Below are 51,898 nucleotides of genomic sequence, written 5' to 3'. Positions count from 1 at the left end.
GTTCAAAATACACACCTACAGCTATGCCCCCGACTAGTTTTGTCAGTCAACCAGCGACAGATTGTTTTTTCCTGTTTCAGGTGTAAGTTTTGGTGGGAGCAGTTGCCTCGATTTAACTCAAGATTTCGATTTGGTTAACTCAAGATTTTGATTTAGAACTGCCTATGACTCGCACTCTAGAAAAGTCGCAAGCTCAATCCTGGCACGCGCAACCCGCCGACATCGTAGCGCGATCGCTCGACGTTGATCCACGTCTTGGCTTGGCGGCCGAAGAGGTGGCCCAGCGACGAGAACGGTATGGCCCCAACGAACTCAAGGCAGCGCCGGGGAAGAGTCCGCTGGTGCGGTTTTTGCTGCAATTTCATCAGCCATTGCTCTACATTTTGCTGATTGCAGGGACGGTTAAGGCGTTTTTGGGATCGTGGGTAAATGCCTGGGTGATCTGGGGCGTGACGCTGATTAACGCCATCATCGGCTACGTGCAGGAGGCGAAGGCAGAAAGCGCGATTGCTGCGCTGGCGGCGACGGTGCAAACCGAGGCGACGGTGGTGCGCGATGGGCAGACGGTGCAGGTGTCGTCGGCGGAACTGGTGCCGGGGGACGTGGTCAAGCTGGTGTCGGGCGACAAGGTTCCGGCGGATTTGCGGCTGGTGACGGCGCGAAATTTGCAGATTAGCGAGTCGGCGCTGACGGGCGAGTCGGTGGCAGTGGAAAAGAGCATTGTCCCGATGGCGGAAGATGCGCCGCTGGCGGATCGGCGAAACATGGCCTACGCGGGCAGCTTTGTGACCTCAGGGCGCGGCCGCGGCATTGTGGTGGCGATCGCCAACAACACCGAAACCGGGCGCATTTCTCAACTGATGCAGCGGCAGACTAACTTATCCACACCGCTCACCCGCAAGTTTGAAAAATTCAGCAAAACATTGCTTTATTTTATCCTGGCGGTGGCAGCGCTGACCTTTGCTGTGGGGCTGGGCTACGGCAATCCCTGGCCCGATATGTTTGAGGCGGCAGTGGCGCTGGCGGTGAGCGCGATTCCTGAAGGGCTGCCTGCGGTGGTAACGATTACCCTGGCGATCGGCGTGTCGCGCATGGCCCGCCGCCATGCCATCATCCGCAAGCTGCCTGCGGTGGAGGCCCTGGGCAGCGCCACCGTCATCTGTTCCGACAAAACGGGCACGCTGACGGAAAACCAGATGACTGTGCAGGAAATCTACGCGGGCGGACAGGCATTCTTTGTGACGGGGACGGGCTACAGTCCAGTGGGCGCGATTCAGCCCGTGGAGTCTGGTCAGCTTACGAATCCGGCGCTGACAGAATGCTTGAAAGCAGGGCTGCTGTGCAATGAGTCTTATCTGGAGCAGGACGATGGCCAGTGGCAGGTGATTGGCGATCCGACGGAGGGGGCGCTGATTGTGTCGGCGCAAAAGGCGGGCTTTGGGATGGCAACGCTCAAGGCAGAATTGCCCCGCATCGACTTCATTCCGTTTGAGTCGGAACATCAGTATATGGCGACGCTGCATTCAACGGGCGAAGGGGGCAATCGCCTGGTGTATGCGAAGGGATCGGTAGAGGCGATTCTCTCGCGCTGCGATCGCGCTTTGTCTGCCAGTGGGACACTCCAGCCGCTTGATGCCGATGCGATTTACCGCCAGGTCGAATCGATGACGGAGGCGGGAATGCGGGTGCTGGCCTTTGCCACAACATCTCTAGCCCAAGACACGCTTGACCCGCCGGATATTGACACTGGCCTGACGTTTCTGGGCTTGCAGGGAATGATCGATCCGCCGCGCCAGGAGGCCGTGCGAGCAGTGCGGGCCTGCCAGTCTGCGGGCATTCAGGTGAAGATGATCACGGGCGACCACATTGGCACGGCAACGGCGATCGCCCGCCAGATTGGGCTACAGCGGGATGGGCAGGTGCAGGCCTTTACGGGGCAAGCCCTGGCAGAAATGGACGATCAGCAGCTGGCCAACGCAGTAGAAAATGGCTCGGTGTTTGCCCGCGTCGCGCCAGAGCAAAAGCTGCGGCTGGTGGAGGCACTGCAAGCAAAGGGCGAAGTGGTGGCGATGACGGGCGACGGCGTGAACGATGCCCCGGCGCTGCGGCAGGCAGATATCGGCACGGCGATGGGCCGGGCAGGAACGGAGGTGGCGAAGGAAGCCGCCGACATGATCCTGACGGACGACAACTTTGCGTCGATTGAAGCGGCGGTGGAGGAAGGGCGGACGGTCTATCGGAATTTGCTAAAGGCGATCGCCTTTTTGCTGCCCGTGAATGGGGGCGAGTCGATGTCCATTTTAATCAGCGTGCTGCTGAATCGGGCGCTACCGATCCTGTCGCTGCAAGTGCTGTGGATGAACATGATCAACTCCATCGCCATGACCGTGCCCCTGTCTTTTGAACCCAAGTCGGAGCGCGTGATGCAGCGCCCGCCGCGCAACCCCCGTGAGCCGCTGCTCAACCGCAAGCTGTTGAAGCGCGTTTTGCTGGTGTCGCTGTTCAACTGGATTGTGATTTTTGGCATGTTTGAATGGATTAATCAAACGACCGACAACATCGCGCTGGCGCGGACGATGGCGATCCAGGCGCTAGTGGCAGGGCGGATTTTTTACCTGCTGAGCATTAGCGAGTTGGGGCTGGGCCTGGTAGATAAGCTGCGCGGCCGGATACAGCAGATTCCGTCTGCTCCGGCTGTGTTGTGGGGCATTGCGGGGGCGATCGCCCTACAGGTTCTCTTTAGCCAGTGGAGCGTGATGAATCGCCTGTTTGCGACCGCGCCACTGAGCCTAGAGCAGTGGGGCATTTGTCTGCTGATTGGGGTGCCCATGATTGGCGTAGCAGCGATCGCCAATCGACTGCATCCGCCAGAGTAGTGAGCCAGGTGGATTTTGGATTGCACGCAGGAAGTCTAATCAAAAAGGCGATCGCGCTCCATGTTTAGGAAAGGCGATCGCCCTTTTGCTTGCGTGGCAGTCGTGTTACTGGTTCACCTCGATCCTTCGCCAGTCTCCCGATCCGTCTGCCTGTTCCACATAGCCGCTCACTACCACATCACCCGTGCTGTAGACATTGATGCTTTTGATCTCAAGGGTTTCCCGCTGCCCGGTGCAGCCATTGACAACTTGAATCTGAAACTCTAGCTCGCCATTAGTATCCATCTGTTGACGGATGTTCATCAGCGAATCCATCGTCTGGTTGACAAACTGGAAATTGCATCGCAGAGAATCGTCCCGTCCTTCCAGGGCCAAGGCTGGCCCGCCAGCCAAAATCGAAATCGCCGAAGCCACTGCTAGAAACGCGGTGTGAAAAGTCTTCATAGGTGAACGTAAGTGCAGGTATAGAGAACGTCTGAACGTAACCGTTACATCCGCAAAATACCCATGAGACCCACCCATTTTCCGAAGATAGATTGTCCGTTTATAGAGTCTTTACAGGCGATCGCGCTTCCATGAGAAAAGGGCGATCGCCCTTTCGCTGATCTTGCAGGCATACTCCTGCTTCGCCTCGATCCTTTGCCAGCCTGCGAAGCCATCTGTCTGTTCTACGGAGTCGTTAATCACTCCATTACCCGTGCTGTACCCGTTGATACTCCGGATCTCCAGCATTTCCCGCCGTCCTGTGCAGGCATTCACCAGTTGACCTAGAGGGTCATTCCAAAAGTTCATAAAATTCATCAATTTTGAAGCTGGCATTGCCGACGACGCTGCGAGACTTGATCTGAAGTGATAGGTTATTGGCAAACGTTTTCTAGGGTTGGCGAGGTTTTGTATGACAAAGGCAGGCAAGTGGTCGGCATTGGTCTGCTGGAGAGATGGGGCGATCGCCCTCGCCGCGCTGGGGATATTGGGGAGTGTATCGAAGGGGGCGATCGCCCAGAGCGCCATCACGCCCGACGCGACCCTCGGCGCAGAAAGCTCGATAGTGGTGCCCAACCAGACCCTAAACGGATTGCCAGTTGAAATTATTCAAGGTGGCGCAGAACGGGGGCGCAACCTGTTCCACAGCTTTCAGCAGTTCAACGTCAGTGCAGGTCGCGGCGCTTATTTCCAGACTTTTGACACCAATATTGCCAACATCATTGCCCGCGTTACAGGGGGTTCGCGTTCCGAAATTCTAGGCACGCTAGGCACTTCTAGCCCTCAGCCCGTCAACTTGTTTTTTATCAATCCCAACGGAATCCTGTTTGGGCCACAGTCTAGCCTGAATGTGTCTGGCTCCTTTTTGGCGACGACGGCCAGCGCTATCCAATTTGGCGCTCTGGGCGAATATAGTTCTGACAATCCGGCCCCACCCTCTCCGTTGCTCACGGTCGATCCAAGCGCGCTGTTTTTTAACCAAGCGGCAGGCAGTGTTGTGAATCAATCTGTTGCACCCCTCGTGGGGGGGACATTTCCCGTAGGGCTACGGGTTCGCAATGGGCAAAGTCTAACGTTGGTAGGTGGTGATGTGCAAATGGAGGGCGGGCGATTGAGCGCCTTTGGCGGACGGGTTGAGATTGGCGCAGTAGCAGGGCGTGGGGGAATATCGCTCGCATCTGATGGCACGCTGCGTTTTCCCAATGGGTTGGCCCGAGGCAATGTCACGCTGTCAAATTCCGCAATCATAGACGTGAGCTTGAATGAGCGGGGTGATGTTGGGATTACTGCAAATAACATCGACATTCTCAGCGGTAGCGAAGTTTTGGGGGGGATTTTTTCCAATCTTGGCGCAGAAGGGAGTAAGGCAGGAAATCTGACGCTGAATGCCTCGGGTACAGTGCGGATTGCAGGGTCTAGCTTTCTGCAAAACAACATCAACTCGAACGCGATTGGAACCGCTGGAAATATCGAAATTGTTGCAAATCAGATCCTTATGGCTGAGGGAGCACAAATTACTGCCAGTACCCTCGGACGGGGCGATGCAGGAAATATAATCCTCCGAGCGGGCGATCGCATTGTGCTGGACGGCATCGGAACAGCAATTTTCAGCAGCGTTGAAAACACTGCTGAAGGGAACGGCGGCAGACTAGGAATTGAAACCGGTTCCTTATCTCTGAGTAACGGCGCACAACTCATTGCCAGCACGGCTGGACGAGGCAATGCGGGAAACATAGAAATTCAGGCCCGCGATTGCATCTCGTTGACCAACCGCCGCACAATTATCTTCACCGAGGTAAGCCCTGGCGCAGTCGGTAATGGCGGAACACTTCAGCTTGAGGCAAGTTCCCTAACGCTGACCGACGATGCCGCGCTCAGCGCAAGCACCGTCTTAGCAGATGGCAATGCAGGACAAATCTTCCTGCGGATACGCGATCGCACTTTAATCAAAGATAGCCAGATTTTCAGCAATGCCATCCCTGCGGTTGCAGGACGCGGCGGCAATATTTTCCTAGAGACAGGCTCACTGTTAATTTCCAATGATCCTGATTCGCAAAATGTACCAAATCTGAGCGCTCTGACCGCTGGGCGTGGAGATGCTGGAAATATCACGCTCCGCGTCCGCGATCGTGTCATCCTCAACAACAGCTCTATTCTGACAGGCGTGAATGAAAACGCAACAGGCAATGGGGGTAATATTCGGATTACAACCGATTCCTTATCTTTACGCAATCGCTCTCAAATTTCGCCAGGGACGCTAGGACAGGGCAATGCAGGAAACGTGTGGATTCGGGCCCGCGATCGCGTAGCTCTACGAGAAGGTAGCAGTATGCTGAGCGTCGTTGGGCCACAGGCAATCGGCCAAGGCGGAAGAATTCGTATCCGTACCGGATTTTTAACATTATCTGACGGTGCCTCGCTCATTTCTAGCACGCTCGGTCAAGGAAATGCGGGTAACGTAGATATTCGGGTGCGCGATCGCATCATACTTAATGGGCAGAGCGGAATCTCCACAAGTGTGGAAGAAAGCAGTGTAGGACAGGGTGGCACGCTGCAAATTCGTACCCATTCTCTATTCCTGAATGGCGGCTCTCAACTCATTGCAAATACGCGAGGTCGGGGAAATGCCGGAAATATTCGAGTAATGGCTGGAGGAACTGTCCAGCTTACAGGTATCAGCCCAGAGAGCGGGCGCTCTACTGCATTTCTGACCAACGCAACTGAAACCGCACAAGGGCGCAGCGGCGATATTATGATCCGCGCCGACCATATCCAAATTCAGGATGCAGCCGTTATCTTTGCCCAAAGCGGCAACAACCGTCGGGGCGGCAACGTGCAATTGACGGCGAATCAGTTCAATGCGACTGGTGGTGGGCAGGTCATTGCCAACACCGCTCGAAGAGGGCGAGCCGGAAACATCACCCTCAACGCTGGACGGATTCTGCTCTCTGGTCAAGACGAAACGGTGAACAGACGCCGCCGCAGGTTTTCTACAAGCGTTGCAAATGTAGGTGATGGTGAAAGCGGTCTATTTGCTGACACTCAGCCTGACTCCACTGGGCGGGGCGGTAGCATTACGGTACGAGGTCGTAGCTTAGCACTCCAGGACGGTGCAGCGATTACTGCCCAAACTGCGGGTCAGGGCGCAGCAGGCAACATTACCCTAAGACTGAATAATCGCATTCAGCTTAACAACGCCAACATCACTGCAAGCGGAAACCGGGCTGCTGGTGGCAGCAGCATTATCCTGGATACAGCTCTCTTAAACCTAGAAAATCGTGCGGCGATCGCTGCTGAAAGCGTAGGCGAGGGAACCGCCGGGCGAGTTCGGATCAACACGGGCGATCGCCTCCGAATGCGCGACAGTGACATCACCACCCAGGCTCCAAATTCCGCAGGCGGCGATATCGTCATTAATGGCGATCGCGCTTCCAACAGCGTTACCTTACTCGAAGGCGACAGCGACATCACCACCAACAGCCGGGGCGACGGCGGCAACATCACAATCGGCGGCGCGGGCGTGGTTGCCTTCGACGACAGCGACATTATCAGCCTCTCCAATGACCGTCGAGGCGGCAATATTACCTTATCTCCCTTCTTTAGCGAACCGACTCCACCTGGCAGCGCGGATGATTTTGACGGAAACGATCAGGTCGATCTGAACGCATCGGGACAGACCGCCTCTGGGCAAATTACCACTCCCGACACCGACAGCGTTCAAAACAGCCTCACGCCGCTAGCAGAGGTCTCGGTAGACGAAGGGCGGCTGCTAGCGAATAGCTGCGTGGTGCGCGATCGCCAATCGGGTCGCTTCATCATCACCGGAGCCGATGGATTGCCCCAGCGGCCAGGCAACAACTCGTTTCCGTCCTTCCCCACGGGCGACGTGCAGCCGTTGCCAGACCCCCCAGCCCCCCAGTCTCGCAGATGGCAGCCAGGTGAACCAATCCTAGAGCCAAACGGGGTGTATGAACTAACAGATGGACGGTTAGTGTTGAGTCGGGAGTGTGGCAGATGAGAAGACGCATCCAAACTGTGGGCGGGGTACTAGGGCGGTGGGCGGCGGCTGGATTGGTGGCAATGTTTCCAGCGCCGCAACGGGCGATCGCCCAAGCAATCCCTGACGGGGCAAATTCACCCGTTGTGTTGCCGCCAGATGCCGAATCGCGCCCTTTCCCCATCGAGCAGCCGCGAGACACGCCGCCGCTGCCTATTGAAGTGCCTGCTGAGCCGTCGTCGCCCGTGCTAGACCCTGCTTCGGGCACGACAAACCCCGATCCGGCGGTGCCTGTGGTGCGCTTCCGGGTGAATGAAATCAACGTTACAGGGAATTCTATCTTGCACGACGAGATTGCCGAAGCCATTCAGTGCTGCGTGAATCAGGACGTGACGTTTGAAGAACTGATCGCATTACGCAGCGCCATCACTCAACTGTACATTGACCGGGGCTATGTGACATCTGGCGCATTCCTGCTGAATAACCAGGACGTTCGCAGCGGCGTGGTAGAAATTCGAGTGGTAGAGGGCGAACTAGAAGACGACATTCAAATCACAGGCTTGCAGCGGTTGAATCCGAGCTACGTGCGATCGCGCTTGCGGTTAGCCGGAAAAAAGCCGTTGAACCAGCGGGATCTGGAGCGGGCCTTGCAACTGCTGCAAATTGATCCGCAGATTGAATCGGTGGATGCCGAACTGACGGCGGGCAGCGTTCCCGGCCGCAGTCTGCTGGCGGTAAATTTACAAGAAGCATCGCCGTTTTCTGCAAATATTGGCGCGGACAACTATCAGTCTTCCAGCATTGGCTCGGCGCAGTTCAGCGTCTCTGCCAGCTATAGCAATCTGCTGGGGGTGGGCGATCGCCTCTTCGCTAGCTACGGCCGCACCGACGGGCTAAATCTGTATAACGTGGGCATCAGCCTGCCCGTCAATCCCCGCGACGGCACGATTACCCTCAGCTACAATACCAACGATAGCCGCATTATCGAAGATGCCTTCGAGGATTTTGACATCCGCAGCGAGGCTGAAACTTGGTCGCTCCAGTTTCGCCAGCCCCTCTCGCGCAGCGTGAATCAGGAATTTGCCATTGGCGTGGGGCTGGATTTGCGCCGCAGCCAGACGTTCATTTTGGGCGATCGCCCCTTTAGCTTTTCACGCGGCGCAGAAAACGGCGAATCCAGGGTGACGGCGCTGCGCTTTTTTCAAGACTGGGTCGAGCGCGATCGCCTCAGCGTGCTAGCTGCTCGTTCAGAATTTAGCCTTGGGCTGGATGCCTTTGATGCCACAGTGAACGACAGCGGCACTGACGGGCTGTTTGTCAAATGGCTGGGGCAGTTTCAGTGGGTGCGCCGCTTTTCGGGAAGATCGATCTTTCTGGCGCGGCTCAATGCCCAGCTCACGCCCGACTCGCTGCTGTCGATCGAGCGAATCGGGCTGGGCGGCTTCGATACGGTGCGCGGCTATGCCCAAAACCAAATCGTTGCTGACAACGCCATCTGGGGTTCTCTAGAAGCCCGCTTTCCCCTGCTGCGAAACTCCGACCGCCTGACGCTGATTTCATTTTTGGACGCGGGCCATGCGTGGAACATCGACTTGGACAATCCAGAAGACGACTTTCTGCTGGGCATTGGCGCAGGGTTGCGCTGGGAGGCGTTGCCCAATCTAGTGGTGGGGCTAGACTACGGACTGCCGCTGATTGATGCTCAGTCTCAAGGCGACTCCCTGCAAGATAACGGATTCTACCTGTCGGTGCGCTACTTCCCGTTTTAGCTCGTCGCGCCAAGACACGCGAATATGCTGCTGGAGGGTAGTGGATTATTCTAAAGGGAACCAACAATGGGTTTGGCTGGCCATCGATGCCGAGACCCGAGAAGTGATTGGCTGTTATATCGGCGACTGTTCTCGGGACTCGGCAAGGGCACTCTGGGAATCTCTGCCAGCGGTTTATCGCCAATGTGCCAAAGTCTATACGGACTTCTGGGACGCCTAAGTTACGGTGATTCCGAGCAAACGCCATGAGGCGGTGGGCAAAGACAATGGCTTGACCAGTTACATCGAGCGTTGCCCGTTGCAGTACTTCTTCCAGCCAATCTCTCAGGTGGAAAATTGCCCCCAATAGGCATCGAGCGCTTTCTGAGCTGCCCATTCATCCGACTCCCCATAGGCTGCATTGAACTGCAGAAATTGACAAACTGCCCTTGACTGCTCCAGGTTCAGCACACCAAATCGAGACAACATAGACTCTCTAAGCTCAGGTTTGTCTGGCAAGAGACAACTATAGATAACTGAAGCACCAGCACTTGTAGTGTGTGGACACCGGAGCGCATGGAGCATCCAAACAGGTAGGTAATACCGCCATCCCTTGCCATCCAGAAAGCTAAAGGCATCCCACAGTTGCTTAATCCACTCGATTGGTACATCTTGCCAGCGCTGGTCTGTGTCTAGTGTCCGAGCCGCAGCACGTTCCTCCTCGCCGCCCCAATCATCAATCACCCTCGCTTCGTGGAGCGTAACTCCATCCTCACGACTGACTCCATCAAATGCCTTCGTAATTTGTTCGATGAGTCTTAGTCTGTCTTGCTCTGCAAGCACATCGAGGGGAGTCCAGTTTGGTATTCGCTCATCTTCTATGGTTGGACGACGAACCTGGCTACTCCACTGAGGGTCGCACGCGCCACATTCAAGAAAACTATGTTGGGCTGCCCGCAGGCATGACTTTAGTACCGCATCAATATCTTCCCAAAAACAAATGGGACAAATCAAATAAGTACCTGGAGGTGGTGCAGACAAGACCCGATACCCACAGCAGGGGCAGGGATATAGCAGACTTGCGTTGCTCCTATTCACGATCTAAGAGGATGTTTAGGAAGTAGCAGTGGACACCGGTATTAGGAAAGCTCCCTAGAGTTTAGGCTGAAGTTTATCAAATGCTCAACAGCCTTCCAGGAAGCCATGACCTTAGCCTACGCTAGCGAACTGACACTTGAACAGTACCCATTGTTTGCCGCACTACTCAGCCCCGCTCATGCAACAGGTAGACCGCGCAGTGTGAACTTGATGATGGTGGTGCAAGCGATCTTGTATGTGCTAATGAACTGCATCAAGCCCAGTGCTTTTGTCAGTCTTTACAGAAGCACCGGCACCGAATTGTCAACTACGAGTATTACCAGAGGGAGGGCCTCTGCTCGATTGGTTCCGGTGCGGTGGAATCAACTGTCAAACAAATTGACCGTCGCTTACAGATTTCGGGGGCACGGTGGAAACCAGAGCATGTGCCGAACGTCTTAGCCCACCGCTGTGCTTACCTCGACAACTTGCTCTAATTTCCTCTCTAAAGGTGACACGCACCCCAGGCTCAGGTTCACAGCTTCTACGGGAATTTGTTCGGCAACAATGGTTAACCCATCCGGGAGTCGGTGAACCGTTGGCGCATTGAGACGAGGCGGTTTGCTCGCCTCTAGCACAGTCGGAATTGGAGTCATTGGGTAACAGACAAACAGTTCTTAATCTATCTTAATCGTCTGAACCATTGAAAACAGCATTGCCGCTCTAGTTTTCCTAGTTTCATCCTACCCATCCCCCTCTCCATTACGCTCAATCGCTGACCTCAATCCCTGAGCAGACTTCACTTTCCGGAGTGCTCCAGGGAATCCTGGTAGGAAAGAATGATTGGGATGATTGGCGCTGGGTTTGGGAATGGCAGACAGGGCAGGGGGCTGAAGGTCTGGGGTTTCAGGCGGTCAGGGCGACGCAGTTGAGAAAGGTCTGACAGACTTTGCCCGCGATCCAGCGAGATGGAGATGTTTAGGAAAGTTTTGGAGGCAGGAATGCGGCAGATGACGGATACGTCTGGCAATCGGGCAATGCTTGGGGCAAGGCTGGGAATGGTGCTGGGGGCGATCGCCCTGGGGGCTTGCTCATCTAGTGTTTCCCGCGTTCCCATAGAACCGTCCCCCGTTGCGAAGGGACAGGCTCCAGAAGCCTCTCTCGCCTCCGCTGCAACCGTTTCCGGCGCAGCAGCCCTCGAATCCACCACCGCAGAAATCTCGGCAGACGATCGGGCCACGATTCGGCAGTTGGGCGTGCCGCTGGTGGTGCCTACGGTTCTGCCGCCGGAGACGTATTTATCCGATGTCGTAGTCACGTCTGATCCAGACTGGGGCAAGGAATATACGCTCTACTACCGCTCGTTTTCAGCCGATAGTGCGATCGCCACTTGTTTTCAGATTGAATACAGCGACGGTGGCTTTGGTGGCCCAGTGCCGCCCAATAGCCGGCCCATCGAAACACCTGCGATCGCCCGCTCCAACGACCCCTACTTCATCTATTGGGCAGACAACGAGGCATCCAGCGATGATTCTCCCTTTCCAGCCAACGCTGTGTTTTCTGACTGGATTGAGGTTCCGGGCGTACCCGGCGGCTATCGACTCAGCAGCGGCCTGATCGATTCGGAACTGGTGCGGGCCTGCAACTTCCTCGACCCAGATTCCGCCGTGGCGATCGCCTCGTCGCTAGACCGTCTGGAGCCTTGATTCTTCAAACCCTTGCTTTCTCCCCTTGCTCGGCGTAGCGCTTTAGCTCCTGCGCCATGCGTCGCAGTCCGCTCTGTTCGTCCCGACGGATAAACGGCAGCAGCAGGGTGGTCAGTGTGCCGGAGAGGGTTTCGCGGTGGAGATATTGCGTGCGATCGCCCCCCAAGTCTTGCAGTTCAAACCAGTGTTCGCTGCGAAATCCGGGCGCGGTGTAGCGCAGGCTCAGACAAACCGATGGCTGCACCAGCGTCACCAGCGGCTCGATCTGGGTTTCCTCTTCCCCCATGACGCGCTTAATGGACAGGCGAACGGTTTTGCCCTGGCGAAAGGGGCGATCGGGCGACAGGTCGTAGAAAAAGGTGTTCCAGCGAAACCACTGGTGTTTGTCCATCAGCACTTGCCAGACGTGCGATCGGGGCGCGTTGATTTCCGTTTTGGCATAGAGCGTGGGCATTTTAGGGGAGCAGTTTGGAGGGTGCAGTAGGGTTTCAATAAAAGGCTATAGGATTTACGCATTTTCTTGCCGTATTTTCAACGTTAGACTGTGTTCCCGAATTCCCCAAATTCCCTAAATTCTCGCCTCCAACCCCCCGGCAGCCCATGCGGATCTTGATGCTGTCTTCGACCTTTCCCTATCCGCCGACTCGCGGCGGGACGGAGGTGCGAACCTTTCACCTGCTGCGATGGCTGGCGCAACGGCACGAGGTGACCCTGCTGACACAGCGGGTGAATGCGACCGGTTCGGAAGTGTTGGCTGAAGGCGCAGAAACCCGGACGAGCGCGGATGCCGATCTGGCGGCGCTGGAGGCTTTGGGTGCAAGGGTGTTGTGTTTCCCACTGGGGCGATTCGCGAAGCAATCCCTACGGGAATGGCCTCAGGGCAATTTCCCTGGCGGCTCATTTCGCAATTCTCTGGGCAAACTGATGCGACTAGGGCGATCGCACCTCTGGGGCATTCCGCCGAACGTGGACTTTCGCCATAGCCCTGCGCTGCAAGCCTGGGTGGATGACGCAGTGCAGCAGCGCCGATTTGACGTGCTGACCTGCGAGCATGGTGCAAATGCGGTGTACGTGCGGCCGGAGTTTCAGCGGCGGGTGCGGACGGTGCTAAATGCCCACAGCTTTGCTGTCGGCTGGACGCGGGCCGAACTGGCGCTGGGCGTGTCGGCCAATCCCTGGCGCGATCGCCTTTACTTGCCCACGATAGAGCGCTACGAGCGACGGTTTCGGCAACAGTTTTCCCGCGTGGTGGTGACAACGGCGGAAGATCGGCAGCAGTTTTTGGATTTTTTGTCGGGGCCCGATTTTGCCGCTGCCAATGCCGACCCCGACTGGGTACAGGTGGTGCCAAACGGGATTGATTTGGCAGCCTTTTTGCCCCGTGTGGCCGATCCGGGGGGATATCGGCTGGTGTTTGCAGGCGCGATGGATGCGCCGCATAATATCGACGCAGTGTATTTTTTTGTTGAAGCGGTATTACCATTAGTGCGATCGCGCTATTCTGAAGTCACTTTTTGCATTGCGGGGGCGCGTCCGACAGCCGCAGTGCAGGCGCTGGCACAACATCCTGGCGTGCAGGTGATGGGCGCGGTTGCGGAGATGGGTGCAGTGTTGCGGGAGGCAACGGGGTGTGTGCTGCCGCTGCGGCTGGGGTTTGGCATTAAAAACAAAACCCTGGAGGCGATGGCGGTGGGCGTTCCGATTGTGGGGAGCGATCGCGCTCTGGAGGGGTTGCCCATCGAGGCGGCGGAACCACTGGCGCTGCGGGCCAACACGCCGACAGAATACGCAGGGGCGATCGCCCGTCTGTTTGACAGCCCTACGCTGCGGCAGCAGTTGTCTCAGCGGGCCCGTACCCTAGTGGAGACCCACTACACCTGGGAAACGGTCGGTCAGCAGTATGAGCGGGCGCTGATGGAGCCGTCGCCTGTTATAGAACCCTGGCATCCTTGAGCGCCGCCCCGCTCGCAAACGTCATCTGGGAAGAGTGATGCAGCGGTGATGAAAAAACCGGCCCGTCGAACCCGTCCAGCCCAAAAGCAGAGCGCATCTTCGTCTTCTATGGCGGCCCGTCACCTCCGCATCACGCCGCCCAGGGTCAAGGTTTTTGTGTCGCCAGAACCGCCCTCTTCTAAAACGACTGCGGCTCCTCGCCCCAAGGTCAACGTGTGGGTGGGGCGATTGGCAAAGCAGCCTGCTCCGGGGTCGCGCTCAGTCGATTTGCCGCTAGAAGACTCGCTGGAGGACTGGGAAGCCGAATTTCTAGACGAAAATCCCCCGGTCGAATCCAACGGCGTGAAGTTGCTGGTGTCGCCGCCGCCGCCCAAGCAGCGCCCCTGGCTGGGGAGCCTGCTGGCGACGATCCTCTGGCTGGGCAGCGGCAGCCTAGTGGCAATGGCGGGCTGCACGGCCTTCTGGCTGATTGTGAATCCGGGGCGGGTGAGTTGGCTGGGCTGGGCGCTGCCGGAGTGGAACCGGGAAGCCTTTATCCGCGACGATACGCCGCGAAGCTGGGGCGCAATCCAGGCAGAAGCCGCCCAGCAAAACCGGACGCTGGGCACGCCGCTGATGCGGTCGGTTGGTCGGGGAGCATCGGCTGGAAAGGCAACCGTGGTGCTGGTGCCTGTGCTGGCTGCCCAGCCCCGCTGCGCTGCCGGGGCAGACGCTTGTCTGCATCTGGTCGAACTGCGGGCCTATCACCTGGAAACGCCGCTGGGCAAGGCAGAAAGGTTGAGCAGCGACACTCGGCTGCAACTGGGCGATCGCCTTCCGGTGGCCGGCCCAAGGGAGTTTGGCGTGGTGTCGCTGCTGCCGGGGGGCGCTCCGGCGGGGCAGGGTTCGACCCGTCGCCTGCCCCTGCAACAGGTCGAGCCGATTGAAGGGGATGCGCCCAAACCCGACGGCTGGTTTTCCCTCAGCGGGCAGCAGCGACGGGGTAGTCAGGCGATCGCCTATGGGCAAATTGGCTATTACGATGCGGCTCAGCGACGGCTGCGGCTGCTGATTTCCTGGAGTAGCCTGGTTCGCCGCCCCCGCTGGCAGGCGGTCACAGGCGATGACCCGCCAGAACTAGTGGTTGACCAGACCGTGGGGCTGGAGCCTCAATTTACGGTTTATCAGGTGAAACCGGCCGAGGGCGGCATCGTGCGGCTGGAGGCGATCGCCCTAGAACAGCCCCCCTTCGCCAGTCAGAGCTTGGAGAACGCGCTGTTTCTCGCCCGCAACGGCCTGTGGAGCCACGCCCGCGCCTGGATGGAGGGCTATAAAAAACGCAATCCCAAAACCTGGACTGCGGCCGCCCAGGCCCAGCTTGACCTGATTGCGCTGCACGCCGCCGCTACCCGCGCCCAGGCCGAGCGCGATCGCGCCAGCCCCAGTCAGCGCCTCGCCACGTTGATCATCGACAGCCGATGGGAAGCGGCGATCGCCCTGCTGCAAACCGCCCTGCGCGACGGGGCCGATTTGCGGACGCTGATTGGCGGCGATGCAAACCGCTGGCGGCAGCGGGCCGAGGCGATGCTGCGGGTGGATGCCGACCACACCGATGCCCAGTTTATCGGCGGGCTGGTGGTGATGCTGCGGCAGGGACGCGACGAGGCGATCGCCTGGCTTCAGACCCAGAACCGCGCCCCGATTCCCAAAACGCCAGCTTCGCCGCTGCACCCGCGCACCCAAGCGGTTCTGCGCCGCCTCGACCAGTTGCCTTTGCACAGTCAGGCCCTCTACCCCAGCCGCCTGATCGGCACTGCCACGCCCCTGGCCAGCCCCCGCCCCAGCGACTGGGACACGCCCGATGGCTCTGCCCTGCCAACGCTGCCCGATGGTGAGGTGTGGTATCGCATCTCGCTGACCCGCTATCACGACGGCACGACCTGGCAGCACACCCCATTTTCTCAGTTGTCCAGCCGCCTGACTCCGGGTTTTCTGTGGAACCAACTCGGACTGGGGGATTCGCAAAGCGCTGCCCACGGGAATCGCCCCACGCTCCAGTACACCACCTGGAACCCGCAGGCCCAGATGCAGTCCCATCCGCTCACCGTGCGAGCGCTGCGGCTCCAGGGCAGCGCTATTCAACTGCTGGCCAGCGGCCAACCCCTGGGAGACTCCCTAGCCAATCGCCCCCATCTCGTCCTGTCGGATGCCGCACTCAACTGGGAACTGCCCACCGACAGCACTTCCCTGGCTGCCCTCCAACTCCAACAGCCGCAGCAGGGTAGTGCTATCTTGCGAACCCTTGCCATCGAGCTACGCCGCGCCCGACCGAACCTGCCGCTGCCGCCTGCCGACGACCCAGAGGCGCTGGCCCAAGCCTTCGGCTCCTGGAGCGTGCAGCTTGCTGACCTGACGGGCGATTCCCGCAGGGATCACTCGAATCGCCAGATGGAGGTGATTCTGGCGCTGCATCCTGACCTGCTCGATCCGCCCCCTGCCGAACCCGCACCGGAGTCGGACGATCTGGAATTGCTTGGCGCGTCGCCTAGCCCCCCTGCCCCATCCAGTGCCCCACCGGATGCCCCGCTCCGCACGCTGATCTTTTCTGCCAGCGGCAGCCTGGTCTACAACGAACTGACGACGAATACGCAACTAGTGGCGATCGCCCGCATGGAAGGGGAGACAGCGCCCGTCCTAGTAATCACGCAGGGCGATCGCGTTACACTGCGGCGGTGGCTTGCGTCTCCACAGCGCTTCGAGCCAATCGACTAAGCCAATCGACTAAGCCAAAACAACTAAGCAGAGGCGATCTGACAAGCTATCCAAAAATCACCAATCCAAAATCCAAAATCCAAAATCAATACTACCGAGCGTCTTCATTGATCGGCGCAATATATTGCCGATTGGCACGGACGTAGCACGTTCCCAGGGTTTGCCCCGGCTGGGCAAAGGTGAGCGCATCCGTACCGCGCACCCGCAGCCAGGGAGCGCCATTCTGGAAGACGATCGCTTCATTTCGCACAAACTCGGCCGTCAGGATTGCCCCAGGCGCAATGCGCGATCGCACGGCTCCATTGGGACTGACGCGACAGTTCAGATAGGTCGGGTCTGGATCGACCACCAGCCAGCGACGGTTGTAGTAATTGCCTCGGTTTCCCTGCATGATGGCAGTCGTGTAATCGCCGCTGCGGTTTGGCATGGGAACTTCGGCCATTTGGGCGATCGCAGGCATCGAAAAACCCATAGACAGACCCATTACCAGCCCTGTTCCCAAGACCAGTCGTAATTCATTCAGTTTCAGATTCATCATAGCGTTCAAAATTTGACTCAAAGTGACTCAACAGGATATATTCAAACCATTCAGCAACGTGTGTTAATCAGTGTGTGCTGAAGTCTGCGCTTTGAGTAGCTTCATTCCCGCTCAAAAAGATTCCTGAGAGTCAGGCGATCGCTGTGCCAGAACCCAGATCGGCTGGCGCTGGGGGGATGGCGTTAGTCTGACTCGCCGTACCAAATGGCTTCTACTTGGCGGGCGATCGCCTCTGCCTCTGCCCGTCCCTGCCCTGGCTGTAAGCACACGGTGACATGGCCCAGCTTGCGCCCCGGCCGCGATTCAGATTTGCCATACCAATACACCTGAGCCTGGGGAATTGCGGCAAGCTGCTGGCGCAGAGCGGCGTAGTCAGACTCAGTAGTTTCAAAGCCCAGCAGGTTGACCATCACCGCGCCCGCGCAGGTAAGCGCCGTAGACCCCAGCGGCAGCCCTGCCACGGCCCGCAGATGTTGTTCAAATTGCGAGGTAGCACAGGCATCGAGGGTGTAGTGCCCGGAATTGTGAACCCGGGGCGCAATTTCGTTGACCAGCACGCGCCCGTCGGTCGTCAGAAATAGCTCAATGCCCAGCACACCGACATAATCTAGGGCAGTGAGGATTTGGCGGGCGATCGCCCCCACCTGCTCCGTCACGCTCTCAGAAAACTCGTTCAGCGCATACACCCGGCGGCAGACCTGCTGTTCTTGCTGCGACTCTACCACTGGATACAGCGCGATTTCGTGCGATTCATGAAGCGATCCCTGGGGGAATCGCCCCCGCGCCGCCATCACCGCCAGCTCTCGCTCAAACGGCACAAACGCTTCCACAAGCCACGACTGTCCCGGCTTTTGCAAGACTGCTTCCAGTTCTGCCTGGGTTTTGCAAACAAACGTGCCGTAGCCATCATAGCCATGTCGCCGCGCCTTCAGCACCACCGGAAACCCAAAGCTCGCATCCAACTCGGACACGCTGGTGATTGCCTGAAAGCGGGGCGTAGGAACGTGGATGGACTGATAAAAAGAACGCTGATCGAACTTGTCGAGGATGGGAGCGATCGCCCCTAACGACGGCGCAAAGATTACACCTTGAGAGGCGATCGCGCTTAGACCCACCAGATCCACAAATTCATTCTCAAACGTGATTACGTCACACTGCTGGGCCAGTTGCGCCGTTGCCGATGCATCTTCCACCTGCGCCAAGACAACACCGTCTGCAATGCCAACGGCCGGATCATCCCGACTCGGCGTTTGCACGATGAGATGCAGCCCCAGTTTCTTGGCCGCCGCGCCCATCATCCAGGCAAGCTGCCCGCCGCCAATCACCCCCACCCGCTTCACATCGCTCCCTGCCATTCCTGTCTATCGCCACCACAGCATTCTGTCTGCATCAGTATAGCGATTGCCCAAAACCCTCGAAAAACCTAAAGCACGATTCCCGAAAGGATTGCTTCGCGAATCGCCCCTGCCGCCCCTGCAATGCGAAGCGACCTCTCAGAACAAGCCAGAAAGTCCTTAGGAGGGGGTGTGGGGGACGCTTCGTCCCCTGCAAAGGGGGTTTGGGGGATATCCCCCAAGGCTTGCTGGCTCGGCGATCAAATTCCTCAAAACTGTCCTGAATCGCATCAACTCTGTGCGTAGGCCTCTGACAGGGCTAGTACTTCACCTGCGCTTTTGGAATTTCCGCAAACCTAGAAACTTATGTGAAGCCCAGTACGTCCGATAGACAAGTTTCGTCGATGCTGCCCTGAGCCATCCAGAGATCGGTATGATGGATGGTTTCTTCAGGAGGCGGTTCGATTCTCAATTCTTTGAGATTTTCCTAGCTAAATCTGATCGCATTGCGCCAAACCTGATTAATATCGGTTTTGGTCGATTGCGATGGAGGTTTGTGCGACTAAGCTGCATCTGCCCCAACTCCCCAATCGGTGTTTTAAGAGGTTGATTGTGAGATTTTCTTGGTTATTGTCTGGTGTGCTGGGCGTTGCAGGGTCTCTCCTGATTGCCGTTTCTGCTGAAGCGGGCACGCTGCAATCCTGGCAGTTTAACTCGGCGGAAAACCGACTGGTCTTTACCACCGATGACGGCGTGCAGCCCAGGGCCCAACTCATTTCCGACCCGGTTCGCCTGGTCATTGATCTGCCAGGAATTACCCTCGGCCGCTCGACAACCCGCCAGAGTGGAACCGGCGGCATTCGGGAAATTCGCCTGGGGCAAGTAGACGCTCAAACCACGCGCATCGTGATTGAGCTAATGCCCGGTTATACCCTCGATCCGCAGCGGGTCTTGGTGCGCGGGGCCACGCCGACCGACTGGTCTGTGCAAATTCCTACGCCGCAGTTTGTCGGCGGGCCCGTGGCAGGCAGCCCTTCACCCACGCCCGGAACGCCGCTGCCCGCACCCAACCCTCCCGCGCCTGCACCTGCGCCTCCAGCAGCGGGCCCTGCTCAGATTGACGAGGTGCAAATTACCCAAGACGGCTTTTTTATTCGCACCAGCGGCGGCGTGCCTCGCCTGACGCTGCGCCGCAACAGCGACCCGCGAGATGTGCAGTTCGACATTGCCAATGCTCAGGTTTCGCCCCAGTTGACCAATCGCGATTTGCGACCGAACCATCGCGGCGTGGAGCGAATGCGGCTGGAACCCCAGCGAAACGGCGTTGTGCGGCTGTCGCTGCGCCTAGAGGGTCGCCGAAACGACCGCAACCGTCGCGGCTGGCAGGCCAGCGTCAGTGATTTTGGTGGGATTGTGCTGCTGCCCAGCCTCAATGCCAACAGCGGCGTGGTGGCGACCCGTCCATCCCAGCCTGCGCCGACCCCGCTTCCCCCTACAACTCCGCCTATCACCCCTCCCACCTCGCCCAGCCAGCCGCCGCGCCCCGGTCAGCCGCCCGTCAGCGGTCTTTCGACGGTGCAATCGGTGGAGTTGTCAAGCAATGGTCAGCAGCTACTCATCCGGGCGGATCAGCCGATTACCTACACCAGCGACTGGGATCGGGGGCGGATTTTCTATCGAATTACGATTCCTGATGCGCGGCTGGCAGAGCGGGTAATTGGTCCACAAATTACGGCGAACAGTACGATTCAGCAGGTGCGCCTGTTGCAGGAAGATGAGCGGACGGTGGCGATTTTGGTGCAGCCTGCCGCTGGCGTGGTGATTCGAGATGTGATCCAGCCGAGCGATCGCCTCTTGGCCCTGGAACTGCGCGGCGCTGCCCAGCCTCCCACCATACCCACACCCACCACCCCGCCACCCATCGTGACACCCCCTACTACCACCCTACCCCGCGTTCCCACCGGCCGCGTCGTGGTCGTGCTAGATGCGGGACATGGCGGTCGAGATCCGGGCGCAGTGGGCATTGGCGGCATCCGAGAAAAAGATATCGTTTTGTCCATTACAACCCAGGTGGCTCGTTTGCTAGAACAGCAGGGCGTACAGGTGGTCATGACTCGCACAGACGATCGAGAAATTGACCTGGAGCCGCGGGTGCAAATTGCTGAGCGGGCGCGGGCGAATATTTTCGTCAGCATTCACGCCAACGCGATTAGCATGGATCGCCCCGATGTCAACGGGATTGAAACCTACTATGCCTCTGAAGCGGGGGCACGGCTGGGCCGCGTGATTCACGACAGCATGGTTCGCAATACGGGCTTGAACGATCGCGGCTTGCGGAGCGCCCGGTTCTACGTGATTCGCAACACCTCAATGCCCGCAGTATTGCTGGAAACGGGGTTTGTAACCGGAGCGCAGGATGCAGCGTTTTTGGGCAGCGCTCAGGGACAACAACGCATGGCATTTGCGATCGCACAGGGTATCCTGCAATATATTCAGCAAAACTTCTAAACATTTCGTTTGCGCCTGTGTCTAACTCTGCCTCGTTCTCAGACTCGGTTAATCGCGCCTCAGACCCGCTTTCCCTTGAACCAAACGGGACATTTTGCGAATCCGGCCTCTTGACAACAGGCGATGCCCAGGCCCCCATCGGGGTGTTTGATAGCGGCGTGGGCGGGCTGACGGTGCTGCGGGAAATCCAGCGCCAGCTTCCGAATGAATCGGTGCTGTATTTTGGTGACACGGCGCGGCTGCCCTATGGAACCCGCTCGGAGGGAGAACTGCTGCAATTTGTGCGGGAGATCTTGACCTGGATGACTCAGCAGCGGGTGAAGATGGTGGTGGTAGCCTGCAATACCAGTTCTGCCAAGGCGCTGGACGTGGTGCGGGCCGAGTTTCCGATGCCAATTTTGGGCGTGATTTTGCCGGGGGCGCGGGCGGCCGTGCAGCGGGGACGGCGGATTGGGGTGATTGCCACGCCGTTTACGGCGGCTAGTGATGCCTATCGACGGGCGATTCACGAAATTGACGAGGCGATCGCCGTTTGGCAGGTGGGCTGTCCGGAGTTTGTGCCGCTGATCGAGCAAAACCGGATTCAGGACCCCTACACTCGACAGGTGGCCCAGCGATATCTGGAGCCGCTGATCCAGGCACAAATCGATACGCTGGTGTTTGGCTGTACGCACTATCCGCATTTGAAACCCGTGCTGCGATCGCTCTTGCCGCCGACGGTGCAGTTTGTCGATCCGGCAGTGCATGTGGTGCGGGCGGCGGCGCGAGAGCTAGACCTGCTGGGGCTGCGAAATCTGTATGCCAATCGCACGGCTCGGTTTTGCGTCAGCGGCTGCCCAGAGAGCTTTGCTCAACTTTCGCAGCAGTGGCTCGGCTATTTGCCCATCACCGAGCGGGTGGACTTAACCGCTGTGACCCCTACAATCTCGACAGCAAGGGCGATTGCCCCTCTGGAAACCTTGGAGTGAGCGCCTAGCCGGGACTGGGGTGGGGCGATCGCCCCAGAATCCTTCTGCCAATTCTTCAACGAATTCTCCGGCATTCGCCGTTGGGGTGGGCCACCCTACGGTAAGCTGATAGTTGGCTCAAAACGCCTCAAATCTACGGCTTGCTTAACATTCCGCTGTTTTTGTATACACTTCTTTGCACATGATCGCCAGTCCTCCCCGCACCATCCGCATCGGTTCCCGCAAAAGTCAACTTGCCCTGGTGCAAACCCACTGGGTGCAGTCCGAACTACAAAAAGCCTTTCCGGGGCACACCTTTGAGGTTCACACCATGAGTACCCAAGGTGACAAGATTCTGGACGTGGCGCTGGCCAAGATTGGCGACAAGGGGCTGTTTACCAAAGAGCTAGAAGTGGGGATGCTGAACGGCGATATCGACTTTGCCGTGCATTCGCTCAAAGACTTGCCGACCCGGCTGCCAGAAGGGCTGATGCTGGGCTGCGTGACGGAGCGCGAAGACCCGGCCGATGCACTGGTGGTGCATGAAAAGCACAAGGACAAACAGCTTGACACCCTGCCAGAGGGCGCGGTGATTGGCACGTCGTCGCTGCGGCGGCTGGCGCAACTGCGACACCACTACCCCCACCTAGCGTTCAAAGACGTGCGGGGCAACCTGAACACGCGGCTGGCCAAGCTGGATGCGGGTGAATATGACGCGCTGATCCTGGCGGTGGCGGGGCTGAAGCGGCTGGGCATGGGCGATCGCATTCACCAGACCATTCCCAGCGATGTGTCGCTTCATGCGGTGGGGCAGGGCGCTCTGGGCATCGAATGCCGCACCGAAGACCCGGAAATTCTCGCGGTGCTGAAGGTACTGGAGCATACCCCCACTGCCCAGCGCTGCTATGCCGAACGCGCTTTTCTGCGAGAGCTAGAGGGCGGCTGTCAGGTTCCCATCGGGGTTCATACCGTCATCGAGGGCGACACGCTGACGCTGACCGGACTGGTGGCCAGCCTGGATGGACAAACGCTAATCAAAGATACGGTTTCGGGCGCACCCGAAACCGCCGAGCAGTTGGGCATCGACCTGGCCCATCGGCTCAAGGAGCAGGGCGCACAGGCCGTGCTAGACGAAATCTTTGCCACGATTCAGCGGGGTTAGAGGTTGAGTGACCGCATCGGTTAGGTGACCGCATTGGTTAGGTGACCGCATCGTCTGAACCTTCACTCCAAATCAGGAACTTCTCCAATTGGCGATGCATCTTCAGAGGTAGTGCGATCGCCCAGTTGTTCGTGCCTGCTTCTGTGCATAATTTCTGTACATAATCGTGCATAATTTCTGTGCATGAATTGAGGAGCGATCGCCCGATCTCCTCAAAACGAGTCTAGAAACAATCCCAGAGGCCATTATGGATAAAGGGCTGAGAACGGGTTTCGCTGGGTTGGGCGGTCTGCTGCTGCTGGGCATGGGCTGGCTCCACCAACAGGCGATCGCTACAGAGCGGGCCTTGACCTGGTTTGAGCGCTCGTCCGAGCAATTGTTTGAGTCATCATTTGAGTCATCTGAGCCATCTGAGTCATCTCTGGAATGGCATCCTTCAGGGCGACGGGCATCGAGATGGCGCGAAGTGTCTCAGCGTCGAGCCGACCGCTCGGACGAAGCGTTTGTAGACACGATGCTGGCTTCTCACAACCGCTATCGCACCGAGCTAAACCTGCCGCCGCTGCGATGGTCCGACCAACTGGCGCAGAATGCTCAGGGCTGGGCAGATGAACTGGCTGCGCGAGGCGGTCGCCGTCTAGAACATAGCCAGGGTACGGGCGAGGGCGAAAACCTGTGGATGGGCACGTCGGGCTACTTTTCCTATGACGACATGGTGACGGGCTGGGGCGATGAAAAGCGGTATTTCCGTCTGGGCACCTTTCCCAACGTCAGCACCACGGGCAACTGGGCGGATGTTGGCCACTACACCCAAATCATCTGGCGCAACACCACCCACGTCGGCTGTGCCCTCTCCACCGCTGGCGGCAACGACATCCTGGTTTGTCGCTATAGCCCGCCCGGAAATTACTCCGGCCGCCGTGTTTATTAGTCTTCTCCAAGGCTGCGATCGCCAAAAAACATCCCGCTGAGTAAGTCCTAAAATAATTACGAAAACGTTACCGAAACTTGCTAGGGTTTAGGTGTTGTGCGTCGCGCTAGAGGATGAACGCACAATCGAGACGTTCGGGAGACTCAGGGGGGTCACGATGCGAATTTTGTTTGTGGCGGCCGAAGCGGCCCCGGTGGCAAAAGCAGGCGGCATGGGCGATGTGGTGGGCGCACTGCCCAAAGTGCTGCGGCAAATGGGGCACGATGTTCGCATCTTTATGCCCTATTACGGTTTTCTGCCAGACAAAATGGAAATTCCCAAAAAGCCCGTCTGGTCTGGCACGGCAATGTTTCAGAATTTCAAAATTTTTGAGAGCAAGCTGCCCAGAACCGATGTCCCCGTTTACCTGTTTGGGCATCCCTCCTTTATGCCCCGCCGCATCTACTACGGAGAAGATGAGGACTGGCGGTTCACGCTGTTTGCCAATGCGGCTTCCGAGTTTGCCTGGAACTATTGGCGGCCGGACGTGATTCACTGCCACGACTGGCACGCGGGCATGATTCCCGTGTGGATGCACGAAACCGAAGACATCAAGACCGTTTTCACGATTCACAACCTGGCCTATCAGGGGCCGTGGCGCTGGCGACTGGAGCAGATGACCTGGTGCCCGTGGTATATGCAGGGGCACAACACGATGGCGGCGGCGGTGCAGTTTGCGGATATGGTGACGACGGTTTCGCCGACCTATGCCGAGCAAATCAAAACGCCGGAGTATGGCGAACAGCTAGAAGGGCTGCTGTCCTACATCAGCGGCAAGCTCGTGGGGATTCTCAACGGCATTGACCAAGGGCTGTTTGACCCGGAGCGCGATCGCCAGATTCCGCAAAACTTCACTGCCGATACCCTGGAAAACCGCCGCGAAAACAAAATTGCGCTGCAAGAAGAACTGGGGCTAGAGGTGAATTCCAAGGCCTTTTTGCTGGGCATGGTGACACGCCTGGTGGAACAGAAGGGGCTGGATCTGGTGATCCAAATGCTGGATCGGTTCATCTCCTATACGGACGGTCAGGTGGTGGTGCTGGGCACGGGCGATCGCTATTATGAAACCGAGCTATGGCATATTGCCTCGCGCCACCCTGGCCGCGTTGCCGTGTACCTGTTGCACAATGACACCCTAGCCCGCCGCATCTATGCAGGCACCGATGCCTTCTTGATGCCGTCACGATTTGAACCCTGCGGCATCAGCCAGATGATTGCTATGCGCTATGGCTCGATTCCCATCGTGCGGCGCACGGGCGGCCTAGTAGACACGGTGCAGCACCACGTCCCCTCAGAAAATGAAGGCACGGGCTACTGCTTTGACCGCTACGAGCCGCTAGATCTGTATACCTGCATGATCCGCGCTTGGGAAGGCTTCCAGTACAAAGACCAGTGGCGATCGCTCCAGCAGCGGGCTATGCGTCAGGATTTTGCCTGGGATCACTCAGCCCGCGAGTACGAGAAGATCTACCGCCGCATCAAGGGGTTGCCAGAGTCGGATGACGAGCCGCAGGCCGAAGCCGATGAAGCCGCTGCGACTTCGGAGCATCCAGCCCCCGACGCAGCAACTCCAGATGCAACTGCCGAAGCCTCTGCCAAGGAAAAGGTCGCCTAGCCGAATAGTGGGGGGTCTGTCTCATTCTCCCTGGAGCTATGCAACCAGATCCCCAAACCCTCGTCCTTTCTCGTCCTCTGTCCTTTCTCGTCCTCTATAGACTTGCTCCGACTGGCAGCCCAACCGCCTTAAACGCCGAGCGCACCACCTGTGTTGATCCCAAAGGAACCTTGCCATCGCGGGTCAATTCGCGGGCAGCCGTCACAATCACTGCCACTGCATCGTCGAACTGAGCTGTGGGCCAAAGCTTTTGCAGCGCACTAAACCAAATGTAGGCCGCTTTGTCGGTGCCAATCTCCATTGCAGCTAGGTAAAACGCCTTGTTGGGAATGCCGCTGTTGATATGCACACCAAAGTTATCTTCGGGGCCGCTGAAATAGTCGCGCATGTGGCCTGGCTGCGGGTCTTTGCCCAGCAGGTCGTTGTCGTAAGCTGTTCCTGGCTCCTTCATCGACCGCAGCGCCTCGCCATACAGCGTTGGCCCCATAATCTCATCGCCAATCAGCCAGTCGGCGGTGCTGGCGGTTTGCCCTTCGGCATATTGGGTAATGGCGGTGCCAAACACATCGGCAAAGTGTTCGTTTAGCGCCCCCGCTTGCCCCTTATATTCCAGATTGGCGGTGAACTGAATCACGCCGTGAGTTAGCTCGTGGGCGACCACATCCAGAGAGTTGGCAAAGCTGGTGAAGATTTTGCCATCGCCGTCGCCAAAGGTCATCTCGTCGCCATCCCAGAAGGCGTTGAGATAGCGCACGCCAAAGTGGACATTCAGGATCAAATCCATGCCCAGGTTGTCGATGGAGTTGCGTCCCATGACGGTCTGGAAATAGTCGCGGACGACCCCTGCGTAGTTGTGGATAGTCGTCACGTCGGCATCGCCCGTTTCTGGATCAGACTCGCCGCGTACCAGCTTGAGCCGCTGCTGCCAGGTTTGTTCGCAGTCATAAACGAGGCGATCGCCCTTCCCAACCGGAGCCGCGCCAGTAAAGGTCGCCATGCTGACGGCGGCGGCGGTGGCTTGCCGCTTTTCTCGCATCTTGCGGCTCTGCTGATAGCTGACGCGGGCATCGTCAACCCCTTTGCGGGCAAGATGCTCTGCAATCACCGGGGGAATAAAGGAACACCGACAGCCTGGACGACAAAGGTGACGCATAAAGACTCGCTCCTAATCCTAAATAATGAGCAGGACTTACCCAAGACACATTGAAACGGCGCTGAAGCAACGACAGCAAAACGGGGGTCTGATTTGCTACAGCTTATCTTTTTGGACTAGAGACACGCCTGCGTAGGCCCTGAGCAGTCATGTGACGGGTCGCTTGTACCTCAGTGGGAGATAGGTGTTCCTAAAACCCCCAGGTGCGCTTTGGCCCGATATCCAGGTGAATCACGTTCGGCATGTTGCTGTAGATGCCAATGCCGCCATTCCAGGACAGCATCACTGCATTGGCCACCTGACGGCCGCTCAGGCCCTGCACCTGCACATCGACCGCTTTGCCATAGAGGTGCTGGCTGTTGGTTGCCCCGCCCACTGCCGAGTTGACATCTGGCGGACGATACCAGGAATTGACCTGGAAGGGGCGGCCAATCTGGTTTCGCACCCGTTGCAGCTCCCGCGCCAGGGCCAGGATATTGTCGGCGATCGCCTTGGTAGCGGGAATTCGCGTTGCGTTCTTGGTTGCCTCGCCCCAGGTAAAGTTGCCGTTGGGAATAATCGGCTGGTCGGTGTAAAACGTGGAGGAATAGCCCGGCAGGCGAAATGGTTTACCCGTGTATTGGGGGGGTGGCGGCGGCGGGGGTGGCGGCGGCGGTGGGGGTGGCGGCGGCGGTGGGGGCGGCGGCGGAGTCGGTTGCGGTCTGGGATAAACGACTCTGCCTGCCTGCTCGACTCGCGCATGTTGGTCAAATACATACCAGGTGTTAAACCCGTAGATATTGTCTTTGACGTATTTGAGGGCAAACTTGATGTGTGAGTTGAATGATCCCTGGGCATCGGCAAAGGCATAGTTGTCGATCACTAGCAGCGTCCCTGGAATGGCAGGGGCCTGTTCGTTGGGCGCAAGCTGCGACGACTGCACCGGGCGACGTTTGAACAGCGTATTTTGCGTAATTCGCAGGATAAACGCATTGGGATCTTCAGGCGGATACACCACGTCGTCATCAAAGGTGACAAAGGCGTGCTGATTGAACACGAACCAGGTGCTTAGCCCGTTGATAAAATCAGCGCGATCGCGAATGGCAAACTTAATGTGGTTGTTAAATTCGCCCTGCGCGTCGGCGAAGGCGTAGGAATGCAGGTTGAGCGTCCGTCCCCGCTGGATCGAGACTCGTTCTGAAGGAGACAATACAGATGAATCGACCGGGCGGCGCTTCAGGATCGTATTTTGATTAATCCAGAGGATCGGTATGCTCTCTTGGTCTTCGTGCGGGTAGACCACGACCCCGTTGGCTTCGACTTGGGCATCCAGACTCGACACAAACCAGGTGTTGAATCCATTGATGGTTCGGTTTTGCAACGCGAACTTTATATGTCCGTTGAAGGAGCCGTTGATATTGGCGTAGGCGTAGGAATGTAGTGGGTAGGTGTTGCCAGAGGCGATCGCCACCATTTCATTGGGCTGCAACAGAGAAGTCGGCTCGGGCCGCAGCTTAAACACGGTTGCTGTTTTCACACGCAGAATCAGTTGTACCATCGGCAACACCCAAATCTAACTCGCTCAAAGCGCTCTAAAGCAAGCGCTGAAAATAGACCTACTCATGATAGGTGCTTTTGTAGCTTTTGCAGCTTTGGGCATCGCCCTGCTGTTTTAGAGCAACTGGCTATCAACTACATGGCAACCCTGAGCGATCCCAGACAGGCTTGTCTAAATCGATTTTTGGAAGCGTAGAAGACCCGCGCAGCCCACCTCTGGACGTAGAAACCCATTCCATAAATTAATCAGGGCTGCTATAATCTATGATTGTCTGTAAAAATTGACTTTGCAGTGCTCGATGCAGCCTTGCCGGTGTAGCTCAGTGGTAGAGCACTCGATTCGTAATCGAGCGGCCGTGAGTTCAAATCTCATCACCGGCTTTCACGCCAAAGCCATTAAAGATCGGTAACTCTAGGGTTTCTACTTCCCAAAGACGGCTTCTGGAAAGATAGACCAGTTCTGAAGAGAAAACTCCAGTTCTCATATGGACGGGGTTGATAGGCTGTGTTTATACGCCATTCGTCCACTAAAGCAGCGAGGGATGGATCTCGGCGGCCCGCTGCAACAGCTTGCGATACTCGCGGTTGCTGACGATGTAGGCTCCAAAGCGGGCCAGGTGGGGGTTCATCATTTGTGCGTCGAAGAGAACAAACTGGCGATCGCGCAATCGCTCCACCAGCTTCACCATCGCCACCTTCGACCCGTCGGGAATTCGATAAAACATCGACTCGCCAATAAACGCACCGCCGACAATAATCCCCAAAATGCCGCCCGCCAACTCATCGCCCTGCCAGGTTTCAAAGCTGTGAGCATAGCCCGCGCGATGGAGTTCCTGATAAATCACCTTCAGTTCGCCAGAGATCCAGGTGGTGTCGCGGTCGGCGCAGCCCTCTACAACTTCTGAAAAGGCGCGATCGATCGCCACCGAAAAGCGGTTTTGGTTTAGCACCCGCTGGAGCGATCGCGGATAGCGAAACCGATCATCCAGCGGGATCAGCGTCCGCTGTTGGCTGGAATACCAACCCAGCGAGTCACCTGTATCTTCTGCCATCAAGAAATATCCCTGGGCATAGCGCTGGACGATCGCCTCAATGTCATACTGATACCAGGTCATACCCTCATCCTACGGAACAGACTGCGAAATCGCTGAGTCAGGCGCGAAGTTGTTGCAAACGCGAATCTCAAACAGGAATTTCAAACGCGACGTTATTTCAAGCTTGTCTCAAATTCGTCTCAAAAACTTGTCTCAAAAATTTGTCTCAAAGTTGCCTCAGACTCGAAGTTGCCTCAGAATTGCTTATGGCTGAACCGATCCCAGCAATTACCCTGCCCGTGGCGACCCATCCCCAGCAGGAGGGCGAATGGCTCCAGGCGGCGCTGCACCGATGGCTCGACGAAGAGTTTATCCCCGAAGCAGTGAATGCAGAGATTGCCCGACGGGCGGCGCAGGTGTTTGTGCGACATCGCATGGAAGGGGAAACAGATTTGGGGTCGCTGGTAATTGCCCTAGTGACGGAAATGCAGGCGTTTGACTTTTCCCGCAGTTTTTTTAGCGAGTTTGCCGTAGCCAATGCGGTCAGCGATTTGCTGCTAGACAGCCTGGGGGTTGATCGCTGCTGCGGCGGTTGAGTAGGGCGCAGGCTGGACGCAGGCTCAATGCAGGCTTAGTGCAGACTTTCTGACCAGTTTTAAGGATTCCTTAAAATTGCGCGGGCGATCGCCCTCAATCTGTTTCGACCAATTTGGTAAGATTGGCCTGAAGATTAACCGCGAAAAATTCATGGCCTCCATGATTCAGGACACCCCAGCGCTAGATAGCAAGCTGCTTCAGACCGATGTCAAGCTCGGTCGCGTGCTGCTGGTGGAAGACGAAGAACTCATTCGTGAGACGATTAAGCTCGCCCTCAGCGACGAAGGCTACGACGTACTCGTGGCAGAGGACGGGCGGGCCGCGCTGGATATCATGACTCGCGCCGACGACAGCGAGTATGCCGAGTTTGAGATTGACCTGATTATTTTGGACTTAATGTTGCCCTACGTGAACGGATTGGATCTGTGCCGTCTGATCCGCCACAACGGCAGCACTGTACCGATTCTCATCCTTAGCGCCAAAGGCAGCGAAACCGATCGCGTGGTTGGGCTAGAAGTGGGCGCAGACGACTATCTCACCAAGCCCTTTGGAATGCGGGAACTGATTGCTCGCTGTCGAGCGCTGCTGCGTCGCCATCGCCAGGCCCAGCCCCAGATTGGGGATGCAAACCTGAGGTTTCAAGACATTACCTTGTTTCCGCAGGAGTGTCGCGTGACGGTGCGGGGTGAAGCCATCAACCTCTCGCCCAAAGAGTTCCGTATCCTGGAACTGTTCATGACCCATCCCCGGCGCGTGTGGTCGCGAGAGCAGCTCATCGAAAAGGTGTGGGGGCCTGATTTCATGGGCGACAGCAAGACGGTGGATGTCCACATTCGCTGGCTGCGCGAAAAGCTAGAGCTAGACCCCAGCCACCCCGAATATCTGACCACGGTGCGCGGGTTTGGCTATCGCTTTGGCTAAGCGCCCTCGGGCGGCTGATTGGGGACTTCAAGAGGTACTCTCAAAGGATCTGCGGTGGGTATTCTCGATTTCTTGCTGGGGCTGCTCATTGGTTTGGGGCTACTGTGCTGGCAGCAGGTTCGCCAACGCCAGCGCCTCACCCGACTGCTCCGGGAACTGCGGGCCGCAGACGTAGAGACCTCTCCCTTTTCGGCCACATCTCAGCTCGCCCTGACGGTGGCCCGGCAGCAGCGCATCCAGCAGCAGCTAGAGTCAGAGGTTGCGACCTATCGGTCTATTTTAGAAGCAGCCCCCGTTGGCTATCTCCAACTTGATGACGAAAACCGCCTGATTTGGTGCAACCCGGAAGCGCGATCGCTCTTAGACCTCACCCCCGCACCGCCGAACCAGTCCGAAGGTCCTCGCCTACTACTGGAACTGGTGCGCTCCTACGAGCTAGACGACCTCGTGGAGCAAGCCCGCAATTCCAAAACGCTGTGCCAGAAAGACTGGGTGTTTTATCCGGTCAGCCCAGATGTGTTGCAGCTTACCCGACAGCGCTCTTACGTGCTGCGGGGCTATGCGGTTCCCATGCCCAAGCAGCATGTCGGCGTGTTTTTGGAAAGCCGTCAAGAAGCGGTGCAGCTCAGGCAGCAGCTTGATCGCTGGGCTTCCGACGTCGCCCACGAGCTAAAAACCCCCCTCACCTCTATCCGACTGATTGCCGAAACACTGCAAACTCGACTCGATCCAGCGCTACGGGGCTGGGTCAATCGGCTAATTGGAGAATCGATCCGGCTCAGCGACTTGGTGCAAGACTTGCTAGACCTGGCGCTGATCGACCGCGAATCGTCTCAATGCCTGCATCTGAGACAGGTCAATCTGCCCGACTTGGTGCAGGCGGCCTGGCTCAATCTGGAGCCGTTGTCTCGCAAAAAGCAGGTGCAGTTGAGCTATCAGGGACCAGAGTCTTTGCCAGTGCATCTCGATGAGGCCCGAATTTATCGCGTGCTGATGAACCTGCTAGACAACAGCATTAAATACAGTCCGCCCTGGGAAACGGTCACGGTGCGAATCAGCACAGGACTTGCAGAGGAATCTACTCACAGCAGTTCTGCAACCGGCGTTTGGCTGGAAGTGTTTGACGCAGGAACCGGATTTGCAGAGCAAGACTTGCCCCATGTGTTTGAGCGGTTCTATCGGGCCGACCCAGCGCGATCGCGCTTGCCGCCCAACCGCTCTGCCAGTTCCGAAGCGTCGAATGCATCTCATTCAAATCCATCTCATTCGAGTGAAGCCGAGCCATACCACCGCACCAGCAGTGGTCTGGGTCTGGCAATTGTTCGGCAAATCGTGGAAGCCCATCAAGGCATGGTGCTGGCCAGCAACCATCCAGAAACAGGCGGCGCGTGGCTGCGGATTTGGCTACCGCAGGATGGGCTAAAACCGGAGCCTCACAAACAGCCACCGGACGGGCTGGAAAGCAAGCTCTATGAAGAGCCAAGGGCTGATGTGGGTTCTGCAAGCCTCCTAGAGTAGAACAGCGTAGAACAGCGCTGGATTTTGCTCTGCCAGCATGAAGTGATTGCATCCTTGTTTTACATATTTCATAGGGGTTGTCTAGGTTCATCCAAAAGGTGCTCGCGCAATTCACTTGCCGTCAGTTCACAAAATCGACGGGCAGAGCGCCTGAGAACTGATGAGAACTATATTGGGGCGATCGCCTGAACGTACCCTAAACACCTGCTGAGAAGCGTCTGAAAAGCTGCTGAGGACCTTCTCAAATCCCAGATTTCATTTGAGCGCCCCAGGCTATTGCTCTTGCATCAGGCGCAGATAGTTTTGCTGAAGCTGGAAGTGGTTTGCCGACAGGTTTTCGGTTAGGTCGCGCTCCACGTCACAAATCTGCTGCCAAAACGCGGCCGAGCGCCGCCCCGCCACTGCCTCTCGCCACAACATTTCCAGCAGATTAGCCATTCCCGGGTTTACCTGGGCAATTTGGACTTTCAGTTGGTCAAACGCATCATTGGCCGCTGCATGAGTTTGTAAATCTTGCAGCAGGGCAATGCATTCCGCCAAGGCTTGCGTCATCGAGTCGGAAGAAGCATGAGTCATGGGGGCTGTGAATTATTGCTTACGAGTTTTACAATTTCGTAACATTTACTTCATTATGGGGGTGGGCAATCGGGATTCGCAACCCGCAGATTTTTCAGGTTTGCCCATCCGCACGACAGCTACATCCCAAAACGCTATTTGGGTTATGGTTGAAAACACGCGGGTATAACGCTTTCTTGGGCTTCCGCCGTCCTCACTGTCAAGATACTTTCATCAGCAAACAGCTTCATGGGCAAGCAGCGCGTTCTCTCTGGCATTCAGCCAACTGGTGAGTTGCACTTGGGCAACTACCTCGGTGCCATTCGCAACTGGGTCGAAATTCAGGAAGACTACGACAGCTATCTATTTATGGCGGATTTGCACGCCATTACTGTGCCCCACGATCCTACACGACTGGCCGAAAGCACCTACAAAGTCGCCGCCTCTTACCTCGCCAGCGGCATCAGTCTGGAACACGCCACCATTTTTGTGCAGTCCCACGTCCCTGCCCATGCAGAACTAGCCTGGCTGTTGATGTGCATTACGCCGCTGAACTGGCTGGAAGACATGATCCAGTTCAAAGAAAAGGCCGTGAAACAGGGCGAAAACGTCGGCGCAGGCCTGCTCAGCTATCCCGTGCTGCAAGCGGCAGATATCCTGTTATACGAACCCGACAAAGTGCCCGTTGGCGAAGACCAAAAGCAGCATCTGGAACTCACCCGCGACATTGCCGCCCGACTCAACTACCAGTTTGGCAGCGAAGACGCGCCAGTCCTGAAGTTGCCCACGCCGATGATTCGCGCTGAGGGCGCACGGGTGATGAGCCTGACCGACGGCACGAAAAAGATGTCAAAATCTGACCCGTCAGAGTTGAGCCGAATTAACCTGCTGGATTCGCCCGAAGAGATTCAGCGCAAGATCAAGCGCTGCAAAACTGACCCAATTCGCGGATTGGAATTCGACAATCCTGAACGCCCGGAATGCACCAACCTGCTGACGCTTTACATGATCCTGTCGGGCAAGACGAAGGACGAAGTGGCGAAGGAATGTGCCGAGATGGGCTGGGGTCAGTTCAAACCGCTGCTGACGGAGGTCATGATTTCTGCGCTGAAGCCGATTCAGGATCGCTATCACGAGATTATGGGCGAACCGGGCTATTTGCAGCAGGTTTTGCATGAGGGCAAAGAAAAGGCAGAGGCGATCGCCAACATCACGCTAACTAAAGTGAAAAAGGCGCTGGGATACGCTTTGCCCGTTTGAAGGGGTCAGGGAGATTGCTCCGCAGCGCTTGCGCGAACAGGGGTCAGGCTATGAATCTTGATCATCCTTAGCTAAATTGCCCCTGAAATCTCGATGCCCCAAATTGTTAGAATCCGCTGATTATGGTTACCTCTTCATCTCTGCCTGCTGAACCCCGATCTGTGGCTCCTTCAACCCGCCTGCAAGCGGCTGCCGGGTCTGGCGAATTTTTGATCACTGCTGAGGTGATGCCGCCGAAAGGCTGCGACCCAACACACATGCTGCAAATGGCGCATTTGCTCAAGGACTGGGTGCATGGGGTCAACATTACCGATGGCAGTCGGGCGGTGCTGCGGATGTCGTCGCTGGTGGCGGCGGCGCTGCTGCTGCGGGAGGGCATCGAGCCGATTTATCAGGTGGCCTGCCGCGATCGCAATCGAATTGGGCTTCAGGCAGACCTGATGGGGGCGCAGGCGCTGGGCATTCGCAATGTGCTGGCGCTGACAGGCGACCCGATCAAGGCGGGCGACCATCCCGATGCCAAGCCCGTGTTTGACCTGGAATCGGTGCGGCTGCTGCGATTGATCGGCAACCTGAATGCGGGGCTGGATATTAACGAGAAGCCGCTGACGGATGGGGCGACCAGCTTTTTTGCTGGGGCAGCGGTCGATCCGCAGTGCCCAAGCTGGTCGGGACTCCAGCGCCGATTTGAGCGGAAGGTTGAGGCGGGGGCGCAGTTTTTCCAGAGTCAGTTGATTACCGATTTTGACCGTCTGGACAAGTTCATGCACCAGATTGCGGCCAACTGCAACCGACCGATTCTGGCAGGCATTTTTTTGCTGAAGTCTGCCAAAAACGCCCAGTTTATTAACAAAAACGTGCCCGGTGCCCAGATTCCCCAACACATTATCGATCGCCTGGAAAAAGCACCCCATCCGCTAGAAGAAGGCGTGGCGATTGCCGCTGAGCAGGTGCAGATGGCGCGGCAACTCTGCCAGGGCGTTCACATGATGGCGGTGAAGCGGGAAGACCTAATTCCAGAGATTTTGGCGCGGGCGGGATTGGGAAAAGTATCAGCGGTCAAAAGTTAGGCCGCTCTAGCAAAAATACCAGCCTCACCTGCCACGCTTCTCCCTCGCGCTCCAGCACGATTTGCCGCAGAAATTCGCGGAAATAGGCGCGGCGCTCAGACTCCGACAGGTCGAGCCAGAACTGCGGCAGGGAAATGACCTGGGCGATCGCCCTCAGGTTTGCCGGGGGCAATTGGTCAATTTGGGTTTGCAGGCGGGCAATTTCAGTTCGCAGGGTGTAGGCGCGGAGGTCGGCGGTTTGCTGATCTAGAACACCCTGCTGCACCAGATCGGGCAGTTGAACCAGCCAGGTTTGGCGCGTGTGGATCTGGGCGGCGATCGCCCGCTGCATCTGCTCCACATCGGGCAGGGGGGTGCTTGAAACCAAGCGCGGCAGGTCGGCGCAAATGCGCTCGAAGGTGGCGTGCAGCACGGACTCGTAGGCGATCGCCCCACATTTTTTAGCGCGGGGACAGGCCGCAGGGCGCAGGTAGAGATAACTCCGCGACTGGCGGGGGCGCGTCACGCTGCACACCCGCAAAGCCGACTGGCACTCGCCGCAAGTGACCAGCCCAGAGAGCGATCGCGGGGCACTGGCAGCACGGGGCGGCAGCTTGCGATTTCGCCGCAAAATGCGATCCACTTGGGCCGCCTCCGCCCTGGGCAAGATCGCCGGATGCGTATCGGGCACCACTTCGCCTGTGTGATACTCCAAATCGCCACGATAGACCGGGCTGGTAAGCCAGCGCTTGCCCGTGGAGCTAGAAATTTTCTTGTTGTATTTCTGCTGCAAATAGCGGATGCTGCCGCGTAGCGAACCATAGAGCAAAAAATGGTCGAAGAAGTCCTTGACCACCGGGGCCGTCGTCCGATCCAGCACGTAGCGATCCTTGCCCCGCCGATAGCCATAGGGCGCTTTTCCTGGCGGCGGCTGGGCCTGGATGCGGTTGCGGGCGTGGCCCTGCTGAATGCGCTGGCGATGCTGGGCAGACTGGAGCGTTTGAAACTGCTGCAACAGTTCCGCAGGCGAGGGTGCAGGAGCTTGGGGATCAGTGCCTGCAATTCGTAGCGGAATATGGAGCGCCTCTAGCTCAGCTAGGCGATCGCCCACCTCCGCCACCGACTCGCCCAAATCCGATAGCTGACGAACCAGCACTGCGTCCGGCGGGTTTTGCTGGCAATCCTGCACAAGCTGTTGCCACTGCGGTCGACGGGCAGTGCCGGGGGTGATGCTGTTTTCCCTGCGATTTGTCAAAGGATTCGAGGCAGGATGATCCGTCGCAGCATCCAATCCTGTGTAATCCTGGTAGACTCGATCTGCGATCGCCCACCACTCAGAACCACCAGCGCAATCATTAAGGGAAACCTTAAGTGATGCATTGAGTACAGTCTCGAACCTCGGATCAGCGTAAGAATAAGCGATGATTTTCATGGTGTTTTTCCTAGCACCATTAAAAACCTCCTAAAATTATCGAATAATCCAGCCAGGACACGCCATGAGTTCCATCCTCCACTCGTCGGATGATGCCTTCAGCACCGGCACCGCCACAGAAGATCGAGACGATCAGCCCCTTTCAGCTACGGATCTGTTTCTTCGCCATCGGCTGAAGCTAGTTGAAGAACTGTGGGAGTCAGTGCTTCAGCAAGAGTGTGGGCAGCAGTTGGTAGACCTATTGCAGCAACTGCGCTTGGTCTGCTCCCCTGAAGGACAAGCCCCCGAAGAGGGGGAGGCGATCGCCCTGGCAGTCATCGAAAAGCTAGATCTCAACGATGCCATTCGGGCCGCCCGCGCCTTTGCGCTTTACTTCCAGTTGATTAACATCGTCGAACAGCACTACGAACAGCGCGGACAGCAGCAGCAGTATCGCGCCTCCTATGAGGTCGCCACAGCGTCCGAAGAAAGCCACTCCGAGTCTGATACCCAAACTGCGGGACTTAGTGCTGACATGCTAGAGCGCAGCTTGCGAGAGGAAACCGCCCTGCGCCGAGAAATGAGTACGTTCCGGGGGCTGTTTCCCAAGCTGGCCAGCCTCAACGTGCCGCCCCGCCAGATCCAAAATCTGATCGACAACCTCGACATTCGCCTAGTTTTCACTGCCCACCCGACAGAAATCGTCCGCCACACCATCCGCGACAAACAGCGCCGCATCGCCAAAATCCTACGCCAGCTCGACACCGCCGAAGACAGTATGCAGATGCTGGGGTTGTCCTCATCCTGGGAAACGGAAACGCTGCGGGAACAACTGACCGAAGAAATTCGCCTGTGGTGGCGCACCGACGAACTGCACCAGTTCAAACCAACAGTGCTGGATGAAGTAGACTACGCGCTGCACTACTTCCAGGAAGTCCTGTTTGATGTGATTCCACACCTTTACTACCGCTTCCGCTCGGCGCTGGAAGCGACCTTTCCAGGGCTACACCCGCCCCGCTACAACTTCTGCAAGTTTGGCTCTTGGGTGGGGTCTGACCGGGATGGCAACCCGTCCGTCACCCCGGAAATCACCTGGAAAACCGCCTGCTATCAGCGCAACCTAGTGCTGGCAAAATACATTCAGTCGGTGAAGCACCTGATCAACCTGCTGAGCCTGTCGCTGCACTGGAGCGATGTCTTGCCTGACCTGCTAGAGTCGCTAGAGCAAGACCAAGCGCAGATGCCCGAAGTCTACGAACAGCTTGCCATCCGCTATCGACAGGAACCCTATCGCCTGAAACTGAGCTACATCCAGAAGCGACTGGAAAATACCTGTGAGCGCAGCCGCAAGCTCTACAACGGCGACTATTTCAACGACGAGTCTCCGGACTACAACCCGGCAACGCTCTATCGCTCTGGTGATGAGTTTCTGGCAGACTTGCAACTGATTCGCAGAAATCTGGAGGAAACGGGCCTGACCTGCCGCGATTTGGAGAATCTGATTTGTCAGGTGGAAATCTACGGCTTTAACCTGGCCCACCTGGATATTCGCCAGGAAAGCAGCCGCCACTCGGATGCGATCGCCGAAATCGCGGAATACCTGCAAATTCTGCCCAAGTCTTACCACGAGATGACGGAGGAAGAGCGATCGCACTGGCTGGCCACCGAGCTAAAAACCCGTCGCCCGCTAATCCCGTCAGAACTGCCTTTCTCCGAAAAAACCTGCGAAACCATCCAAACCTTTCGCATGGTTCGCAAGCTGCATCAGGAGTTTGGCCCCGCGATTTGCCAGACCTACGTCATCAGCATGAGCCACCACGCCAGCGACCTGCTGGAGGTGCTGCTCCTGGCAAAAGAGGCAGGCATTTACGACCCCGCCACCGGCAGCGGCGCGATCAACGTGGTGCCGCTGTTTGAAACGGTAGAAGACCTGCTCCGCGCTCCGTCGGTCATGAGAGAGCTATTTGAGCTGCCGCTCTATCGAGCGTATCTGTCGGGCGGCTATGCCGAGCGCCAGCGAGAAGAGACGGGACAAAAGGTGGATATTGCAGGTTCTAGGAGTACGCTGCCGCAGCGGGCCTCACTTCAGGAAATCATGCTGGGCTATTCCGACAGTAATAAAGACTCCGGCTTCCTCAGCAGCAATTGGGAAATCCATAAGGCCCAGCAGTCGTTGCAGGCGATGGCCGAAACCTACGGCATCTCTCTCCGGATCTTCCACGGGCGCGGCGGTTCCGTGGGGCGCGGCGGTGGGCCGGCCTACGAGGCAATTCTGGCTCAGCCGGGGCGCAGCATCGACGGCCGTATCAAAATTACAGAGCAGGGTGAGGTGCTGGCCTCGAAATACAACCTGCCGGAACTGGCGCTGTATAACCTAGAAACCATCACGGCAGCGGTGGTGCAGGCCAGCCTGCTACGAAACGGGTTTGACGATATCCAGCCGTGGCACGAAATTATGGAGGAACTGGCGACGCGATCGCGCTCCCACTATCGCTCCTTGATCTATGAACAGCCGGATTTTGTTGATTTCTTCCACCAAGTCACGCCGATTGAAGAAATCAGCCAGCTTCAAATTAGCTCCCGGCCCGCTCGGCGCGGGGGAAAGAGAGACCTGGGCAGCCTGCGGGCCATTCCCTGGGTGTTTAGCTGGACGCAGACGCGCTTCCTGCTGCCCTCCTGGTATGGCGTGGGCACGGCGATTAACGAATTCCTGCAAGAGGAGCCAGAGGAAAACCTGAAGCTGTTGCGCTACTTCTATTACAAGTGGCCCTTCTTTAAGATGGTGATTTCCAAGTGCGAAATGACCCTTTCAAAGGTGGACTTGCAGATCGCTAACCATTACGTTCAGCAGTTGTCGCAGCCCGAAGATCGGGAGCGGTTTGAGCGGCTATTTGAACAGATCCGCGACGAATATCATCTGACGAAGGGGCTGGTGCTGGCGATCGCCGGCCATGAGCGCCTGCTCGACGGCGACCCCGACCTCCAGCGCTCGGTGCAACTCCGCAACAGCACAATCGTTCCCCTCGGCTTCCTGCAAGTCTCCCTGCTGAAGCGCTTGCGCCAGCACAAGACCAGCGCCGCCTCCGGCGTAATCCGTTCGCGCTATAGCCGGGGCGAGCTGCTGCGCGGCGCACTGCTCACCATCAACGGCATCGCCGCCGGAATGCGAAACACAGGCTGAAAATATGTAATCTCTCGATGTAATGTCTCGTGCGCGACGTACACGGGACATTACACATAAAGCACACATCATGGCGAGACTTCTGAGAGCGTGAATCTTTGGGCCGCGCTGCCGCCCAAAGATTCACGCAGGGGGTCTAATGGCGATCGCTACGGGCGATGGCTGCGGCGCAGTTCTGTAATCTGATCCGCCCGATCCAGAATTGACTCAGGCATCTCTGGCCCCGTCAGGATCAAGTCCACCTGGCGGGGTCGGTTTTTCAAAAGTTCTAGCACCTCAGATTCTGGAATCAGCCCAAACTTAATTGCCAGACTGAGTTCATCCAGCACCACCAGCGCATACTTGCCCGACCGTACCACGTCCTGGGTATGCTGCCACAATTCCTGCAATGCCTCCGCTTCGCCATCCTCAAGTTGGGGCGTATCGATGCAGCGGGGCAGATCGCAGCGCAGCCAGTCGAGGTGCTGCCCCAGTCGCACTGGGTGTGCCTGCCCCTGCCCAATGCCGCCTTTGAGAAACTGCACTACTAGCACAGGCGTTCCCTGCCCTGCAATGCGGAGCGCCTGCGCCATCACGCTGGTAAAAAAGCTGCGGTGGGGACAGGTAAACACCTGCACCAATCCTTCCACCGTATGAGAGAGAGGGCGGGTGAAATCTGAAACCGAGGTCTCAACTTGAGAAACCATGAACACTGACCAAATAGGGGGAAATGGGAGCGCAAAACGTGCGATCGCAGCGTATCCACAGCGACCTTTCAGCAGCGACCTTTCAGCGGCGCTTCAGTCGAGCGATCGCCCAGTAAGGCATCGATAGGGATGCTGTGTGGCCCTCTGTGGCGCTGCAAAAAACAGATACGCCCGCAGACTAATACGCTAGTATTAACGCAATCCGCTGACAAGATGCACCCAAACGAGCTTTATGAAGCAGTTGGCACAGAGGTTCACAAAACAAAATGTAGCGTGATCAACTGCACTTTGCCTCTATAAAACACTACATCTGCGATCGCGTCAAGCGTTATCCCCTAATCCTGCCTAAGCCCACTCCACTTGCATGGTCGGCATTAGGCGCTGTAGGTTTTTGAGCGATCGCCCCTGCCAGATAATTTCTTCGCTGCCCAGGATCACCAGCGCGATCTGAGGCTTCTGCCGCATCATGATGACAAACCGAGACAGCATATTGATGCCAGAACTATCTAGAAACTCCAGGTTTCGTAAGTCCAGCCGCAGCGTGGGCGGAGATCCAGACTCAGGCGGAACTGAGGCGATCGCTGACTCCAGCAGTTCTACAATCGGCGTATAGTCTGCGGTGCTGCCCAGGCTCAGAGAGCCTTGAAATACCACGGTTGAATTTTGTGGACTCAGCTGAACGCTATAGTCAGCGCCATTAATCTCAGTCATACCTAATTGAGCCGTCATGGAATCTTCTCTCTAATCAATGATTATTCGGTGCTTTGCGAGCGACCTGCTTTTTGGGCAATCGGAGGGCGATCGATCGCCCGGTTTCATCCGGGTCGGGGCAGCAAACGCCAGAAAGGTTTTGTACAGCAGTGAAAGAGGCCAACAATTGAGGCTATAGAAATGGTTAGGACAAGCCTTCATCTGCACGCTTATGAGAAGAACAGCTTTTAACTGAACCTCGTAATCCCTGCCCAAATCCTTTACCCCCTGCCCCTCGCGCTCTCCTCATGGCAGATTTTGACCTACTGGCGCTACTGAAAACAGGTGTCAGCATTTGGAACCAATGGTGTTTGACCCATCCCGAAGCGGGGCGGCTGGACTTGTCTGATGCGCGGTTGCCAGAGCTTGACCTGAGCCGGGTGCTGCTGCGGGGCTGCCTCTTGCAGCGAGCCGATCTGCGCCAGACCAATCTTAGCTTCGCCAACCTGAGCCAGGCTGATTTCAGCCATGCGATTTTGGAGAGCGCCAATCTTTATCGCGCCGACTTGTATCAAGCCAACCTTACCGGAGCCAATCTGCAAGATGCCAATTTGCAGGAAGCCAGCTTGATCCGGTGTGTACTGGTTCGGGCAACTCTGGGACTGGCAAACCTGCACCGCGCCAAGCTGGTTGGAGCCGTGCTAGAACAAGCTGACCTGCAAGGCGCAGATCTGGCCCAGGCAAACCTGAGTCGGGCGAAGCTCCTGGGGGCAGACCTGCGCGGAGCCGACCTCAGTGGAGCCGACCTCAGCGAAGCCGACTTGCAGCAGGCAAACCTGGCGCTAGCAGACTTAAGGGGAACCCACCTGCAAGGGGCAAACCTGGAAAATGCCAATTTGCTAGGAGCCGACCTGAGTCGAGCCGTGCTGCACGACGCTAACCTGAGCGGGGCAAGCCTGCGCCACGCCTATCTTGAAAAAAGCGACCTGCGGCGATCGCGCTTAATTTGGGCAGATTTGCGCGAGGCGGAGCTGTGGCAGGTGGCGCTAGATCGGGTGAACCTGACAGCAGCCCAGCTCGACGGAGCCATGCTAAACGGCACGATCGCCCTCGAAAGCTACACACCAGCGCGATCGAGCGAAGATCTGGAAGTGACGGCCAATCTGGAGACGACGGAAGATTTGATGCCCTTTGCAAGAAATTCGTAGCCGTCGGGGCTAAAAGCCTGTCACCAGTCCGGCGATCGCCAGCACAGCCCCACCCACCAGACAATACTTCATCGCCAGGTCGCTGGCTTTGGCGTTGCGCTCGGTCGATTTCGTCAGTTCTTCGGCATTGCGGAGCGATGCGATGTCACCACAGGATGAGATTCGCAGCCTAATCTGCAAAATCAAACCGGGGATGAAAGCGCGGATGCAGCAGCCGCTCCACGGGTTCGTCGTGCTGCAAATGCTGAGTGGCGATCGCCCCCACATCTTCCGGCTTCACGCGGCAGTACCACACGTTGTCTGGCGTGACCCGCACCGTCGGCCCAGAAGCACACTGCCCCATGCAGTCGCTCGCGCTAACCAGTACTCCCGGCAGGTTCGCCTCTCGAAACGCCGCCAGCACCGCCGCCGACCCGCTCCGTTCGCAGGAGCGATACTGACAGACCGAAACGCATCGCCGTTTTAGCGACGGGGCTTGCTGATTTTGTGAACTAGACAAACGATTCTGAGAAGGGGATTCCACAGTCAGCAGGGTGATGGGTAAAGATTCCTACTCACAGCTTATTCATTAATAAGCAGAGCTGCCACCTGCTGAGGAGAAGCGCAACGGCTGTGGCACCATGCTAGTTGCCCAAATAGGCTTCCAGCACCAGCGGATTGTTCTGCACCTCTTCGGGGGTGCCCGCTGCCAGGTTGCGCCCTTCTGCCATCACCCAGACGCGATCGCACAGCGACATCACCACGTCCATGTTGTGTTCAATCACCAGAAACGTGATGCCCTGCCGATTCCACGCTTCAATATGTTCACAAATCTGGTTGATCAGCGTCGGGTTTACGCCCGCGGCGGGTTCATCCAGCAAAATCAGCCGGGGCTTCACCATCAGCGCCCGTCCCAGTTCCAATAGCTTGCGCTGACCACCCGACAGGGAACCCGCGTAGTCGTGCGCTTTGTGCGCCAGTCCGATGGATTCCAGAATGTTCCAGGCATACTCGCGCTGCACTTCTTCTTCTTGGGCAATCCGGGGCGATCGCCACCACACATTCCAAAACCGCTCGCCTGTTTGCTCTTGCGCCGCCAGCAGCATATTCTCCAGCACCGACAGCCTCGACAGCACCCGCGCTACCTGAAACGTCCGCACCAGCCCCCGCTGCGCCACCTGATGCGGCTGCAACGTCTGAATCGGCTCTCCAGCAAACTGCACTTCACCGCTGTCTGGCCGCAAAAACATCGACAGCAGGTTGAACAGCGTCGTCTTGCCCGCCCCATTCGGCCCGATCAGCCCAGTAATGCTGCCCTCCGGCACCTCGATCGAGGCCGCATCCACCGCTCGGATACCGCCGAAGGTTTTGGTGAGTTGGGTTGCGGTGAGAAGGGACATGAGGGGTTGGGGGTTGGGGGTGGAGATGTTGGAGGGATAGGAGAGGGGGAGAGGGGGAAAGAGAGAAGAGAGAAGAACGAAGAGAGAAGAGAGAAGAGAGAAGAGAGAAGAGAGAAGAGAGAAGAGAGAAGAGAGAAGAACGAAGAGGGAAGAGGTTCCGTTTTTCGTTTTTCGTTTTTCGTTTTTCGTTTTTCGTTCTTCGTTCTTCGTTCTTCGTTCTTCGTTTTTCGTTTTTCGTTTTTCATTTTTCGTTCTTCGTTTTTCTCTCTTTCCTCCCTACTTCCCAAGGGTCAGCTCATCCTTATTGCCCAAAATACCCTGCGGTCGCCACACCATGAGGATCATCAGTAGCAGACCGATGAGCATGATGCGGAATGCGCCAAGGCGAGCATCGTCGAGGGGAATCACGTCGCGCAAAAAGAAGCGGGTGACGGTCTGGTAGCCCCAGAAAATCGCGGCTCCCAGAATCGTGCCGACGTTGTTGCCCGCGCCGCCGAGGACGACGATTGTCCAGGCGTTGAAGGTGACGAGGGGCTGGAAGTTATCGGGATAGACAGTGGTGAGCTGCCAGGCGTAAAGGGAACCCGCGATGCCCGCCAAAAAGCCGCCAATCGCCAGGGATTGCAGCTTGTAGGCAAAGACGTTTTTGCCCAGGGCGCGGGCGACTGCTTCGTCTTCTCGGATGGCTTTGAGGACGCGGCCCCAGGGCGATCGCACCAACCGCTCTAATCCCCAAAAGATGACCGCCAACAGCACTACTGAGATCAGCATCAGCCCTGCCTTGCTGGGGTTGCGGTCGTAGTGATACAGCGCCGAGGCGGAATAGCCATAGACCCAGAGGCCCAGCGCCGCGCAGACCAGCGCCGCCACCGTTCCCAAGCTGTTAGACCAGGCAGGAATTCTGGCCTTTGCCAGCGATCCCAGCCACACATAAAACCACACCAGCGCCACCATTGCCCCCAGCAGCAGCATCCCCAGCAGCCAGTAGGGAACCGTGCCGAGTTGCTTGAGCGTGCTAGATACATAGCCCAGCCCAATCACCAGCAGCGTCAGAGACAGCAGGTAGCCCAGCGATAGGGCCACGCCGTTGGTCAAGTGCGCTGGAGGAATGGACTTCACCGTTTGCCGCAGCCAGCGCCAGAACCGCCAGTAGGCCAACCCGGCGATCGCCGTTAGCATTGCCACCATGAGCGATCGCCCCAGCCAGTTGGGGTTCCAATTCGCCAGCGGCAGTGGAAAGCTCTGGAGTCCAAACGTGCCGCGTGTCAGCCAGGCTTCGTTTTCCGCAATCAGGCGCACCATCTCCGCCACGCCAATCGTGACGATCGCCAGATAATCTTCTCGCAGCCGCAGCGTCGCAAAGCCAATCCCCAGCCCCAGCAGCGCCGCCAGACCCGCCCCAACCAGCGCCCCCAGCCACAGCGGCACTCCCCGCAAGCTGAGCAGCACTGTCGCATAGGCTCCGATCGTCATAAACGCGACCTGCCCAAAGTTAATCAGCCCCGTGAACCCCCATTGCAGATTCAACCCTAGGGCAAAGATGGCAAAAATTGCCGCGAAGATGACCAGCGAGACAACAAACCCTTCCATGAGCAGTCGGGAATTAGCTTTCTTGAAGAATAGCAGGTCGGGGAAGAGGAGGGAGAGATGGAAAAAACGAAAAACGAAGAGCGAAAAATGAAACGTTCCTCCCTCTTCCTTCTTCCTTCTTCGTTCTTCCTTCTTCGTTCTTCCTTCTTCGTTCTTCCTTCTTCGTTCTTCCTTCTTCGTTCTTCCTTCCTTCACTCTCCCCCCGGCCGCCACAGATATCTCCGCAAATCCACCTTTCCTTCTGGGCTAAACTCGATGCCTTCGGCTTCTAAGAGCGATCGCTGCAAATAATCCGTACCGTAGCGCAGCGGCGATTCGGACACTTCGCCTTTGGCATTAATGACGCGGTGCCAGGGAATGTCGGAATTTTGCATATCGACCCGATAGAGCGCGTAGCCCACCAGCCGCGCCTTACCGTAGAGTTGCGCCAGATCCGCCACTTGCCCATAGGTCGCCACTTGTCCGTGGGGAATCTGCCGCACGATGTCGTAGATCACCTGATAGGTGTTCATCAGTTTCAGGGTTCAGCGCAGAAGGGCAATGCTGGCTCAGGTGAGGTCGCGATGGGTAAAGGGGCGGGCGTTTTCGCCGCTGTAGGTGTTGACGATGTGCCCATCGCCCACCAACTGATACTTATAGGTCACCAGACCTTCTAGCCCAACGGGGCCGCGCGGCGGCATTTTCTGGGTGCTGATGCCGACTTCTGCGCCAAAGCCATAGCGGAAGCCGTCGGCAAAGCGGGTGGAGCAGTTGTGAAACACGCCCGCTGCGTCTACTTGAGAGATAAACGTGGCAGCGGCTGCGTCGTCCTGCGTGGCGATCGCCTCGGTGTGGCGGGAGCCGTAGGTGTTGATGTGGGCGATCGCCGCTTCTAGCGAATCCACCACGCGAATCGCCAAAATCAGGTCGCTGTATTCCGTCGCCCAGTCTGTTTCCGTGGCAGGCTTGATGGCAGCGCCACCCAAAGCCTGAGTGCGGTCATCGCCGCGCAGTTCTACGCCCGCCTGTTGAAAAACTGGAACCATTGCGGCTAAGAATTCAGAAGCGATCGCCTCATGCACCAGCAAGGTTTCAATGGCATTGCAGGCGGAGGGATAGTTGGTCTTGGCATCGAGGGCGATCGCCACCGCCTGCGCCACATCTGCCGCCCGGTCTACATACAGGTGACAAATGCCGTCGGCGTGGCCCAGCACAGGAATTCGCGTATTTTCTTGCACAAACCGCACAAAGGAATTGGAGCCACGCGGAATGATCAGATCCACTTCTTGATCCAGCCCCAGCAGCGCCACCGTTTCCTCCCGCGTCGTCAGCAGGCGCACCACCGCCGGGTCTAGGTCTACCGAACTCAGCCCCTGGTGAATCGCCTTCGTCAGCGCCTCGCAGGAGCGCACCGCTTCCCGCCCGCCCTTGAGAATTACGCCATTGCCCGATTTAATCGCCAGCGACGCAATTTGCACCAGCGCGTCGGGCCGCGACTCGAAAATCACGCCCAGCACGCCCAGCGGACAGGTGATCCGCTTTAGCACCAGCCCGGTGTCCAGTTCTCGATGAAGCTGCACCTGACCCACCGGGTCGGTCAGCCGCGCCACATCGCGCACGCCCGCAATCACGCCGCGCAGCTTGGTTTCATCCAGCTTTAGCCGCCCGTAAAGCGGTTTTGCCAACCCCTCTTCCAGTGCCGCCGCGCAGTCCGCCGCGTTGGCCGCCAGAATCTCCGGGGCTGCGGCTTCCAGGGCAAGGGCGATCGCCCCGACTGCCTGATTTCGCGCCTCGCCCGATAGCGCTGCTAGCCGCCGTGCCGCCGAACGGGTCTGCTGGGCCAGGGTTTTGAGGTCGGGGGTGGAGGTGAGCATGGGAGTGGAGGGTTAGAGTTTTGATTTTGGGTTTTGGATTTTGGGAGGCTTGCCTGCGCTGTTACCTACCTTTTACCTACTAGCCTCTCATTGGCATCAGCCGCTCTAGCGCTAGGTCAGAGGCGACTTGGGTGAGGCGGCCAAGGTCAGTGGGATCGGGCAGGTGGGGAATCAGGCCGAGGATGGGAACCTGGGTGAGGGACTGGATCAGGTCGGCAGGGGCCCAGTCGTCAATCTCCTGCTGGGTGCAGGGCGCAACGCAGTTCAGCACAATGCCCTTGACGTGGACGCGGGCCTGGCGGGCGAGGGCGACATTGGCGACCGCTTGCCCAATTGCCCCTAGTTTCACCGGCACCACTAGGACGGTGGGGATGCGCCAGTCCCACGCGAGGTCGGCGACGGTGGTTTCGTGAGTAACGGGCGAACCGAGGCTGCCCAGCGCTTCGACCAGCACCCAGTCCTTTTGCTTAGAAAGAGTTTCAAAGGTGTGCCAGGCGCTGTCTAGGTTGATGTGGCGGCCTTCTTTTTCGGCGGCGATGGGTGGCGCTAGGGGCGAGTCAAAGTGGATGGGGTTGATCTCGCTGATGGACTGGTTGAGCGGGAAGAGGCGCTGATAAAGTTCGCGATCGCCCTTGCCAGACTGCACCGGTTTCATAATGCCGAGCGATCGCCCGCCGCTGTGGGCCTGCCAGTAGGCCGCCAGTGCCGAAATCAGCACCGTTTTTCCCGTATCTGAATCCGTTGCTGCGATCAAAAGCGCGCTCAAAACCAACTCCTAGTGACAATTTCTAGCTACTGATAAAAAAACTGGGGCAGAATGCTTCCCAGCGAAAACCTAAATTATATCGCAGGGGTCAAGACAGTCCGAGAATGAATTTCAGATGCCCTTTGGGATACTCCTACAGCATTTTCTTGCCTCGTGAGGCACATGCTGCCCTCAAGAGGCAAGGGCTTATTGACCATCCGTGTGCCTCACTAGCTTCAAAAACGCTGTATCTGCATATCTGCAACGAAAGGCGCGTTGAATGGCTGACAGATTGGCAACGCGATGCCCGACAATTCCCGTATAGTGAAAACAGAATGACTGGCAGGAAAGCGTCATGTTTGGTTTGGGCTGGCCCGAGGTTGCCATTATTGCAGTCGTTGCAATTCTTATTTTTGGGCCCAAAAAGATCCCTGAGTTGGGTGGCGCTTTGGGCAAGACGCTGCGAGGCTTCAAGGAAGGGATGAGCGAGGTAGACGAAGAGGGCGATCGCGAACTGGAAGAATAGCTCTCAACGTCCAGATTTGGCCGATCAAAGTGGCATTACCTCAGAGGTCATCCGAGAACCGATTGAGCGATCGCCAAATGCACTCGATCCAGTAATTAGCAAATTGCTCAGCCAAGCGCGGGTAAAAGCCCTAAAAAGCCCCCGAAAAAAACTCCTAAAAAAGCCATAGAAACTGTAAAGCTGCTGAACTCTGCCGCAGAGTCAGGGGTAGTCTTGCTGGGAATATTGCAAGTGCTTTTGGCAGTGCGACAGGTCAGTCCCGTTCGGGAAAGCATCATCGTGCAGCGGGCAGTCTTGCGTTTATCGCATCGAATAACTGGTTTTGTCCTGATTTCGGACTGATTACGATAAGCAATCACTCATTGGGAACGTCGCCCATCTGCTCCAACAGACTTTTCCAACAGAAACCCTGATGCATTGAGGAGCGAACGGGAACCTGCGATCGCCCAAATCCATCATATGTTCCGTCCTCTAGCGCTTTCCTTGGAAAAATCGAGGCTCCTCCAAGACATTACAGGTAATTAATCCTGCAATCGGGCAGTTTTTGAAATCATGCTGTCAGGGGATAGAGCAAACTGACCCACACGCGCTAAAACATGAGGCGGCGAGGTTGATTGCCTCCTCTAACTACTTCTTTATCTTTTACACTTCTTCAATTTTTTGGCGCTTCTTTCACTGCCTTTCTGATTTCCTGATCTCAAAGCGCACGTCCCTTCAATCACTTTTCACCCAAACTTTCCTTTCAGTATGTCAACTCCCGGAAAACTCGATACCACCTTCAATGGCAACGGCCGCATCACTTTTGGGCTAGATGGGCTAGACCAGGCCCGCAAGGTGCTGGTTCAAGCCGATGGCAAAATTCTGGCGCTGGGCGACAGCAGTGGCAACTTTTCGGTGGCCCGGCTGACGACGAATGGTTCCCTAGACAACAGCTTTGCGGGCAACGGCAGAACTGTGCTGAGCTTCAGCGGCACGCAGGTTTTGCGCGATGCGGTGCTGCAATCTGACGGCAAGCTCATCATGGTGGGCGATAGCGATGGCGATTTTGGTCTGATCCGTCTTAACCTCGACGGTTCGCTCGACCGATCCTTTGGGAGTAATGGTGGCCAATCTACTAACTTTGGAGCCACAGAGACGGTTCAAAAAGTGTTGCTGCAAAACGACGGTCGCATTCTGGTGATCGGCCAGAGTAGCAGCACCTTTAGCGGCAACAGCTTTGCCGTGGCCCGCTATCGCACAGACGGTTCTCGCGATACGAGCTTTGACAGCAATGGGCGCAATTCGACCAACCTAGGAGCCACCGCGCAGGTTAGCGACGGGCTGCTGCAAAATGACGGCAAGATTGTGGTTGCGGGCACCGACGGCTCGGCGTTTGCGCTGGTGCGCTATCGCACGGATGGGTCGCTCGATCGAGACTTTGGCAGTCGGGGCATTGTGCGGACGCGCATCGGCAGTGGCACAACGTTTTCGATCGCCCAAAAGGTGCTGCTGCAAAACGACGGCAAGCTGATCGCCGTGGGGACGAGTAGCGATGATTTTGCGATCGCCCGCTATAACTCCGACGGGTCCCTCGACCGCAGCTTTGGGCGATCGGGCGTGCGAACTACTGATTTTGGCGGCTTCTTTACGACCGTCGATGCGGTGACAGATGCCGTGCTGCTGTCGGATGGCAAGATTTTGGTGGCAGGGACGAGCGGCGGACGGGTCGCCCTGGCGCGATACAACCGAGACGGCAGCCTCGACTCTAGCTTTGATGGCAATGGGCGCGTCACGACCAGTTTGGGCAATAACAGCACGGCAAAGAAGGTGTTGGTGCAGCCCAATGGCAAGATTTTGGTGCTGGCGGTGAGCGACGGCAGGGCTGCTCTGTTGCGCTATAACAGCAACGGTTCCCTAGACAACAGCTTCGACGGCAACGGGCGCGTTACGACGGATCTGGATGCGGCGGACAACAATGCCGATATTGCGCTCCAGCCCGATGGCAATGTGGTGCTGGTGGGAACCAATGTGGGCTTCTTTGACCGAGATTTTTCGGTGCGCCGCTATGTGGGCGATCGCATCGACGTGAGCCTGGGCACGCCCATTGAACCCATTGACTTTAACAACGGGCCCACTGGCATTACTCGCAACGGCACTGCTGCCAACGACCGGATTGCGGGCACTCCTGGCAACGACATCCTGCGAGGCAAGCGCGGCAACGATGTGGTAGATGGCAAACGGGGCAACGACCGCCTGTTTGGCAGTGAAGGCAATGACAGCCTGATCGGGCGAGACGGACGCGATGAGCTAGTGGGCGGCAACGGCGACGACACGCTGAAGGGCGGCAAGCGCGGCGATATCCTGATTGGCGGGCGCGGAGCCGATGTGCTGTCGGGCGGGCAGGGCATCGATATGTTTGTCTATAACAACCTGAACGACGCAGGCGATATCATTACTGACTTTGAAGCGGTCGATCGCATTGACCTGCGCGGCATCTTCCGCAGCCCCACCTTCGCTGCGCCCAGCCCCACAGCTCAATACAACCAGTTCATTCGGCTGGTGCAAAATGGCGCGAATACGGAGGTGAAAATCGACCGCGACGGCAACGGGCTGCGGCTGGATTTCATAACGCTAGTGACGCTGCGCAACGTGTCGCTGGATGCGGTGCAGCCCAAAAATTTCGTTATCGCCTGATTCCTGTCTAGGAAAGCGCTGTTCTGTTCTGAGAATTTTGCGCTACGCTCTGAAGCGATCGCCCTTACATTCCTGCTTGTTGGGTGTGTAGGTGGGGCGATCGCTTTGCTATGTGGGTTCGCGGCTGGACTGTGGGTTCTCTGAGAAGGGCGATCGCCCCTCAGATCCATCTTGGTGCGAACCCAATCTGCGAACCGTCCATCGAGTAAAATTAGTACATAGGTACTTTACTCATTCCCCCAACGCCCTATGGTGCAATATACGCTCGCCCAAAGCCCCGACGTGATCCTCACCGTTCCCGGCAAGGACTCCGCCAAAGCCCGCGACAAAGCGATGGATCAGCTCATTGAGCTAATGGAATCCGGCAGCCTGCCCACGGATCTTTCCGATGGCTTTGGGCCCCATCAGTTTATCGAAGTCAAGGAGCCTGTGTTGACCAACACCGAAGATGAAGACGCAATCACTCAGGCCGTGCAGGTTCTCAGCAACCTGGCCACCCTGAAACTGCGGGTGCAGGCCTCCCGCGCCGAGGCGATGAAGATCCGCGCCCAAATCGACACCCTGTTCACCGACGAGGTTGTCAGCGAAGAAGAAATCGCCAGCCTCAAAGAAGGCTTTAAGGTGCTAAAAACCTACGCTCAGGCAAACCTACGCTATCGCGAAGCCCG

General features: G+C 57.4%; 42 protein-coding genes, 1 tRNA gene and 1 pseudogene (1 of these 44 cut by a window edge). 23 read left to right on the top strand and 21 right to left on the bottom strand.

What is annotated here, in order from left to right:
• Positions 1–164 precede the first annotated feature (164 nt).
• Positions 165–2,876: a cation-transporting P-type ATPase gene (locus IGS16_RS15440; RefSeq protein ID WP_297086893.1), complete on the top strand. Its 2,712-nt coding sequence runs from the start codon at positions 165–167 to the stop codon at positions 2,874–2,876.
• A gap of 105 nt (positions 2,877–2,981) precedes the next feature.
• Here IGS16_RS15440 and IGS16_RS15435 read toward each other — a convergent pair whose 3' ends face one another.
• On the bottom strand, positions 2,982–3,320 hold the full coding sequence (locus IGS16_RS15435) for a hypothetical protein (RefSeq protein WP_297086891.1): 339 nt from the start codon (positions 3,318–3,320) through the stop codon (positions 2,982–2,984).
• A 111-nt stretch (positions 3,321–3,431) separates the two neighbouring features.
• Positions 3,432–3,668, bottom strand: coding sequence for a hypothetical protein (locus tag IGS16_RS15430; protein ID WP_297086889.1), 237 nt, complete (start codon positions 3,666–3,668; stop codon positions 3,432–3,434).
• A gap of 103 nt (positions 3,669–3,771) precedes the next feature.
• On the opposite strand from IGS16_RS15430, the gene IGS16_RS15425 reads away from it, so the two are divergent.
• Positions 3,772–7,377, top strand: coding sequence for a filamentous hemagglutinin N-terminal domain-containing protein (locus tag IGS16_RS15425; RefSeq protein ID WP_297086887.1), 3,606 nt, complete (start codon positions 3,772–3,774; stop codon positions 7,375–7,377).
• The gene (locus tag IGS16_RS15420) at positions 7,374–9,125 is read left to right on the top strand and encodes a ShlB/FhaC/HecB family hemolysin secretion/activation protein (RefSeq protein ID WP_297086886.1); all 1,752 of its coding nucleotides are present in this window, start codon (positions 7,374–7,376) and stop codon (positions 9,123–9,125) included. Before IGS16_RS15425 ends, IGS16_RS15420 begins: the two co-directional genes overlap by 4 nt.
• Before the next feature lie 324 nt (positions 9,126–9,449).
• On the opposite strand, the gene IGS16_RS15415 is transcribed toward IGS16_RS15420, so the two are convergent.
• Complete coding sequence (locus tag IGS16_RS15415; protein ID WP_297086884.1) at positions 9,450–10,202, bottom strand: DUF6714 family protein; 753 nt, start codon at positions 10,200–10,202, stop codon at positions 9,450–9,452.
• A gap of 254 nt (positions 10,203–10,456) precedes the next feature.
• Here IGS16_RS15415 and IGS16_RS15410 point away from each other — a divergent pair.
• Positions 10,457–10,678, top strand: a pseudogene (locus IGS16_RS15410) (ISKra4 family transposase); the annotation flags it as partial.
• On the opposite strand, the gene IGS16_RS15405 reads toward IGS16_RS15410, so the two are convergent.
• Complete coding sequence (locus tag IGS16_RS15405; protein ID WP_297086882.1) at positions 10,640–10,837, bottom strand: hypothetical protein; 198 nt, start codon at positions 10,835–10,837, stop codon at positions 10,640–10,642. The pseudogene IGS16_RS15410 and the gene IGS16_RS15405 overlap by 39 nt on opposite strands.
• A 318-nt stretch (positions 10,838–11,155) precedes the next feature.
• Between IGS16_RS15405 and IGS16_RS15400 the strand changes: the two genes are divergently transcribed.
• Positions 11,156–11,887 (top strand): hypothetical protein, encoded by a 732-nt coding sequence (locus IGS16_RS15400; protein WP_297086880.1) that lies wholly within the window; start codon positions 11,156–11,158, stop codon positions 11,885–11,887.
• A gap of 4 nt (positions 11,888–11,891) precedes the next feature.
• Here the strand turns inward: IGS16_RS15400 and IGS16_RS15395 are convergent, their stop codons facing one another.
• Positions 11,892–12,341 carry an SRPBCC domain-containing protein gene (locus IGS16_RS15395; RefSeq protein WP_297086878.1) on the bottom strand — a complete coding sequence of 150 codons (450 nt, stop codon included), beginning with the start codon at positions 12,339–12,341 and terminating at the stop codon, positions 11,892–11,894.
• A 146-nt stretch (positions 12,342–12,487) separates the two neighbouring features.
• On the opposite strand from IGS16_RS15395, the gene IGS16_RS15390 reads away from it, so the two are divergent.
• Both IGS16_RS15390 and IGS16_RS15385 read left to right on the top strand, forming a co-directional pair.
• Positions 12,488–13,840: a glycosyltransferase family 4 protein gene (locus IGS16_RS15390; RefSeq protein ID WP_297086876.1), complete on the top strand. Its 1,353-nt coding sequence runs from the start codon at positions 12,488–12,490 to the stop codon at positions 13,838–13,840.
• A 108-nt stretch (positions 13,841–13,948) separates the two neighbouring features.
• On the top strand, positions 13,949–16,591 hold the full coding sequence (locus tag IGS16_RS15385) for a hypothetical protein (RefSeq protein ID WP_297086874.1): 2,643 nt from the start codon (positions 13,949–13,951) through the stop codon (positions 16,589–16,591).
• 91 nt (positions 16,592–16,682) lie between these two features.
• On the opposite strand, the gene IGS16_RS15380 is transcribed toward IGS16_RS15385, so the two are convergent.
• Both IGS16_RS15380 and IGS16_RS15375 read right to left on the bottom strand, forming a co-directional pair.
• Entirely contained in the window at positions 16,683–17,129 is a 447-nt protein-coding gene (locus IGS16_RS15380) for a hypothetical protein (RefSeq protein WP_297086872.1), read from the bottom strand.
• Positions 17,130–17,311: 182 nt separating this feature from the next.
• Complete coding sequence (locus IGS16_RS15375; RefSeq protein WP_297086870.1) at positions 17,312–18,484, bottom strand: 5-(carboxyamino)imidazole ribonucleotide synthase; 1,173 nt, start codon at positions 18,482–18,484, stop codon at positions 17,312–17,314.
• Between the two features lie 591 nt (positions 18,485–19,075).
• Between IGS16_RS15375 and IGS16_RS15370 the strand changes: the two genes are divergently transcribed.
• The 5 genes from IGS16_RS15370 (at position 19,076) to glgA (ending at position 25,665) form a co-directional block, all read left to right on the top strand.
• Positions 19,076–20,971: an N-acetylmuramoyl-L-alanine amidase gene (locus tag IGS16_RS15370; protein WP_297086868.1), complete on the top strand. Its 1,896-nt coding sequence runs from the start codon at positions 19,076–19,078 to the stop codon at positions 20,969–20,971.
• Positions 20,972–21,081: 110 nt separating this feature from the next.
• Entirely contained in the window at positions 21,082–21,939 is an 858-nt protein-coding gene (gene murI, locus IGS16_RS15365; protein ID WP_297086867.1) for a glutamate racemase, read from the top strand.
• 181 nt (positions 21,940–22,120) lie between these two features.
• Entirely contained in the window at positions 22,121–23,080 is a 960-nt protein-coding gene (hemC, locus tag IGS16_RS15360) for a hydroxymethylbilane synthase (protein WP_297086865.1), read from the top strand.
• Positions 23,081–23,327: 247 nt separating this feature from the next.
• A complete protein-coding gene (locus tag IGS16_RS15355) occupies positions 23,328–24,011 on the top strand; it encodes a CAP family protein (RefSeq protein ID WP_297086863.1) in 684 nt (227 codons plus the stop codon).
• A 157-nt stretch (positions 24,012–24,168) separates the two neighbouring features.
• Positions 24,169–25,665 carry a glycogen synthase GlgA gene (gene glgA / locus IGS16_RS15350; protein WP_297086862.1) on the top strand — a complete coding sequence of 499 codons (1,497 nt, stop codon included), beginning with the start codon at positions 24,169–24,171 and terminating at the stop codon, positions 25,663–25,665.
• A 94-nt stretch (positions 25,666–25,759) separates the two neighbouring features.
• Here glgA and IGS16_RS15345 read toward each other — a convergent pair whose 3' ends face one another.
• On the bottom strand, positions 25,760–26,818 hold the full coding sequence (locus tag IGS16_RS15345; RefSeq protein ID WP_297086859.1) for a M4 family metallopeptidase: 1,059 nt from the start codon (positions 26,816–26,818) through the stop codon (positions 25,760–25,762).
• Between the two features lie 190 nt (positions 26,819–27,008).
• Entirely contained in the window at positions 27,009–28,355 is a 1,347-nt protein-coding gene (locus tag IGS16_RS15340; protein WP_297086857.1) for a D-Ala-D-Ala carboxypeptidase family metallohydrolase, read from the bottom strand.
• 308 nt (positions 28,356–28,663) lie between these two features.
• On the opposite strand from IGS16_RS15340, the gene IGS16_RS15335 reads away from it, so the two are divergent.
• Positions 28,664–28,735: transfer RNA gene (locus IGS16_RS15335), tRNA-Thr, on the top strand.
• A gap of 146 nt (positions 28,736–28,881) precedes the next feature.
• Here IGS16_RS15335 and aat read toward each other — a convergent pair.
• Positions 28,882–29,469 (bottom strand): leucyl/phenylalanyl-tRNA--protein transferase, encoded by a 588-nt coding sequence (gene aat, locus IGS16_RS15330; protein ID WP_297086854.1) that lies wholly within the window; start codon positions 29,467–29,469, stop codon positions 28,882–28,884.
• Positions 29,470–29,654: 185 nt separating this feature from the next.
• Between aat and IGS16_RS15325 the strand changes: the two genes are divergently transcribed.
• The 3 genes from IGS16_RS15325 to IGS16_RS15315 all read left to right on the top strand — a co-directional run bounded on the left by IGS16_RS15325 (position 29,655) and on the right by IGS16_RS15315 (position 32,424).
• On the top strand, positions 29,655–29,984 hold the full coding sequence (locus IGS16_RS15325; RefSeq protein WP_068507949.1) for a hypothetical protein: 330 nt from the start codon (positions 29,655–29,657) through the stop codon (positions 29,982–29,984).
• A 160-nt stretch (positions 29,985–30,144) separates the two neighbouring features.
• Positions 30,145–30,906, top strand: a complete 762-nt coding sequence (locus IGS16_RS15320; RefSeq protein WP_367185801.1) for a winged helix-turn-helix domain-containing protein — start codon at positions 30,145–30,147, stop codon at positions 30,904–30,906.
• Positions 30,907–30,960: 54 nt separating this feature from the next.
• Positions 30,961–32,424: a cell wall metabolism sensor histidine kinase WalK gene (locus IGS16_RS15315; RefSeq protein WP_297086850.1), complete on the top strand. Its 1,464-nt coding sequence runs from the start codon at positions 30,961–30,963 to the stop codon at positions 32,422–32,424.
• Between the two features lie 273 nt (positions 32,425–32,697).
• On the opposite strand, the gene IGS16_RS15310 is transcribed toward IGS16_RS15315, so the two are convergent.
• Positions 32,698–33,000, bottom strand: coding sequence for a hypothetical protein (locus IGS16_RS15310; RefSeq protein ID WP_297086848.1), 303 nt, complete (start codon positions 32,998–33,000; stop codon positions 32,698–32,700).
• A gap of 228 nt (positions 33,001–33,228) precedes the next feature.
• On the opposite strand from IGS16_RS15310, the gene trpS reads away from it, so the two are divergent.
• Entirely contained in the window at positions 33,229–34,239 is a 1,011-nt protein-coding gene (gene trpS / locus IGS16_RS15305; protein ID WP_068507958.1) for a tryptophan--tRNA ligase, read from the top strand.
• 122 nt (positions 34,240–34,361) lie between these two features.
• A complete protein-coding gene (locus tag IGS16_RS15300; protein ID WP_297086845.1) occupies positions 34,362–35,309 on the top strand; it encodes a methylenetetrahydrofolate reductase in 948 nt (315 codons plus the stop codon).
• Here the strand turns inward: IGS16_RS15300 and IGS16_RS15295 are convergent.
• Positions 35,299–36,543 carry a recombinase family protein gene (locus IGS16_RS15295; RefSeq protein ID WP_297086843.1) on the bottom strand — a complete coding sequence of 415 codons (1,245 nt, stop codon included), beginning with the start codon at positions 36,541–36,543 and terminating at the stop codon, positions 35,299–35,301. The genes IGS16_RS15300 and IGS16_RS15295 overlap by 11 nt on opposite strands.
• Before the next feature lie 241 nt (positions 36,544–36,784).
• Here IGS16_RS15295 and ppc point away from each other — a divergent pair, with 241 nt between their 5' ends.
• On the top strand, positions 36,785–39,880 hold the full coding sequence (gene ppc, locus IGS16_RS15290; RefSeq protein ID WP_297086841.1) for a phosphoenolpyruvate carboxylase: 3,096 nt from the start codon (positions 36,785–36,787) through the stop codon (positions 39,878–39,880).
• A gap of 149 nt (positions 39,881–40,029) precedes the next feature.
• Here ppc and IGS16_RS15285 read toward each other — a convergent pair whose 3' ends face one another.
• Positions 40,030–40,566 carry a P-loop NTPase family protein gene (locus IGS16_RS15285; RefSeq protein WP_068507964.1) on the bottom strand — a complete coding sequence of 179 codons (537 nt, stop codon included), beginning with the start codon at positions 40,564–40,566 and terminating at the stop codon, positions 40,030–40,032.
• Positions 40,567–40,911: 345 nt separating this feature from the next.
• On the bottom strand, positions 40,912–41,295 hold the full coding sequence (locus IGS16_RS15280; RefSeq protein ID WP_297086838.1) for a hypothetical protein: 384 nt from the start codon (positions 41,293–41,295) through the stop codon (positions 40,912–40,914).
• Positions 41,296–41,564: 269 nt separating this feature from the next.
• On the opposite strand from IGS16_RS15280, the gene IGS16_RS15275 reads away from it, so the two are divergent.
• Positions 41,565–42,464, top strand: coding sequence for a pentapeptide repeat-containing protein (locus IGS16_RS15275; RefSeq protein WP_297086836.1), 900 nt, complete (start codon positions 41,565–41,567; stop codon positions 42,462–42,464).
• Between the two features lie 9 nt (positions 42,465–42,473).
• On the opposite strand, the gene IGS16_RS15270 is transcribed toward IGS16_RS15275, so the two are convergent.
• The 7 genes from IGS16_RS15270 to bioD form a co-directional block, all read right to left on the bottom strand.
• Entirely contained in the window at positions 42,474–42,644 is a 171-nt protein-coding gene (locus IGS16_RS15270; protein ID WP_297086834.1) for a hypothetical protein, read from the bottom strand.
• Positions 42,634–42,963 (bottom strand): (2Fe-2S) ferredoxin domain-containing protein, encoded by a 330-nt coding sequence (locus tag IGS16_RS15265; protein ID WP_297086832.1) that lies wholly within the window; start codon positions 42,961–42,963, stop codon positions 42,634–42,636. Before IGS16_RS15265 ends, IGS16_RS15270 begins: the two co-directional genes overlap by 11 nt.
• Positions 42,964–43,087: 124 nt before the next feature.
• Positions 43,088–43,843 (bottom strand): ABC transporter ATP-binding protein, encoded by a 756-nt coding sequence (locus IGS16_RS15260; RefSeq protein ID WP_297086830.1) that lies wholly within the window; start codon positions 43,841–43,843, stop codon positions 43,088–43,090.
• Positions 43,844–44,119: 276 nt separating this feature from the next.
• Positions 44,120–45,433: a branched-chain amino acid ABC transporter permease gene (locus tag IGS16_RS15255; RefSeq protein WP_297086828.1), complete on the bottom strand. Its 1,314-nt coding sequence runs from the start codon at positions 45,431–45,433 to the stop codon at positions 44,120–44,122.
• Between the two features lie 191 nt (positions 45,434–45,624).
• Positions 45,625–45,945, bottom strand: a complete 321-nt coding sequence (locus tag IGS16_RS15250) for an MGMT family protein (protein WP_297086826.1) — start codon at positions 45,943–45,945, stop codon at positions 45,625–45,627.
• A gap of 36 nt (positions 45,946–45,981) precedes the next feature.
• Positions 45,982–47,286: a glutamate-5-semialdehyde dehydrogenase gene (locus tag IGS16_RS15245; protein ID WP_297086824.1), complete on the bottom strand. Its 1,305-nt coding sequence runs from the start codon at positions 47,284–47,286 to the stop codon at positions 45,982–45,984.
• 79 nt (positions 47,287–47,365) lie between these two features.
• Positions 47,366–48,052, bottom strand: coding sequence for a dethiobiotin synthase (gene bioD, locus IGS16_RS15240; protein WP_297086822.1), 687 nt, complete (start codon positions 48,050–48,052; stop codon positions 47,366–47,368).
• A 334-nt stretch (positions 48,053–48,386) separates the two neighbouring features.
• On the opposite strand from bioD, the gene tatA reads away from it, so the two are divergent.
• From tatA to IGS16_RS15225, 3 genes are all read left to right on the top strand, one after another.
• On the top strand, positions 48,387–48,557 hold the full coding sequence (gene tatA, locus IGS16_RS15235) for a twin-arginine translocase TatA/TatE family subunit (RefSeq protein WP_297086821.1): 171 nt from the start codon (positions 48,387–48,389) through the stop codon (positions 48,555–48,557).
• A 747-nt stretch (positions 48,558–49,304) separates the two neighbouring features.
• Positions 49,305–51,230, top strand: a complete 1,926-nt coding sequence (locus IGS16_RS15230) for a hypothetical protein (protein WP_297086819.1) — start codon at positions 49,305–49,307, stop codon at positions 51,228–51,230.
• Positions 51,231–51,479: 249 nt separating this feature from the next.
• A protein-coding gene (locus IGS16_RS15225; RefSeq protein WP_297086817.1) for a hypothetical protein crosses the window boundary here: on the top strand, positions 51,480–51,898 show its 5' portion. Its footprint extends 67 nt past the window's final position; the window shows 419 of its 486 coding nt (coding positions 1–419); the start codon lies at positions 51,480–51,482; its stop codon lies off the right edge, out of view.

It is taken from the genome of Thermoleptolyngbya sp. C42_A2020_037, from assembly GCF_015272455.1.
In the GTDB taxonomy this organism is placed as follows: domain Bacteria; phylum Cyanobacteriota; class Cyanobacteriia; order Elainellales; family Elainellaceae; genus Thermoleptolyngbya.
The sequence above is the reverse complement of the archived record's forward strand: the minus strand, read 5'-3'. Positions and strand labels throughout refer to the sequence as shown.

Bases quoted from the DNA above. Each gene is read 5' to 3' on its own strand.
- IGS16_RS15400 (WP_297086880.1), top strand. From the start codon at position 11,156: ATGTTTAGGAAAGTTTTGGAGGCAGGAATGCGGCAGATGACGGATACG.
- IGS16_RS15245 (WP_297086824.1), bottom strand. From the start codon at position 47,286: ATGCTCACCTCCACCCCCGACCTCAAAACCCTGGCCCAGCAGACCCGT.
- IGS16_RS15320 (WP_367185801.1), top strand. From the start codon at position 30,145: ATGATTCAGGACACCCCAGCGCTAGATAGCAAGCTGCTTCAGACCGAT.
- IGS16_RS15435 (WP_297086891.1), bottom strand. From the start codon at position 3,320: ATGAAGACTTTTCACACCGCGTTTCTAGCAGTGGCTTCGGCGATTTCG.
- IGS16_RS15380 (WP_297086872.1), bottom strand. From the start codon at position 17,129: ATGATGAATCTGAAACTGAATGAATTACGACTGGTCTTGGGAACAGGG.
- IGS16_RS15285 (WP_068507964.1), bottom strand. From the start codon at position 40,566: ATGGTTTCTCAAGTTGAGACCTCGGTTTCAGATTTCACCCGCCCTCTC.
- IGS16_RS15390 (WP_297086876.1), top strand. From the start codon at position 12,488: ATGCGGATCTTGATGCTGTCTTCGACCTTTCCCTATCCGCCGACTCGC.
- IGS16_RS15325 (WP_068507949.1), top strand. From the start codon at position 29,655: ATGGCTGAACCGATCCCAGCAATTACCCTGCCCGTGGCGACCCATCCC.
- glgA (WP_297086862.1), top strand. From the start codon at position 24,169: ATGCGAATTTTGTTTGTGGCGGCCGAAGCGGCCCCGGTGGCAAAAGCA.
- IGS16_RS15395 (WP_297086878.1), bottom strand. From the start codon at position 12,341: ATGCCCACGCTCTATGCCAAAACGGAAATCAACGCGCCCCGATCGCAC.
- IGS16_RS15440 (WP_297086893.1), top strand. From the start codon at position 165: ATGACTCGCACTCTAGAAAAGTCGCAAGCTCAATCCTGGCACGCGCAA.
- IGS16_RS15425 (WP_297086887.1), top strand. From the start codon at position 3,772: ATGACAAAGGCAGGCAAGTGGTCGGCATTGGTCTGCTGGAGAGATGGG.
- IGS16_RS15385 (WP_297086874.1), top strand. From the start codon at position 13,949: ATGGCGGCCCGTCACCTCCGCATCACGCCGCCCAGGGTCAAGGTTTTT.
- IGS16_RS15260 (WP_297086830.1), bottom strand. From the start codon at position 43,843: ATGTCCCTTCTCACCGCAACCCAACTCACCAAAACCTTCGGCGGTATC.
- IGS16_RS15430 (WP_297086889.1), bottom strand. From the start codon at position 3,668: ATGAACTTTTGGAATGACCCTCTAGGTCAACTGGTGAATGCCTGCACA.
- tatA (WP_297086821.1), top strand. From the start codon at position 48,387: ATGTTTGGTTTGGGCTGGCCCGAGGTTGCCATTATTGCAGTCGTTGCA.
- hemC (WP_297086865.1), top strand. From the start codon at position 22,121: ATGATCGCCAGTCCTCCCCGCACCATCCGCATCGGTTCCCGCAAAAGT.
- IGS16_RS15275 (WP_297086836.1), top strand. From the start codon at position 41,565: ATGGCAGATTTTGACCTACTGGCGCTACTGAAAACAGGTGTCAGCATT.
- IGS16_RS15300 (WP_297086845.1), top strand. From the start codon at position 34,362: ATGGTTACCTCTTCATCTCTGCCTGCTGAACCCCGATCTGTGGCTCCT.
- IGS16_RS15345 (WP_297086859.1), bottom strand. From the start codon at position 26,818: ATGCGTCACCTTTGTCGTCCAGGCTGTCGGTGTTCCTTTATTCCCCCG.
- IGS16_RS15250 (WP_297086826.1), bottom strand. From the start codon at position 45,945: ATGAACACCTATCAGGTGATCTACGACATCGTGCGGCAGATTCCCCAC.
- IGS16_RS15310 (WP_297086848.1), bottom strand. From the start codon at position 33,000: ATGACTCATGCTTCTTCCGACTCGATGACGCAAGCCTTGGCGGAATGC.
- trpS (WP_068507958.1), top strand. From the start codon at position 33,229: ATGGGCAAGCAGCGCGTTCTCTCTGGCATTCAGCCAACTGGTGAGTTG.
- aat (WP_297086854.1), bottom strand. From the start codon at position 29,469: ATGACCTGGTATCAGTATGACATTGAGGCGATCGTCCAGCGCTATGCC.
- IGS16_RS15230 (WP_297086819.1), top strand. From the start codon at position 49,305: ATGTCAACTCCCGGAAAACTCGATACCACCTTCAATGGCAACGGCCGC.
- IGS16_RS15280 (WP_297086838.1), bottom strand. From the start codon at position 41,295: ATGACGGCTCAATTAGGTATGACTGAGATTAATGGCGCTGACTATAGC.
- IGS16_RS15355 (WP_297086863.1), top strand. From the start codon at position 23,328: ATGGATAAAGGGCTGAGAACGGGTTTCGCTGGGTTGGGCGGTCTGCTG.
- ppc (WP_297086841.1), top strand. From the start codon at position 36,785: ATGAGTTCCATCCTCCACTCGTCGGATGATGCCTTCAGCACCGGCACC.
- IGS16_RS15375 (WP_297086870.1), bottom strand. From the start codon at position 18,484: ATGGCAGGGAGCGATGTGAAGCGGGTGGGGGTGATTGGCGGCGGGCAG.
- IGS16_RS15420 (WP_297086886.1), top strand. From the start codon at position 7,374: ATGAGAAGACGCATCCAAACTGTGGGCGGGGTACTAGGGCGGTGGGCG.
- IGS16_RS15405 (WP_297086882.1), bottom strand. From the start codon at position 10,837: ATGACTCCAATTCCGACTGTGCTAGAGGCGAGCAAACCGCCTCGTCTC.
- IGS16_RS15340 (WP_297086857.1), bottom strand. From the start codon at position 28,355: ATGGTACAACTGATTCTGCGTGTGAAAACAGCAACCGTGTTTAAGCTG.
- IGS16_RS15255 (WP_297086828.1), bottom strand. From the start codon at position 45,433: ATGGAAGGGTTTGTTGTCTCGCTGGTCATCTTCGCGGCAATTTTTGCC.